This is a genomic window from Streptomyces sp. NPDC047982 (assembly GCF_043204165.1).
In the GTDB taxonomy this organism is placed as follows: Bacteria; Actinomycetota; Actinomycetes; order Streptomycetales; family Streptomycetaceae; genus Streptomyces.
This window is the reverse complement of sequence record NZ_JBIDBS010000012.1, coordinates 57,672-115,342: the sequence shown is the minus strand read 5'-3', so window position 1 is coordinate 115,342 and position 57,671 is coordinate 57,672. Positions and strand designations below refer to the sequence as shown.

The 57,671-nt window shown below is 72.0% G+C and carries 39 protein-coding genes, 1 tRNA gene and 1 pseudogene (1 of these 41 only partly in view); 12 read left to right on the top strand and 29 right to left on the bottom strand.

Going from position 1 to position 57,671, the window contains the following annotated elements:
- The 3 genes from ACGF2V_RS17000 to mfd all read right to left on the bottom strand — a co-directional run.
- Positions 1–625, bottom strand: the 5' portion of a protein-coding gene (locus ACGF2V_RS17000; protein ID WP_362706704.1) for a GntR family transcriptional regulator. The gene continues 155 nt to the left of window position 1, outside the view; only the first 625 of its 780 coding nucleotides appear in the window; its start codon is at positions 623–625; its stop codon lies off the left edge, out of view.
- Positions 622–1,164 carry a UTRA domain-containing protein gene (locus ACGF2V_RS16995; protein ID WP_362706707.1) on the bottom strand — a complete coding sequence of 181 codons (543 nt, stop codon included), beginning with the start codon at positions 1,162–1,164 and terminating at the stop codon, positions 622–624. Before ACGF2V_RS16995 ends, ACGF2V_RS17000 begins: the two co-directional genes overlap by 4 nt.
- 407 nt (positions 1,165–1,571) lie before the next feature.
- Complete coding sequence (mfd, locus tag ACGF2V_RS16990; RefSeq protein ID WP_362706710.1) at positions 1,572–5,114, bottom strand: transcription-repair coupling factor; 3,543 nt, start codon at positions 5,112–5,114, stop codon at positions 1,572–1,574.
- A 596-nt stretch (positions 5,115–5,710) separates the two neighbouring features.
- Here mfd and ACGF2V_RS16985 point away from each other — a divergent pair.
- A complete protein-coding gene (locus ACGF2V_RS16985; protein WP_362618306.1) occupies positions 5,711–6,709 on the top strand; it encodes a helix-turn-helix transcriptional regulator in 999 nt (332 codons plus the stop codon).
- Between the two features lie 75 nt (positions 6,710–6,784).
- On the opposite strand, the gene ACGF2V_RS16980 is transcribed toward ACGF2V_RS16985, so the two are convergent.
- Positions 6,785–7,066 (bottom strand): hypothetical protein, encoded by a 282-nt coding sequence (locus ACGF2V_RS16980; RefSeq protein WP_362618303.1) that lies wholly within the window; start codon positions 7,064–7,066, stop codon positions 6,785–6,787.
- Positions 7,063–8,283 (bottom strand): amidohydrolase, encoded by a 1,221-nt coding sequence (locus ACGF2V_RS16975; RefSeq protein WP_362706713.1) that lies wholly within the window; start codon positions 8,281–8,283, stop codon positions 7,063–7,065. Before ACGF2V_RS16975 ends, ACGF2V_RS16980 begins: the two co-directional genes overlap by 4 nt.
- 389 nt (positions 8,284–8,672) lie before the next feature.
- Here ACGF2V_RS16975 and ACGF2V_RS16970 point away from each other — a divergent pair, with 389 nt between their 5' ends.
- Positions 8,673–8,849 (top strand): thiazolylpeptide-type bacteriocin, encoded by a 177-nt coding sequence (locus tag ACGF2V_RS16970; RefSeq protein WP_073790073.1) that lies wholly within the window; start codon positions 8,673–8,675, stop codon positions 8,847–8,849.
- 155 nt (positions 8,850–9,004) lie between these two features.
- Here ACGF2V_RS16970 and ACGF2V_RS16965 read toward each other — a convergent pair whose 3' ends face one another.
- From ACGF2V_RS16965 to ACGF2V_RS16895, 15 genes are all read right to left on the bottom strand, one after another.
- Positions 9,005–11,224, bottom strand: coding sequence for a TOMM precursor leader peptide-binding protein (locus ACGF2V_RS16965; RefSeq protein ID WP_362706716.1), 2,220 nt, complete (start codon positions 11,222–11,224; stop codon positions 9,005–9,007).
- Positions 11,221–11,976, bottom strand: a complete 756-nt coding sequence (locus ACGF2V_RS16960; protein WP_362618295.1) for an ABC transporter permease — start codon at positions 11,974–11,976, stop codon at positions 11,221–11,223. The genes ACGF2V_RS16965 and ACGF2V_RS16960 overlap by 4 nt, the downstream gene beginning before the upstream one ends.
- A 116-nt stretch (positions 11,977–12,092) precedes the next feature.
- A complete protein-coding gene (locus tag ACGF2V_RS16955; RefSeq protein ID WP_362618292.1) occupies positions 12,093–13,088 on the bottom strand; it encodes an ABC transporter ATP-binding protein in 996 nt (331 codons plus the stop codon).
- A gap of 110 nt (positions 13,089–13,198) precedes the next feature.
- Entirely contained in the window at positions 13,199–14,368 is a 1,170-nt protein-coding gene (locus ACGF2V_RS16950) for a M50 family metallopeptidase (protein WP_362618290.1), read from the bottom strand.
- Entirely contained in the window at positions 14,365–15,501 is a 1,137-nt protein-coding gene (locus tag ACGF2V_RS16945; protein ID WP_362618288.1) for a lantibiotic dehydratase C-terminal domain-containing protein, read from the bottom strand. Before ACGF2V_RS16945 ends, ACGF2V_RS16950 begins: the two co-directional genes overlap by 4 nt.
- Complete coding sequence (locus ACGF2V_RS16940; RefSeq protein WP_362618285.1) at positions 15,498–18,317, bottom strand: lantibiotic dehydratase; 2,820 nt, start codon at positions 18,315–18,317, stop codon at positions 15,498–15,500. The genes ACGF2V_RS16945 and ACGF2V_RS16940 overlap by 4 nt, the downstream gene beginning before the upstream one ends.
- A 223-nt stretch (positions 18,318–18,540) precedes the next feature.
- Positions 18,541–20,127 carry a nitroreductase family protein gene (locus ACGF2V_RS16935; protein ID WP_362618530.1) on the bottom strand — a complete coding sequence of 529 codons (1,587 nt, stop codon included), beginning with the start codon at positions 20,125–20,127 and terminating at the stop codon, positions 18,541–18,543.
- A 170-nt stretch (positions 20,128–20,297) separates the two neighbouring features.
- The gene (locus tag ACGF2V_RS16930; RefSeq protein WP_392912452.1) at positions 20,298–22,373 is read right to left on the bottom strand and encodes a TOMM precursor leader peptide-binding protein; all 2,076 of its coding nucleotides are present in this window, start codon (positions 22,371–22,373) and stop codon (positions 20,298–20,300) included.
- Positions 22,363–24,879, bottom strand: coding sequence for a TOMM precursor leader peptide-binding protein (locus ACGF2V_RS16925; protein ID WP_362706719.1), 2,517 nt, complete (start codon positions 24,877–24,879; stop codon positions 22,363–22,365). Before ACGF2V_RS16925 ends, ACGF2V_RS16930 begins: the two co-directional genes overlap by 11 nt.
- A 5-nt stretch (positions 24,880–24,884) precedes the next feature.
- Positions 24,885–26,858, bottom strand: a complete 1,974-nt coding sequence (locus tag ACGF2V_RS16920) for an AfsR/SARP family transcriptional regulator (protein ID WP_362618279.1) — start codon at positions 26,856–26,858, stop codon at positions 24,885–24,887.
- A gap of 9 nt (positions 26,859–26,867) precedes the next feature.
- A complete protein-coding gene (locus tag ACGF2V_RS16915) occupies positions 26,868–27,158 on the bottom strand; it encodes a hypothetical protein (protein ID WP_362618276.1) in 291 nt (96 codons plus the stop codon).
- A 395-nt stretch (positions 27,159–27,553) separates the two neighbouring features.
- Positions 27,554–30,139, bottom strand: coding sequence for an FtsX-like permease family protein (locus ACGF2V_RS16910; protein ID WP_362706722.1), 2,586 nt, complete (start codon positions 30,137–30,139; stop codon positions 27,554–27,556).
- Positions 30,136–30,924, bottom strand: coding sequence for an ABC transporter ATP-binding protein (locus ACGF2V_RS16905; RefSeq protein WP_362706725.1), 789 nt, complete (start codon positions 30,922–30,924; stop codon positions 30,136–30,138). The genes ACGF2V_RS16910 and ACGF2V_RS16905 overlap by 4 nt, the downstream gene beginning before the upstream one ends.
- Positions 30,925–31,416: 492 nt before the next feature.
- Entirely contained in the window at positions 31,417–33,060 is a 1,644-nt protein-coding gene (locus tag ACGF2V_RS16900; protein WP_362706728.1) for an alpha/beta hydrolase, read from the bottom strand.
- Between the two features lie 433 nt (positions 33,061–33,493).
- The gene (locus tag ACGF2V_RS16895; protein WP_362706731.1) at positions 33,494–37,021 is read right to left on the bottom strand and encodes a DUF11 domain-containing protein; all 3,528 of its coding nucleotides are present in this window, start codon (positions 37,019–37,021) and stop codon (positions 33,494–33,496) included.
- Positions 37,022–37,822: 801 nt separating this feature from the next.
- Between ACGF2V_RS16895 and ACGF2V_RS16890 the strand changes: the two genes are divergently transcribed.
- Both ACGF2V_RS16890 and ACGF2V_RS16885 read left to right on the top strand, forming a co-directional pair.
- The gene (locus ACGF2V_RS16890) at positions 37,823–38,326 is read left to right on the top strand and encodes a DUF485 domain-containing protein (protein WP_362706734.1); all 504 of its coding nucleotides are present in this window, start codon (positions 37,823–37,825) and stop codon (positions 38,324–38,326) included.
- 26 nt (positions 38,327–38,352) lie between these two features.
- Positions 38,353–39,939: a cation acetate symporter gene (locus ACGF2V_RS16885; protein ID WP_362706831.1), complete on the top strand. Its 1,587-nt coding sequence runs from the start codon at positions 38,353–38,355 to the stop codon at positions 39,937–39,939.
- A gap of 134 nt (positions 39,940–40,073) precedes the next feature.
- Here the strand turns inward: ACGF2V_RS16885 and ACGF2V_RS16880 are convergent, their stop codons facing one another.
- The 4 genes from ACGF2V_RS16880 to ACGF2V_RS16865 all read right to left on the bottom strand — a co-directional run bounded on the left by ACGF2V_RS16880 (position 40,074) and on the right by ACGF2V_RS16865 (position 44,375).
- A complete protein-coding gene (locus tag ACGF2V_RS16880) occupies positions 40,074–40,283 on the bottom strand; it encodes a DUF397 domain-containing protein (RefSeq protein ID WP_362618522.1) in 210 nt (69 codons plus the stop codon).
- Entirely contained in the window at positions 40,280–40,963 is a 684-nt protein-coding gene (locus ACGF2V_RS16875) for a DUF5753 domain-containing protein (RefSeq protein ID WP_392912528.1), read from the bottom strand. Before ACGF2V_RS16875 ends, ACGF2V_RS16880 begins: the two co-directional genes overlap by 4 nt.
- Positions 40,964–41,875: 912 nt before the next feature.
- Positions 41,876–43,744 carry a protein kinase gene (locus ACGF2V_RS16870; RefSeq protein ID WP_362706737.1) on the bottom strand — a complete coding sequence of 623 codons (1,869 nt, stop codon included), beginning with the start codon at positions 43,742–43,744 and terminating at the stop codon, positions 41,876–41,878.
- Positions 43,745–44,123: 379 nt separating this feature from the next.
- Positions 44,124–44,375, bottom strand: coding sequence for an ATP-binding protein (locus tag ACGF2V_RS16865; RefSeq protein WP_362618254.1), 252 nt, complete (start codon positions 44,373–44,375; stop codon positions 44,124–44,126).
- A gap of 119 nt (positions 44,376–44,494) precedes the next feature.
- Here ACGF2V_RS16865 and ACGF2V_RS16860 point away from each other — a divergent pair, with 119 nt between their 5' ends.
- Positions 44,495–44,722 (top strand): DUF397 domain-containing protein, encoded by a 228-nt coding sequence (locus ACGF2V_RS16860; protein ID WP_362618251.1) that lies wholly within the window; start codon positions 44,495–44,497, stop codon positions 44,720–44,722.
- A 66-nt stretch (positions 44,723–44,788) separates the two neighbouring features.
- Here ACGF2V_RS16860 and cutA read toward each other — a convergent pair whose 3' ends face one another.
- The 4 genes from cutA to ACGF2V_RS16840 all read right to left on the bottom strand — a co-directional run bounded on the left by cutA (position 44,789) and on the right by ACGF2V_RS16840 (position 50,354).
- Positions 44,789–45,112, bottom strand: a complete 324-nt coding sequence (cutA, locus tag ACGF2V_RS16855; RefSeq protein WP_362706740.1) for a divalent-cation tolerance protein CutA — start codon at positions 45,110–45,112, stop codon at positions 44,789–44,791.
- Positions 45,113–45,306: 194 nt separating this feature from the next.
- Positions 45,307–46,227 carry a cellulose-binding protein gene (locus ACGF2V_RS16850; RefSeq protein ID WP_362706741.1) on the bottom strand — a complete coding sequence of 307 codons (921 nt, stop codon included), beginning with the start codon at positions 46,225–46,227 and terminating at the stop codon, positions 45,307–45,309.
- A 381-nt stretch (positions 46,228–46,608) separates the two neighbouring features.
- Positions 46,609–49,371: an SUKH-4 family immunity protein gene (locus tag ACGF2V_RS16845; RefSeq protein ID WP_362706744.1), complete on the bottom strand. Its 2,763-nt coding sequence runs from the start codon at positions 49,369–49,371 to the stop codon at positions 46,609–46,611.
- 5 nt (positions 49,372–49,376) lie between these two features.
- A complete protein-coding gene (locus tag ACGF2V_RS16840; RefSeq protein ID WP_362706747.1) occupies positions 49,377–50,354 on the bottom strand; it encodes an SMI1/KNR4 family protein in 978 nt (325 codons plus the stop codon).
- A gap of 396 nt (positions 50,355–50,750) precedes the next feature.
- Here ACGF2V_RS16840 and ACGF2V_RS16835 point away from each other — a divergent pair, with 396 nt between their 5' ends.
- Positions 50,751–51,287: a YwqJ-related putative deaminase gene (locus tag ACGF2V_RS16835; protein ID WP_362618239.1), complete on the top strand. Its 537-nt coding sequence runs from the start codon at positions 50,751–50,753 to the stop codon at positions 51,285–51,287.
- A gap of 10 nt (positions 51,288–51,297) precedes the next feature.
- Positions 51,298–51,831, top strand: coding sequence for an SUKH-3 domain-containing protein (locus ACGF2V_RS16830; protein ID WP_362618236.1), 534 nt, complete (start codon positions 51,298–51,300; stop codon positions 51,829–51,831).
- Between the two features lie 204 nt (positions 51,832–52,035).
- On the opposite strand, the gene ACGF2V_RS16825 is transcribed toward ACGF2V_RS16830, so the two are convergent.
- Positions 52,036–53,364 carry a histidine kinase gene (locus tag ACGF2V_RS16825; protein WP_362618234.1) on the bottom strand — a complete coding sequence of 443 codons (1,329 nt, stop codon included), beginning with the start codon at positions 53,362–53,364 and terminating at the stop codon, positions 52,036–52,038.
- A 155-nt stretch (positions 53,365–53,519) separates the two neighbouring features.
- On the opposite strand from ACGF2V_RS16825, the pseudogene ACGF2V_RS16820 reads away from it, so the two are divergent.
- From ACGF2V_RS16820 to ACGF2V_RS16800, 5 genes and pseudogenes are all read left to right on the top strand, one after another.
- Positions 53,520–53,921 (top strand): annotated as a pseudogene (locus ACGF2V_RS16820) (hypothetical protein); the annotation flags it as partial.
- Positions 53,922–54,006: 85 nt separating this feature from the next.
- Positions 54,007–54,079 (top strand) — tRNA-Gln (locus ACGF2V_RS16815).
- Positions 54,080–54,221: 142 nt separating this feature from the next.
- Positions 54,222–55,670, top strand: a complete 1,449-nt coding sequence (glmU, locus tag ACGF2V_RS16810; protein ID WP_362618232.1) for a bifunctional UDP-N-acetylglucosamine diphosphorylase/glucosamine-1-phosphate N-acetyltransferase GlmU — start codon at positions 54,222–54,224, stop codon at positions 55,668–55,670.
- 118 nt (positions 55,671–55,788) lie between these two features.
- Positions 55,789–56,763 carry a ribose-phosphate diphosphokinase gene (locus ACGF2V_RS16805; RefSeq protein WP_362618230.1) on the top strand — a complete coding sequence of 325 codons (975 nt, stop codon included), beginning with the start codon at positions 55,789–55,791 and terminating at the stop codon, positions 56,761–56,763.
- A gap of 192 nt (positions 56,764–56,955) precedes the next feature.
- On the top strand, positions 56,956–57,534 hold the full coding sequence (locus tag ACGF2V_RS16800; protein WP_362706749.1) for a 50S ribosomal protein L25/general stress protein Ctc: 579 nt from the start codon (positions 56,956–56,958) through the stop codon (positions 57,532–57,534).
- Positions 57,535–57,671 lie beyond the last annotated feature (137 nt).

Here is a 57,671-nt window from a genome sequence, read left to right as displayed (position 1 = left end):
GCGTGGGGATTCGGGCGGAGACCCGGTCCACGCTGAGCCGTGGCGGGTAGCCCAGCTCGGCAAGGAGTATCGGCGTGCCGCCCGGAATCTTCCGGCGCTTCTCCATCGCCGTGCCCCGGGCGATCTCCAGCGGGTAGTACGACGCGACGAGTTCGGCGGGTTCGTCGTCGATCGTGAGGAGTTGCCGGCGCAGGAGCGCGGTGCCGGACTTGGGGAGCCCGAGCACCTCGGCGACATCCGCGGGCGGCCGGCTCTCCGCGACCTCAAGGAGTGTGCTGTGCGTGCGGGATCCGTCCTTCGCGACCTCTGTCAGCCAGCGGTACGGCTCGCCCGGACCCGCCGGGGTCATGTACGAGGCCGGGCGGAGGGTGCGCTGCCGGTGTTCGCGAACCGTCACCGCGGCGCCCGCCCTGCCGACCACCAGGCTTTCGTCCTTGAGGAGTTGGACCGCCTTCTGCACAGTCGCGTTCGAGGCGTCGAAGCGTTCCTTGAGGTGCGCCGTGGACGGCAGGGCCGCACCGGGCGCGAGATCCCCGCCCATGATCTGGTCCCTGAGATCGGCGGCGATCCGCTCGTGCAGCGAACGGCGGTCGGCGGCATCCGTTTCGGGTCTGGGCACGGTCATCCGATCCTGATCTCGTATCGCAGTTTCTGACGTCGCGGCGGCATGGCCACCACGTCGACCTGAATGGGGCGGTCCGCCCCGTCGAGGGTGAGCCGGGTCAGTTGCAGCACGGGTTCACCGGCCGCCAGCCGCAGTTGCTCGCGTTCACGCTCGGTCGCCAACCGCGCGGTCACGTCCTCGCGCACCCGGACGCCGACATGTCCCAGGTCCGCCAGCAGCCGAACCGCCCCGCCCCGGATCTTGGCGATCCCGGCGAGGCCGGTTCCGGCCGCGATGTCCAGCGGGTAGTACGTGTCCGTCAACTCGCAGGGCTCGTCGTCGAGGTACATGATCCTGCGGCGGGCGATGACGTGCTGCCCGGCGGGCGTCCCCAGCAGTTCCGCGACCGCTTCCGGCGGCTCCGTCTCGCCCGCCCGGACGATCCGCTGGCTCCCCCGGCGGCCCTCCGCCGCGGCCTCCGCGGCCCACGCGTCGCCGCCGGTACCGGCAGACCCCGCGAGGTATGGCACCGAGGTGCTGACCCACTCACCGCCGCTCATACCGCCTCTCCCCTCATCGCCCCCGTACCGGTCTGTCGCATCACACCGTAGGCGAGCCGGGCCCCCACAGATCAGACCTTGCCGCTTTTCGCGAATAGCAGTACAGCCACCGGCACGTTACAGCCCGTGAGCAAGGCGGTGAATCACCGTGTACCTGTCGGAACAGCGACGTTTCCCCCGCAGCGGGCCCGGTCGGCCGAGGGTCCAGTCTCCGGACGTCGACGCCTGCTCCGGGCGCGGGTCACATCTGGTGAGCGGAGTCGCCGACGATTTCGGAGTCGACCATCACGTCGTCGGCAAGACCGTGTGGGCCGCGTTCAAGAGCCCCGCCGCGTCCCTCGCACCATGACGGCGCCCGGCCCCGCCGAGTACGTGCGGCGGGGCCGGGGCGGCAAGGGCATGCTCCGCTAAGACCCCAGGATCGTCGTCAGGAACTCACCAGTCCACGCCAGCAGTTCGCGGCCCACGACCGGCTTGCCACCGATCCTGCCCGTGGTGGGACGGGGGACCAGGACCTGATGGACGGCCGGCTTGATGACCGTCTTGGGGTAGAGGCGCTTCAGGCGCAGCTCCTGGGACTCGCGCAGCTCGACCGGGGCGAAGCGGATGTTGGGCCCCTGGAGCACGATCTCGCCGACGCCGCACGCGCGGGCCAGCATGCGCAGGCCGGCGACCAGGAGGAGGTTCTCGACCGGCTCGGGGAGCTTGCCGTAGCGGTCGGTGAGTTCCTCGCGGACCGCCCTGATGTCGTCCTCCGTGGTGGCGGAGGCGATGGCCCGGTACGCCTGGAGGCGCAGCCGCTCGCCGGGGGCGTAGTCGTGGGGGACGTGGGCGTCGACCGGGAGCTCGATCTTGACCTCCAGCGGCGGCTCCTCCTCGACGCCGCCTTCGAGGGAGGCGCGGTAGTCGGCGACCGCCTCGCCGACCATGCGGACGTACAGGTCGAAGCCGACGCCCGCGATGTGGCCGGACTGTTCGCCGCCCAGGAGGTTTCCGGCGCCCCGGATCTCCAGGTCCTTCATGGCGACGTACATGCCCGCGCCCATCTCGGTGTGCTGAGCGATCGTGGCGAGGCGTTCGTGGGCGGTCTCGGTGAGCGGCTTCTCCGGCGGGTAGAGGAAGTACGCGTAACCGCGCTCGCGGCCCCGGCCGACCCGGCCGCGCAGCTGGTGGAGCTGGGAGAGGCCGAAGTTGTCGCCGCGCTCCACGATCAGGGTGTTGGCGTTGGAGATGTCGATGCCGGACTCGACGATCGTGGTGGAGACCAGGACGTCGAACTTCTTCTCCCAGAAGTCCACCACCACCTGTTCCAGGGCCTGTTCGGACATCTGGCCGTGTGCCGTGGCGATCCGCGCCTCCGGGACGATCTCGCGCAGCCGGGCGGCGGCGCGGTCGATCGACTCGACGCGGTTGTGGATGTAGAACGCCTGGCCCTCGCGGAGCAGTTCGCGGCGGATGGCGGCGCCGATCTGCTTCTCCTCGTACGGGCCGACGAAGGTGAGGACCGGGTGGCGCTCCTCCGGGGGTGTGGTGATCGTCGACATCTCGCGGATGCCCGTCACGGCCATTTCGAGCGTACGGGGGATGGGCGTCGCGGACATGGTGAGGACGTCCACGTTCGCCCGGAGCTTCTTCAGCTGCTCCTTGTGCTCGACGCCGAAGCGCTGCTCCTCGTCGACGATGACGAGGCCCAGGTCCTTGAACTTCGTCTCGGAGGAGAACAGGCGGTGGGTGCCGATGACCAGGTCGACGGAGCCGTCGCGCAGCCCTTCGAGGGTGGCCTTGGACTCGGTCTCCGACTGGAAGCGGCTGAGCGCGCGTACGTTGACCGGGAACTGGGAGTAGCGCTCGGTGAACGTACCGTGGTGCTGCTGGACCAGGAGGGTCGTGGGGACGAGGACGGCGACCTGTTTGCCGTCCTGGACCGCCTTGAACGCCGCGCGGACCGCGATCTCCGTCTTGCCGTAGCCGACGTCGCCGCAGATCAGCCGGTCCATCGGGACGGACTTCTCCATGTCCGCCTTGACCTCGGCGATGGTGGAGAGCTGGTCGGGCGTCTCGGCGTACGGGAACGCGTCCTCCAGTTCGCGCTGCCAGGGGGTGTCGGGTCCGAAGGTGTGGCCGGGGGCCGCCATCCGGGCCGAGTACAGCTTGATCAGGTCGGCGGCGATCTCCTTGACGGCCTTCTTGGCGCGCGCCTTGGTCTTCGTCCAGTCGGCGCCGCCGAGCCGGTGCAGGGTGGGGGCCTCGCCGCCGACGTACTTGGTGACCTGTTCCAGTTGGTCGGTGGGGATGTAGAGGCGGTCGCCCGGCTGGCCGCGCTTGGCGGGGGCGTACTCGACGAGGAGGTACTCGCGGGTGGCGCCCTGCACCGTGCGCTGCACCATCTCGATGTACCGGCCCACACCGTGCTGTTCGTGGACGATGTAGTCGCCGGTCTCCAGCGTCAGCGGGTCGATCGTCTTGCGGCGGCGGACCGGCATCCGGCCCAGGTCCTTGGTGGCGGTGCGCTGGCCGGTGAGGTCGGTCTCGGTGAGGACGGCGAGCCGCAGCGCCGGGTCGACGAAGCCGTGGTCGAGGGCGCCGCAGGAGACGTGCACGACGGACGGGGAGACCTCGGTCAGGTCCGGGTCCAGCCGGGCCGGGACGCCCTCCCCGCCCAGCACCTCGACGGTGCGGGAGGCGAGCCCCTGTCCCTCGGTGACGTAGACCGTGCGCCAGCCGTCGGCGAGCCAGCCCTTGGTGTCGGCGAGCGCGCGGGCGGTGTCGCCCCGGTACGCCTCGGGGGCGTGCATGCCGAGCCCCAGCGTGTCGGAGTCCTCATCGGCTTCGTCGGCTCCGCCGGCGGCGAACGGGGAGATTGACCACCACATCATGCCCAGCTCGCGGGCCCGGTCCCGGACGTCCGCGATGCCCCACAGCGAGGCCGCGCCGACGTCGATCGGGGCCTCGCCCCCTCCCGCGGTCGCCGCCCACGACGCCTGGAGGAACTCCTGGCTGGTGGCGACGAGGTCGGCGGCCCGGGTACGGACCCGCTCCGGGTCGCAGACCAGCGCCATCGCCCCGGCGGGCAGCACGTCGAGCAGCAGCTCCATGTCGTCGACGAGAACCGGGGCGAGGGACTCCATGCCCTCCACCGCGATGCCCTCCGCGATCTTGCCGAGCAGTTCGCCCAGCTCCGGGTGGCTCTCGGCGAGGGCGGCGGCCCGCTCGCGCACCTCGTCGGTCAGCAGCAGTTCCCGGCAGGGCGGGGCCCACAGGCCGTGCTCGGCGACCTCCAGCGAACGCTGGTCGGCGATCTTGAAGTAGCGGATCTCCTCGACGTCGTCGCCCCAGAACTCCACCCGCAGGGGGTGTTCCTCGGTCGGCGGGAAGACGTCCAGGATGCCGCCGCGCACGGCGAACTCGCCGCGCTTCTCGACCAGTTCGACCCGGGAGTACGCGGCTGCCGCGAGCGCGTCGACGGTGCTGCCGAGATCGGCGCTCCCGCCGGTGCGCAGCGAGACCGGTTCCAGGTCCCCCAGGCCCTTGACCTGCGGCTGGAGCACCGAGCGAATGGGCGCGACGACGACCTTGACCGGGCCGGTCTCCGGGTCGTCCGCGCTCGGGTGCGCGAGGCGCCGCAGCACCGCCAGGCGCCGGCCCACGGTGTCGGAACGGGGCGAGAGCCGCTCGTGCGGCAGGGTCTCCCAGGACGGGAACTCGGCGACGGTGTCCGGCGGCAGCAGTCCGCGCAGCGCTGCCGCCAGGTCCTCCGCCTCGCGGCCGGTCGCGGTGACGGCGAGCACGGTCCGGCCCGTCTCACGGGCCAGAGCGGCCACGGCGAAGGGGCGGGCCGCGGGCGGCCCGACCAGGTCGATGTGCATCCGGTGGCCGTCGTCGGCGGCCTTCACCGCTTCGGAGAGTGCCGGGTCACGTACGACGACATCCAGCAGACCGTGCAGACTCATGAAGGCTTCCGTCCGGGTAACGAAGTAACGAAGTCAAACGAGGCCGGGGACCCGGGCAACCGGCTGCTGTCGGGTCAGAGGCAACGCGAAGGACCCGACACGTACGAGGGGCGGCCTCCGGCCCGGCGTGATCCGGGAGCCACCCCCGGCGGCCGGGGCTCCCAGCCTACGACTCCCCCGTGACGGCCGCGCCCGCAATCGCCGGGGCGCCCCGATCGCCCGGTGCCGGTGCGCTCGACCTCATCGCGCCCGGAGCGGGGCGGAAAGCGGCCGATGACGGGGCGGGGCGCAACGCGGGCCCGTCGCGACGGCGGGTGAATGGCGCGATTCCGACGGTTGCGGGCGGGACCGCCTATCCCTGTCCGGACCATCCACCGCGTATGCCTGGCCGCTCGTCGCGGGACGCACACCGTTCATCTCCGCATTGCACACAGTTGTGCCCGGCCCCCTCACAGAAATGATCTCAGCGTCTACTCTTTGGCCGAAAGATTCCGTAAAAGGTGCACGGGCAGTCGAGACGGCAGCCGTGGACCAACGCTCACGGCCGACCACCGGGAGCGCACGGCCGCACAGGGACCAGGCAAGCGGGGGCGCGCGTGGACGAGAACGAGATGTCCATATTCGGGGTCTCGGGGGCCGAGGAGGAGGTCTACCGGCACTTCCTGCGCAACCCCGGTACCACCGCCGACGATCTGCATCTCCGTCTGTGCACGGACCCGCAGGCGGCGCACGCGTGCGTCGACCGGCTCCAGGAACTCGGGCTCCTCCACCCCGAGGGCCCCGATACCCGCGTCTTCCCGACCGACCCGGAGGTCGCGGTGGCCAGGCTCATCGATTTACGCCTGCACGTCCTGCACCAGGAGTTGCAGCGCGTCACCCGGTCGCGGCACGTGATTGACGGTCTACGCGCGGAGCAAGGGGCGCGCAGGCCCCCTCCGCCGGGCATCGAGCAGTTGGAGGGCCTCGACCAGATCCGCGACCGGATCGACGACCTGGCGTTCTTCGCCAGGGACGAGATCCTCTCCGTGGAGCCGTACACGAAGCTGTCGCCGGAGAACATCGCCCGTTCGCGACCGCTGGACCTGCGGTGCCTGCGGCGCGGCGTGAAGATCCGGAACGTCGTGATCCGGGCGGCGCTGCGGGATCCGGCGACCGCCGCGTATCTGCGGGAGCTGGCCGAGAACGGGGCCATGATCCGGGTGACGGAGCACAGCGCCGAGCGGCTGCTGGTCTACGACCGCAAGGCCGCCCTCGTCCCGCTGGACCCGCACGACACCTCGCGCGGGGCGCTGCTCGCCCACCGCAGCGGCCTGGTGCGCAACATCACCGCCCTGTTCGAGAAGATCTGGGACCAGTCCGAGGACCTCTCCCGGACGAGCGGTGAGGACGGTGGGACTCCGGACACCGGTCTGTCGGAGATCGAGCGGCGCGTCCTGGTGTCCATGTGCACCGTGGGCAAGGACGAGGCGGGCGCCCGCGAGCTGGGCGTCTCCGTCCGGACGTACCGGCGGCACGTCGCCGATCTCCTCCAGGCCCTCGGCGCCGCCAGTCGCGCCCACGCCGCCCTGCTGGCCCGGGAACGCGGCTGGATCTGAAACACGGGCCCGGGGCGCCCGGGCGGGGCACCGCACGCGGGCGCCCGCCCCGGCGGCCGTGCCCCGGCCCCGGGCTCATCGTTCCTGCGTCCAGCCGTCCAGTGCCCGGTCGGCGAGGGCACGGGCGACGGCCCGGCGGACCGTGCCGTCGTCGACGGTACGGCTCAAAGCGATGCGCAGGGCGATCCGGTCGGGCCCCACGGACCGGGGGGCGCAGGCCCAGTGGGCGGGGAGCAGGCTCAGCAGCCGTACGACGGTGGTCTCGCCGGTCGGGGCGGTGCTGTCGCGGCGGACGGTCACCAGGTCGATGTGGCCGCGGCCCGTCCCGTATGCCGCCTCCCCGGTGGAACGGGTCACGGGGTGCCCCCTTCCGGATGCAGTAACCGCCGGGCGGCCGAGGCCATGGCCGCGATCCCGGCCGGCAGGGCGGTACGGACGTCCGGGGCGAACTCCGGCGCGTGGTTGGGCGGCACCGGCGGTCCGCCCTCCCGGGCAGCCCGCCACTGCCGTACGCCCGTGACGCCGAGCAGCCAGTACACCGTCGCCACCCCCTCCGTACCGAACCACGCGAAGTCCTCGGTGGCGGTGAGCGTGCCGCTGTCGCCGACCCGATGAGGGCCGAACAGTTCCTCGTGCGCCCGGCGCACGGCGGCCGTGGCCGTCGCGTCGGTCAGCAGGGCGGGCGAGCGGGCGGTGACGGTGAAGTCCGGGTCCCTCGGGCAGCCGGACGCCGCGCACTCGGCCCGCACGATCCGCAGTGCGGCGGCCGTCATCCGGTCGACCGCGTGCTCGCTCGACGCCCGTACGCACAGGGTGAGTTCCGCCGTCTCCGGGATCACGTTGCCCGGTCCTCCGGCGCGCAGCGCGCCGACGGTGAGCACCGCCTGCTCGGCCGGGGCGGTCTCCCGCGAGACGACGGACTGGAGCCGCAGCACCGCGGCCGCCGCCGTGAGGACCGGGTCGACGGTGAGGTGCGGGGTGCCGGCGTGGCCGCCGCGCCCGTACAGGGTGATGTCCACCGCCGCACCGGCCGCCATCAGCGGTGTGCGGAACTCCGCGGCGTGCGCGAGGGTGCCCGCGGGCGCGGGCGAGGTGTGCTGGGCGAGGACCGCGTCCGGGGTGCCGAACCGCTCGTACAGGCCGTCCGCCATCATCTCCCGCGCACCGGTCAGGGTCTCCTCGGACGGCTGGCCGGCGACCAGGACCGTGCCGCGCCACGTGGAGCGGGTGCGGGCGAGTTCGGCCACCGCCCCGGCGACCGCGGCGAGGTGGAGGTCGTGGCCGCAGGCGTGCATCACGCCCGGCACGGTGCTCGCGTAGGCGAGTCCGGTGCGTTCGGTGACCGGGAGCGCGTCGAGTTCGGTGCGGAGCATGACGGTCGGGCCGGTGCCGTTGCGCAGCACGCCCACCAGCCCGTGGCCGCCGCCGACCTTCGAGGTCACCGCGCAGCCGCTCGCCTCCAGCCCCGCGGCGAGCAGGTCCGCGGTGCGCCGCTCGGCCCCGGACGGTTCGGGGTGGGAGTGCGCGTCGAGGTACAGCTCCGTCGCCGGGCGCAGGACCTCGCGCGGCACCATCGGGGCCGGGGGGCGGGGCGGCGCCTGCCGCGCGTCCGCCGGGGAAGAGGGCGGGGACGGGGGCGAGGTGCCGGGTGGGGGTGGGGCCTCGGGAGGACCGGGAGAGGGTGGGGCGCCAGGAGGAAACGGGAGGTTCTCCCGCATGTCAACTCACCTCGTTCCGCTGGGCGGGCCGGTCGCGATCCGGGCCCGCCGGGCACGTGTGGGGCCGGCGTCGACAGCCTGCGCCGCCCCGCCTTCAGGAATCCCGCGTTCCGCTGTCATGGGGTGCCAGCGATCTGACAGCGAAACCGCGGCCGATCTGACAGCGGCCCCGGCTGCAATGGCGTCAGTGCGGGAGAACGGTGCCGGAGCCGCCGGCCCGTCCCCGTGGACCAAGGGAGAAGACCATGGCCCCCAAGACCGAGCTCGCCACCCTCGCCGACGAGATCCTGGAGCTGGAGTCGGAGACCTTCGAGATCTCGGACTACTCGGACGCCGCGGAGGTCGTGCTGGCCGGTTCGACGTCCTGCTCCTCGACGTCGACCTGCTCCAGCACCACCAGCACCACCTCCTGCTGCGCCTGATCGACTCACCGATCGCGCACGCTCCGCACGTCCGCAAGCCCTCTTCGCGCCCGGAGCGCGAAGGGGGCTTGCCTGGTGTCGTGGCCGCTCCCCGGCCGGTCTCCGACCGGTGCCACGGCCACGAGGTGCCTCGTGCGAGGCGTCGTGAAAGCACGTCACGGGAAGGGGTGCGGGACGCGCTTGATCTCGGACTCCGGGAGGTCGTCGGCCCGTCGCCCCGCCGTCCGCAACGCGGTCCGCAGCCGGGGCATCAGCAGGGCGCGTTGCCGGGTCCAGCCGAAGTCGAGCGGCAGCAGGCCGGGGACGACGGCCGCGATGGTGTGCAGGCCCATCCGCCGCTGCTCGGGGGTGGTCTGGTCGACCGCGATGGCATCGTGTCCGGCGGCGACGAGCTGGTCGCGCAGCAGGTTCAGGTCGTCGCGGAGGTCCCCGGTGCGGGGGCGGTGGGGCTCCCAGTCGGCGAAGGTGTCGGCCGGCGGGCGCACGGCGACCGGTTCCAGGTACTCCTTGGCGTGCACGGCCATCTCCGGCAGCCCGTAGAGCTGGGCGTGGTCCTTGAGCTGCCGCACGCGGGTGAAGTCGGCCGCCATGGCGGCGAGTTCGGTGTGCCGCTCGGCGACCTGGTAGGGCAGGTGCGGGATGTACGTGAGGACTTCGGAAAGCGCCGACTCGACGGTCGCCTCGGGGTCGAACCCGGCGGCGGCGGCGAACGACAGTGTTCCGTGACCGCCGTCCCGGCGTACCGCGAGGGCAGTGACGACGGGGACGGCCAGGTCCATCCGGGTGTCGAAGGCGTGGACGTCGTAGCCGTGCAGCGCGGCCCGGTCGATCATGCTGCGGACGGCCGGGGAACGGCAGTCGCCGAGGTCGATCGCGGTGAGCGGGGTGCGGCCGTGCCAGGCCAGCAGGAAGGCGTCCCGTTCGACGATCTCCAGCAGCCCGTAGAGGATCGCCTCCTCCAGACTGCCGCCCGTGGCACAGCCGTTGGAGCATTCGAAGACGAAGTTGTCGGCCTCGACGCCCGCGCTGTAGTGGGCGAGCCGGGCGGGCACGAGGACGGGGCGGTCGTCGCGCAGGGAGTAGCCCCACACCCAGGGGATGGCCCGGTCCGGGTCGAACGGGGAGACCATGGGGTCGGTCGCGTAGGTCTCGGGGGCGTAGAGCCCGCAGGCGGCCGGGTCCAGGGCGTGGTCGGCCAGCTCGTGGTAGCTGCCGATCACGGGGGAGGTGCCGCGTCGGCGCCTGGTGCCCGCGTACCGTTCCAGGCCCTCCAGTTGGGCGAGGAGGCGGCTGGTGTCGTAGCCGTTGGCCTGGCCGCTCCAGGTGACGTCGTTGAGGCCGGCGTAGCCGCGGACGAAATGGGTGCCGGCGGCCGGTGCGGTGGTGGTGGACGTCGGGTTGATCCAGAGATCGGAGCCGAGGGTGCCGCACACCGGGTTGACGAGCGCGGCGGTCGGCAGCGGGTACGAGGACAGGGGCCGCAGCCGGTATCCGTCCGGGTCCGGTTTCGGGGCCGGGCCGAGGTCCATCCGGGCCGAGGCGGCGGTGTCGGGGACCTCCTGGACGCAGGAGGGGCAGAGGGGTTCGGGCAGGATCGGGAACGTCGCGGTGGCGAGGGTCACCAGGTCGATCCGGGTGACGCGGGGCAGCGCGCGGTCGGCGTCGGTGGCGTCGGTCAGGTCGTGGGTGCCGCCTCGTGCCGTGACCGGTGAGGTCTGCCCGGAAGGAGCGTCGTCCGGCGCGTGCGATCGCAAGGCGGCCGGAAGCTCTCGGGCGGGGCCTCCCCCGCTCGAACGAAGTCGAGAGCTCGGGGAAGGGCTGTGTGGGCTTTCGGTCAACGCCGCGAGCGATGGGGTCTCACCTGCTCGAACCAAGCTGAGAGCTGGGGGAAGTGCCGGGCGGCGCGACGGGGCACACGTTGCCGGGAGGGGCGCCAGGACCGCGCGGTAGACGGCCCAGACGGCGTCGGCCGCGTACGGGGTGAGGACGGGCCAGTGGACGGCGCCGTTCGGGCGGTGGCCGAGCTCCAGCGCCTCGCGCTCCGAACGGCTGCGCAGCCGTTGCCAGCGCATGGCGAGGCACTGCCCGCAGGCGGTGGCGTCCGGTCCGCCGCCCCAGGGGCCGATCAGCACGGCCCGTGAGGTCAGTTGGACGTTGGCGGCCGGGCGGACGTCCGCGTACGGGTCGGGGCTGCCGTGGCCGAGCGTGTCGGCGGCGCCGAGCGGCACGACGAGCGGCGCGGGCAGGGCCGTCGGGTCCGTGGACCGTTCATGACGGTGAATCAGTTCGGCGTGGAGACAGGCCCGGGCGGCCTCCAGCGGGGTCTCGCCGGACACCGGCGGCACGGCGGGGGCGGGGAAGGTGGCCGTCGTCATGACTTGTCGCTCCAGCGGAAGGTCTTGAGCGCGATCGCGCACAGGATGACGGCGAAACCGGCGAGCACCCCGCAGGCCAGCCAGATGTCGCCCGTGGTGCCGCGTCCGGTGAGGGCACCGGAGATCCCGTCGTTGAGGTAGCGCAGCGGCAGCACGCGGGAGAGGTTCTGCATCCAGCCCGGCATGGCGTCCAGCGGGAAGAACGAGCCGGACAGGAACGCCATGGGGATCATCAGGCAGTTGGCCACGGCGGCGACGGCCTCGGGAGTCTTCGCGTAGCTGCCGACGATGACGCCCAGGGCGAGGAAGGCGGTGATGCCGATGACCAGGACGGGCAGGGCCAGCGGCCAGCGGCCGTCCAGCTGGAGCCCGAACGAGGGCAGCAGCGCCACGCACACGAAGAGCACGGACTGCACGGCGCCGATGCCGAGCGCCAGGACGTAGCGGGAGGCGAGGACGGCGGAGACGGGGGTCGGGGTCATCCGGATGAGGCGCAGGATGTCGTCGCGCCGCCACTGCATGAGGACAAAGCCGACGCCGAACACGGCGGCGTTGCCGACGCCCCAGGAGAGGACGCCGGGGGCGATGTAGTTGATGTAGGGCTTGCCGCTCTGCTCGACCGTCTGGCCGTGGAAGATCAGCCCGAAGACGACGAGGAAGATGAGCGGGAAGGCGAAGGTGAAGAAGAGCGTGGTCTTGTCGCGTGTGTAGGCCCGGTATCCGGCCTGGCTCAGCGCCGTGTATGCGCTCATCGGGGTGTCTCCGTATCACTGCTGGGGGGTGCGGGTTCGCGCTGCGGGGGTGCGCGGGCGCGCCGCGGGGCGCGCCGGGGACGGGGGCGGTCCGGTCGGATCGCGGGCGGGGCGGGCTACGGGCGCGGGGCGCCGTCGGCTCCGGCGGATTCGGCGGCCTCGGCGGCGCCGGTGAGGGCCAGGTAGACGTCCTCCAGGTCGGCGGTGCGCGTCTGGACGCCCTGGAGTCCGGCCAGGGCGTCGATCGCGGCGAGGACCTTGCCGGATTCGAGGGTCTCCAGCACGAGCGCGCCGGGCTCCTCGGTGACGCCGTCGACGCCTTCGATGGCGCGGGCCTGGGCGACGGTGAGCCGGTCGTCGGGGACGACGAGCCGGGTGGTGGGGGCGGCGGCCGCGATGAGGTGGGCCGGGCTGTCCAGGGCCACGACGGAGCCCTCGACCATGATGGCGACCCGGTCGCACAACGCCTCGGCCTCGTCGAGGTGGTGGGTGGTGTAGATGATGGTGCGCCCCTCGCCCTTGAGGTCGCGCAGCACCTGCCACAGGGCGCGCCGGGCCTGCGGGTCGAGGGCGGCGGTCGGCTCGTCCAGGAAGATCAGCTCGGGTTCGTGGACGAGCGCGGAGGCGATGGCGAGGCGCTGGCGCTGGCCGCCGGACAGGTCGTCCACCCGGGTGTCGCCCTGCTCGGTGAGGCCGACGGAGGCCAGTGCCCGGTCCGCCGCCGCGTGGTCGGTGCGGTAGAGGGCGGCCATGGTGCGCAGGTGCTCGCGGGCGGTGAGGCGGACGAAGAACGCCGAGGTCTGGGTCTGCACGCCGAGCCGGGGCAGCAGGGACGGGTTGCGCGGCCAGGGACTGGCACCGAGCACGGTGACCGTGCCGGAGTCCGCCTTGCGCTGGCCCTCCATGATCTCGACGAGGGTGGTCTTGCCCGCCCCGTTGGGGCCGAGCAGACCGAAGAACTCGCCGCGCGACACGGTGAGGGACACCCCGTCGACGGCGTGCCGCTCGCCGTACCTCTTGTGCACGGCGTCGAGGACGACGGCCGCGGTGGACCGGGCGTCGTCCGGGCCGGGCCGGCTCCCCGGGGAGGTGGTGGGGGTGGTGGGACTCATGGAACTTCTCTCCTTGTCCGCCGCTGATCGGCGGGTCGGACCTTCGGGGGAACGGTCGGTGGGGGCGGTCGGCAGGGCGCGGTACGGGGCGGGCGGTGAGCGGATGACGGTCAGGCGGTGAGCAGGTGGTGGGCGACCGCCACGGCGGCGGCGAGGATGCCCGCGAGGACGAGCACCGCGCTCAGCGCGTACACGCGGTAGGCGGTCCGGGCGTGGCGCGGGTAGTCACCCGCGGCGGGATCGCGGCGGGCGGCCAGTCGCAGGTAGGCGCCGGTCGACGTGGCCAGCTCGGTGGCCCCGCACAGTTGGCTCGCGATCCGGTACCCGTCGAGCGGTGGCAGCGGGACCAGCATGGCCAGCGCCTGCACGCTGCCCAGGAGCAGCAGTGCGCCGAGCGCGTCGTGCGTGGCGGCGTCCAGCGGGGCGAACAGCCACAGCGCACAGAACGGCAGCAGGAACAGCAGGTTCATCACCGCGCCGGCCAGTGCCGTCTGAATGCGTTGCCAACGAGAGCCCAGATACAGGTAGTTGTCGACCGTGCAGTACATGATGACCACAGGCAGCCGCCAGCGCAGACCGATTTCGGCCACCGTGCCGCCGTGGTGCCGGGCGACGACCCCGTGGGCCAGTTCATGCAGCGCGGTGCTGAACCAGAGCAGCGTCGCGGCACCGGTCAGCAGCACCGGATTTTTGAACAACTCCCTTGTGTATACGAGTAGTTCGCCCAACCGGAGGGCGACAACGATCTCCATCGCGACCACCAGCGCCAGCAGCGGCACCAGCCATCCGGGGGCCAGCAGGAAGCCGACCGCCCGGTGCAGCCGGTCCGTGGTGGCGTCCGCGTCGGCGACCAGCCGTACGCTGCCGCGGAGCACACCGCGCACCGGTCGGCCGTCCCCGTCGGAAGCCCCCGCTCCGGACCCGTCCCCGGAACGGGTCCCGCCCCCGGTCGTGGCGGCGGGCCGGGCGGGGGCACCGGCCAGCAGTCCTCGCGTACCGAGCATCCGCAGGATCTGCTGCCAGCGCGCGGCGTCCAGCCTGCGCCCGTACTCCCGCGCGTACTCCTCGCCGATCTCCGCCAGGCTGCGCCGCCCGTCCATCCGGGCGATGAGGAAGTGCTCCTTGGGGCCCACCCGGAAGGAGCCGCCGCTCGCGGTGTCCTTGATCAGGTGCACCGTCGCCGCGCCGTGCAGCACGGCGTCGCTCAGCAGCACCTCGGGCCGCAGCTCGGGCCGGTACTCGGCGAGGCCCTCGACGGCGCCCGGTGGGGCGGCGCTCATCCCGTCTCCCGCAGCGCCCGGCCCAGCACGTGCGAGAGGTACGCCTCGTCCCGGATCGTCACGTGCAGCCGGTTGTTGGTCATATGCATGTACGGGGAGAGCAGCAGTGGCAGCGAGGCCGCCGGATCGGTGACGAGTTCGTCGCGCTCACCGTCCCAGGAGCGGAACACGAGGTCACCGTTCAACGTCAGTTCGACGGCCCGCTCCCGCAGTTCGGCGCAGTGCTCGGCCCATCCGGCGAGGAATCCGGGCAGTCGGGCAGCGTCGTCCCCGCCGTTCCCGGCCTCCCCGCCCGCGCTCCCCTCGCGACCGCCGGTCCCGACGCCCTCGCCGGTCCGGTCGGCCACGGCGCCCACGGCGGCGCGGACACGGCCGAAACGGGCGGCCAGACCGGGGGCCATGGCGGCGTAGTTGCGGTCGTACTCGTCGCTGCCGATGAAGCCGGTGCCGGGGAACGCCCGGTGCCAGAACTCGTAGTAGCTGTCCAGGTAATCGGCCAGTTCCTGACGGTCGGGCAGGAACGCGGCGGACATCACCATCATCAGCTGGGCCGAGGTGCCGAGCAGCACGGTCCGCAGATGCAGGTTCTTCGTCCGGAACGCGTCGATGACCAGGTCGCTGGATTTCCGGAAGTGCCATTCGGCCAGCTCGATCCCGGCCGGGCCGCCGTACTTGCCGTACTCCGGCTCGTACGGTTCGGCGCTGCGCGAATTGTTGGGGCGCAGCCGCATCCGGCCCTGCTCGTCGGTGTAGTGGCCGCGCTCGGCGCCGGGGAACTCGATGTCGAAGAGGGTGTTGTAGAAGTCGTTGAGGAACCCGGAGTCCACCTCGTACAGGGCGGGCCGTTCGGTGAGGAACGCGTCGACGGCGGCCTCCGTGCGACGCCGGACCTCGTCCTCGGCCTGCGGGGTGACGGGCTTGATCCGCAGCCGGACGTGCGGGCCCTCCAACCAGTAGTTGATGAAGAAGTAGCCGTCGATCAGGCCGTCCGCCTCCAGTTCCTCGATCAGCGGGCGGACGCACTGGGTGAGCATGGGACGGGGGTTGGCGGCGTAGAAGATGTGCGTGGCCTGCCAGGCTCCCGCCGTGCCGGTCCGCGCGGCGGCCGTCGTCGTGGGTGGGGCTGAACTCATGACTCATTGCTCCTTCGGGCGGGGGCGGCGGTCTCCACCGCGATTTCGGCGACGTGGCGGCCCCGGCCGGAGACGGTGTGCAGTCCGTCCTCGTCGGGCAGCATCTCCCGGAACACGACCCGCGCCCCGGACGTCTTGATCAGGGCCTCGAACGCGGCCAGCGAGAGCGGGCTGTCGAAGTCGACATAGGCGGGCTTGCCGCCGGTCGCACCGCGCGCCCCGCTGTCGGCGACGGTCGCGAAGACCCGGTCGGGCAGCCCGTGGGCGCGGCGGAAGGCGTGCCAGCCCAGGAACCAGCCGTCGTCCCCGGCCCCTCCTGCCCCGCCACCGATGGTGCGCAGCGGCAGGACGGCGGCAGGCGCGCTCCAGCTGCGCCGGCTGAGCACGACGCTGCCGTGCCGGACGCGCGGCCGGGTGGTGACCTCGTCGACCGGAGTGCCCTCGGGGACCCCGCCCCACACGTTCAGGGGGGACATCGAGGTCGGGGACAACAGCAGCAGGGTGCGGGGCAGTTCGGGCAGGGCGAGGGGGACGAGATAGCCCAGGTAGACCGGCACGACCTCCTTGCCGAGCCGGGTGGAGCGCAGGACGAGCCGGTCCGCCTCGCGGTCGTGGACGAGGTGGAGGTCGTCCAGATGGATCTGGTGGGTGGCGGGCAGGGTGCCGCGCTCGCCGGGGCAGACGATCTCGTACGAGGTGAGCCTGCCGTGCAGGTTGAGGTTGCTGGTGACGGGCCCGCCGGTGACCTCGGCGAGGACGGCGTCGTCGGGCAGCAGGTCCTCGGTGGCGGCGAGGAGCTGTTCGTCGAGGCCGTCGAAGAGGTGGGTGAACCTGCTGAACGGGAAGGACACCCCGCCATACGAGCGGTTGAGCACGACCAGCGGGTCCCCGGGCCGGTCCGCGATCTGCACATGATGCGCGAGCGGGGCGAACTCACCGTGCAGCGTTTCCAGTTCGGACGCGACCTCATCGAGAAGGGAGCCGTCCACCCGGATCTCCGGGGTGGCGGCGGGGTCGGCCTCCCAGGCCGCCCACAGGGCGCGCATCCGCTCGACGAACGTCTGCCGGGCCGTGTCGAGTGCCTTGAGCTGCGGCAGGGAGAGCCAGTTCTCCTCGGGGACGTAATGGCCGTCCGCGTCGAACGTGGTGCGCTTCGCGGTGAACGACATGTACTGGTCGAAGAAGTCCTCGTGGAAGTCGTGGACCAGCTTCAGCAGGTCGTCGCAGCGCCCGCCCTGCCCGTGGCGGGCGAGGAAGAAACCCTTGAACGTGATGCGCTGAGGGAGCGTCAGATCAAAGGCGGGCAGCACGCGTTCGACCGCGCCGAGCGGTTCGGCGGCCAGCCGCTCCCAGGCGGGGGCCGAGAGTTCGGTGTGACGCCCGGCCGCCACGTCCTCGTAGAGCAGGGTCTGCGGGACGCGAGCCCGCTGCGCACCGAGCTCCTCCTCCTGGAGGACACGCAGCGAAGTGCGCAACTCGCCCATGAGAGCCCGGCGTTCGGCCGGGTCGGCGGCGGCGAACCCCTCGATGTGCGAGGCGGGGGCGTCGAGGCGGTCGGCGAGCCGGTCGGCCCAGGGACGGCCGAGGTCGCGCAGCGAGTCCTGGAAGGCGCGCAGCGGGTCGGTGTCGTGGACCTCGGTCCGCAGGCACGGCACCTGCACCATGCCGACGTCGAGGAGCGCCTGGAGGTACTGGGCGCATTCCTCCGGGTCCGCGTCCCGGTCCTTCGCGAGCCAGTCGGCCAGTTCCCCGTAGCGGAGGGTGCCACGGTTCTCGAACAGGCCGAGGAGGCGTTCCAGGGTGCCGCTGCGGCGAAGGAAGAACAGCCGGTCCTTCACGGCGTCGAAGGTGACGGCGGTGTCCTCGTCCCCCTGGGTGACCCAGCGGCGCACGTAGCGGACCCGGTCGTCGTCGCGTCCCCAGCCGGAGGCGGGAGCGACCGGCAGGTCGGCCCGGCGGACCGGGTCCGCGATCAGGGTTTCGGCGAGCCTGCCGACGGCGGCGACGTTCAGCCGCAGCCGCCCCTCCCACGCGTCGTCGACCCGGGCCCGCAGCCCGTGGCCCGGCCCGCCGTCACCGCCTCGGCTGTCGTGCTCGCCATGGCGACTGTCGTCATCGCCGTGGTGACTGTCGTGGTCACCGTCGACGAAGGTGCCCAGGGCGACACCGGTGAACGTGGAGAACGGACTGGTCTTGCACGCCGTGCGGTAGAGGTACGAGAGCAGCGAGCGCTCGATCTTGCGCTGCTTCTTGTCCGGGGGCGCGGCGGAGACGGCGCGTATGTACGCGTCGAGCTGGGCGTCCAGGGCCGGGGAGGCGAGCAGCAGGCCCTTGCGCAGCCGCTCCTCCCCTGCCAGCCGGCGCAGGGCCTCGCGGGCGCGGGCGGTCTCGGCGGCGAGCAGGCCGGTGCCCGCCGTCCGGTGCTCCTCCAGGCGGCGCCGCCCGGTGAGCCAGTCCGCGAGCGCCGCAGCGGCGGTCTCGTCGAGCCCGCGCACCAGGGCCAGGGCCCGGTCGGCGGCGTCGGGGCGTGGCAGCCGGTTGTTGAAGATGTCGCGGCGCAGGGTGAGCAGGGTGCGGCGCAGGGCCTCGTCGTCGCTGCCGCCGACGAGGTCGTGGAGCAGGTCCCCGAGCCGTTCGCCGTCGGCGCGCAACAGCTCGGTGGCGCGCAGGACCTCGTCGGCCCAGCGGCGGCTGTCCGGGCAGCGCAGCCCCCGCACGCTGTCGACCGGCAGCCCGGCGACCCGCAGCATGAAGCGGGGGCGGGTGACCGCCGCGGGAGCGGTCGCGGGGGCGGGGGCCGGGTGGTCCGGCGTCATGTCGGGTTCTCCCCTTCTCGTTCCGGTTGTCGTCTCGTCGTCCTCATGGGTGGCCGCGCCAGTGCCGCATCGGGCCAGGTCTGCCCGTCAAGGAGCGTCGTCCGGTGCGTGCTCCCGGTATGCCGGCCGAAAGCCCTCGTACGGGACGTACTCGGGGTTTCGGCCGGTGCGGCGAGAGGGCGTGCCGGGCGTCGCGACGGGGCGAACGTCGCCTGATGCGGCACTAGGCGATCTCGTACCGGAAGTCGGCCGGGGCGGGCCGCTCGTTGCCGATCATCATGATCAGCAGCGGCGCCTCGCCGGTCCCGTCGAGACCGAGTTCCTCGATGTACGAGATGTTGTCGAAGCCGAGCGCGACCCCGCAGCCGATACCGACGGCGGACGCGGTGGTGTAGGCGGTCTGGGCGATCGCCCCGACCGCGGCGTTGACCAGGCGGTACCCCCGGTCCCCGACGGCGTCGAGGACGGCTTCGGTGCGCACGGTGGGCACCAGGACCGCGGCCGCCTGCTCCAGGTTGTAGTTGGAGAGGAAGTAGTTCTTCTGCAGGAAGGCACCCGGATTGCCCGCCTTCACCAGGCGCAGGCTGTGCGCGTCGGGGTCGTACTCGTACGCGCCCGGCTCGATGCCCTCGACGTGACAGACGAACGCGTAGAGCTTCGCCAGCCGTTGTGCGCCGGTGTCCCCGCCGATCCGTGAACCGGCCACCGAGGCCGCCAGGCTGGCCGCCAACTGCTGTGCTGTGATGGGCTGTTGGGCCTCGAAGCGGCCGAAGCTGCTGCGCCGGGCGCGCAGCGCGGTGCGTACGTCGGTGTCGAGCGGCGGGCAGGCGGGCAGCGCCGTGGCAGGGCGCTCCGGGTCGGCGGGGTGTGCGACGGCGGGGTCGAGCGCCTCGGGGGCGGGGCGCTCGGTGGCGCCGGCGGCGGTGACGTTCTGCATGCGCCGGAGCGCGTCGAAGGAGAGGACGGTGCGCGAGCGTTCCTGGTCGCGGTGGTGCACGGACGCCGGGAACGGAGAGGGAGACGTGGACGGTGCGGGGGCGGTGGCGCCCGCCCACTTCAGCGGGACGACGGCGAAGACGCCCTCCGCCTCCGTGTCCACGCCGAGGAGCCGCCCGAGCCGTTCCTCGTCGAACCACAGCGCGGGCTCGACCGACAGCCCGCGCGCCCCGGCCCACAGCCGCCAAGTCTGGACGCACGCCCCGAGGTCCATGGACACGGCGTGGAAGGAGAAGTTGTTGTACTTGAAGGCGTTCTGCCAGTACTTGATGGTCAGGACCAGGTACTGGTCGGTGTCCGGGCCCGGTGCCCCGTCCCCGAGCGCCGCCCGCACCTCACCGGTCACGTCGCCGGTCAGCAGCCGCCGCATCGCGTGGTGCCGGACGGAGTAGTGGTGCACCCCGGGCGGTACGGGGCCGCTCGGCCCGGAGACCCAGTGCACGGCGACCGGATAGAGGCCGCCGCCGGACGCTGTGCCCCGGGACCAGTTGGCGAGCGGGTAGTACGGCAGGGCGCTCAGGTCGGTGTTGGCCTGGACGCCGAGGCGGCGGCCGGTCAGCCCGTAGGAGTCGCGGAGCATTCCGGAGAGCAGCGCCAGGTCGAACGCGCCGTCCGCGCCGGTGTCCTGGGCCAGGCCGCGGTCCAGATCCGCATGGGCCGGGTAGTCGCAGTCGGGCAGCGGCAGGCTGTCGGTGCCGGGGTAGAACTTGGTCTTGCGCGGGCCGTCCGACCAGTTGGGCACGAAGTCGGCGGGGTCCATCGGGACCCGGCCGCGCTGAAGGATCGCGGCGGCGTATTCATGGGCGTACCCCATGGCGGGCTCCTCGGTCACGGAAGGAAGGGGGTGCGGGGTCGGGGGGCGGGCGGCCCCGGCCGGGGCCCGGGCTGCGCTCGCGGGAAGGGGTGCGAAACAGGGCCGGGGCACGGCCCCGGCCGGGGCGGGGGCGGTACCGGCGGTCATCGGAAGGGGTGCGGGTTCGGCGGTCATGGGAAGGGGTGCGGGGCCGGGTTGAGGTCGGCGTCGGTCAGGTCGCGCTCGCGCAGCCCGCCCGCGCGCAGGGCGGTGAGCAGCCGGTCCATGCCGAGCGCCCGCTGACGGCTCCAGCCGAAGTCGATCGGCAGCAGCCCCGGCACCAGGACGCTGACCGTGGTCAGTCCCAGTTCGCGCTGCTCCGGCATGGTCTGGTCGACGACGATCACGTCGAACCCGGCGGCGGTGACGGCGTCCACGCACCGGGTCAGGTCCTCGCTCAGGTCGTCGGAGACGGGCAGCACCGAACCGTCCCCGTACAACTCGTCGAAGGACCGCTTCGGCGGGCGGGGCTCGCCCGGTCCGCCGAGCAGGAAGCGCGCGTGGTGGCCCATCTCGGGCAGGCCGTAGACCAGCGGGTGGTCGTGCAGCGCCTCCACCCGGTCGAAGTCGGCGGCCATGGCGCGCAGCCGTTCCAGGTCGCGTTCGGTACGGCGGCGCAGGTTCACCGCGTCCGTGGCGATCTCGCACAGCGCGCCCGCCAGCGCCGCCTCCGGGTCGAGTCCCGCCCCGGCACCGAAGCACATCAGGCCCGGCCCGCCGTCCCGGCGCACGGCCACACCCGTGACGACGGGGATCGGGAAGGAGATCCGGGTGTCGAAGAAGCGGGCCTCGTAGCCGTACATCTCCAGCCGGTCGATCATCTGCCGGGTGGCGGGGCGACGGCTGGTGGCCGCGTCGATCTCCGGCAGCGCGGCCCGTCCATACCAGGCGAGCAGGAACGCGTCGCGCTCGACGACCTCCATCAGCCCGAAGTAGACGGCCTCTTCGAGGCAGCCGCCGGAGGCGCAGCCGTTGGAGCTTTCCTGGACGAAGCGGTTCTCCAGGCCGGGCGCGTGGTAGTACGTGAGGACCTCGGGCACCAGGACCGTGCGCCGGTCGCGCAGGGACCACCCCTGGACCCAGGGGATCGGGCGGTCCGGGGCGAAGGGGACGACCCGGGGGTTGGCCCGGTGGAACTCGTCCGAGTACAGCCCGCACACCCTGGGGTCGAGCGCGGGCTCGCCGCGGGCCCGCAGGGCGTCCAGGGAGTCCGTCGTACCGGTGCGTTTGGCCCGGGACCGCATGCCCGCGTACCGCTCAAGGCCCTCCAGCACGCCGATCCGCATGCTCTCGGCGAACGTGTCCGCGTGACCGCCCCAGAACGTCTCGCGCAGGTACTCCCCCGAGCGCATGGAGAAGCAGCCGATGGTGGCGGACGTGGAGGTGGAGGAGACGTCCTGGACCACGGACGGGCCGAGCGACCCGCACACCGGGTTGGCGTACGGCTCCATCGGCAGGTCGTACGTCTCGATGTCCCGCACCCGGAAGCCGCCCGCCCGGCGCTTGGGCGCGGCGCGCAGGGTGAGCGCCGCCGCCTCGGCGGTGTCGGGCTCCGGCACCGCGCAGCGCGGGCACTCCGGGTCGGGCACCAGCGGGTAATGACGGACCGTCAGGGTTTCCAGGTCCACCAGGTGAACGGCCGGGCGGACACCGGTCACCGGCCCGTCACCGGCCAGCCTGGCGGCGATCAGCCCCGCGAGGGCGTGCGCGGCGAACGGGGTGACGTAGGGGGACTCCCCGGCGGCCCGGGTGCCCGAGCCGAGCTCCAGCGCCTCGCGCAGCGCGACGGAACGAACCGCCTGCCAGCGCCGCTCCAGGCAGCGGACGCAGGTCCGGCCCTCGCCGTGCCCGCCGCTCCCACGAGGTGCGAGGGGGCCGACGATCGCGTGCCGGCCGTAGAACCGGACGGGAACGGCGGGGCCCACGGCCCCGGCCTCCTGGGCGGCGGGCGCGGCCGGGGTGCCCACGCCCGTCGCCTCGTCCGCCGTCCGGGCCGCTGCCCCGCCCGCGAAGGCGTCGCGCACGCCGAGCGGCGCCACGTCCAGCCGGGGCGGCGTGCCGTGGCGCGTCAGCGCGTCCCGGAGCGCCGCCGCGAGGGCGCGCGCGGACCGGACCGACGGGGACTCCATCCTGGCCGGGGGGACGGGGTTGGCAGTCCTGGCAGAAGTGGCAGCCGCGTCCACGGCGTCGGTCGTGTCAACGGGCATCGGGGCCGCCCTCGCCGTCCACCGCGCCGCCGTCGCCCTCGCCGTCCACCGCGCCCGCCGCGTCCGACTCCGTGGCCGCCACGCCCGCCCCGGTACCCGCCGTATCCGACGCCGCGCCTTCCCCGTTCGCGCCGCCCGTGGCGCCGCCCGTGGCGCCACCCCCGGCGGTGCCGTGCGACGTGCCGTGCGCCGTGCCGTGCGCGGTGCCGTGCGCGGTGCCGTCCGCCGTGGTGCCGTCGACCGTGAGCAGCACCCGGGCGGTGCTGATGCCGCCCGAGGCGAGGTCGGCCGGGGTGGTCGGCACGTACAGGGCGTCGCGTCCGGCCAGCCGGAGCCGGTCGAGGATCGTGTCGAACGTGGTCGCGGGCCCGTCCACCTCGACCGGACCGCCGGTCACCGCGATGCTCCTGGCCGCCAGGTCACGGACGAGCGGGTCGCCGGTGTCGACCGGGGTCCCCGGGTCCTCGGCGGCCAGTTGCGCCTGCCCGAGCAGGTCCCGCAGGGCCGCGCAGGCCGCCGCCCGGCGCGAGAGCCCCGCGCCGACCGCCCAGCGGCCCCCGGCGTCCCCGCCCCGGGTCTCCCGGGCCAGCACCACCTGGGCCGAGGTGCGCTCCTCCTCGCCCAGGTCCAGCAGTTCGACGGCCAGATCCAGGTTGACGGCCGACTTCAGCAGGAACACCAGCTCCGGATCGCCCGCTTCCCCCGCCCCCTTGCCGTCCGCGGCGACCGGGCGGACCTCCGTGCTGCCCCGGAGCGCCCGCAGCAGGGCGTCGTGCGCCAGCGCGGACATCAGGCCGGTGCCGGCCGCCTCCCGGTCGTCCGCGCCCGCGCCCGCACCGGCGGTCGTCGCGAGGTGGACGCGCTCCCGGTTGTGCGCCCCGAAGGCCCGTACGGCTGCTGCCGGCACCCGGACCGGTTCCTTGCCGATCAGCGAGGTCGCCACGGTCCAGGTGTCCGGGAGCGCCCCGGTGCCGCCGCCGGTGGTCAGGACGTCCGGGCCGAGCACCCGGTCCGCCACCACGTCCCCGGCCGCGCCGAGGGGCACCACGTGCTCGACGTACGCGCTCGCCGCCGCGTACAGGGCCCGCATCCGCGCCCCCGCCAGGTGGTGCACGTCGAAGGCGGCGATCCGTCGCCGCCCCCCGGCCCCGAGTGCCACCTCGACCCGACTGATCTTCAGCGGGGTCTGGGTCAGCGCCTCGTCGTCCCAGCGCCGGAGGATCCCGGTGTGCGGGCGCACCAGCGCCGCGCTGTACCGGTTCAGCTCGTCGACCATGGTCTCCGCGTCGCGGGCGGTCTCCACGGTCGGGGTGACCGGCAGCGCCAGCCCCTCGGGCAGGGCGGCGGCGGGCTCGCGCCCGTCCAGGGCGGCGCAGCGCCCGCAGCGGGGGTGCGGCCGGACCGGCTCGGCCATCACGTCCAGCGACGCCAGGTCCTGGATCAGGACCTGGCGGTCCGTCTCGGCGGGCAGGGCTCCGGTGGTGAGGCGGAAGACCTCGTAGCCGAGGAGGTTGCCCACCATTGCGGCGACCGGACCGGACAGGGTGTCCGGGGACGCCGGCGCGGCTCCCGCCGCCTGGCTCCACAGCTCGGCGGCCTCGCCCGCCGCCACGTTGCCGCCCAGCCGCAGCACGGCGCAGGACCAGCAGCCGGTGGAGGCCGTGGTGGCGAGCGGGCCCACGACCAGGCGCTCGCCGAACAGCCAGGCGGGGATCAGGGTCCGGCCCTCGGGCACCCCGGCGGCCAGCAGCCGGTGGGTGCGCGGCCCGGCCCCGGCGCCGGTCACCACGACGACGTCGTACCCGTCCAGCTCCGCCCACCCGGCCCCCGCACCGGCGGTGACCCGGCCCGCATGGGCGGCCGCCCGGACCGCCTCGGCCGTGACGTCGGCGAACTCCGCGGTCGTACCGATACGTGCGCAACCGTTGCGCAGCAGGCTCAGCGCGCACCAGCGGGCGATCTCGTCGTCACCGAGGACGGCGACCCGGGTGGCGCGGAAACGGGCGAAGCGTCCGGACGCGCCGTCGGCGTAGTGGTCGACGTAGGCGATCTGCGCGGCGAACCGCTCCGCGACCTCGTCCGGCACCGCCTCAGAGCCGGGGCCGGGCTGGGGCACGTCGCGGGCGAACTCCCGCTCGTACAGCGTCTTGACGAGCTCCGCGGCCATCTCCCGCTGGGCGGGTCCGAAGCCCGCGCAGAGGTCGGCGAGCCGGTGGTGGCCGGTGAGGTGCGGGACGACGAGGGAGGCGAAACGGTAGGCGGTGCGACCGGCCAGGTGGAACCCGCCGTCGGCGTTATGGAAGAGCACCCCGCCGGGGGTCTCGGTGAACAGCACGTCGCGGCGGACGCGCGGCCGGGTGGCGGCCAGCGCGTCGAACGTGGCGGTGGACACGGGCGCGGGCGACGCGGGAGCGCCACCGGCGGTCCCGGCGGTCCCGGAGGCGCCACCGGTGGTTCCGGGGTTGCTCTCGGCGGTCTTCTGAGCGCTCTCGGGCGTCTCGGCCATGGGGGTCACACCTTCTCTGTGCGGCGGATGCGTTCCTGGTCGGTTCTTCGTGCGTGGGCGCGGAGCAGTGCGTGGATCCGGTACGGGCCGGGCGGGCCGTCCTCCAACAGCCCGGCGTCGGCGAGCCGTTCCAGGACCACCTCGGTGACGGCGGGGACGTCCTCGGGCGTGAAGCCGTCCCCGGGGGCAGCGGCCACCCGGAGGAAGGCCGCGGACAGCCTGGGGTCGAGCCGGTTCAGTGCGCCGTCGAGGACGGCGGTCACGGACAGGCCCGGGGTGTCGGTGAGGGTGAGCCGGGCCAGCGGGTCGTCGCCGAGCCAGTCGACGGCGTCACCGAGCCGCAGCGCCGGCCGGGTGAGCAGACGGGCCGTCAGGATGCGCAGCGCAAGCGGGAAATGGCCGCACTGGACGGCCAGCCGACGGGCGGCGTCAGGTTCCGCCTCGACGCGTTCGGTACCCAGCACCGACCGCAGCAACGCGTACGACTCGCTCCCGGTGAACGCGGACAGCCGCTGCACCCAGCCGCCGTGCGTGGCGACGAGTCCGGCGAGCCCCATCCGGCTGGTGACGATCACCGCCCCCTGCGCCCGCGTGACGGCGGGCAGCAGCGGGCGCACCTGGTCGGCGTCCACGACGTCGTCGAGGACGAGCAGGACACGTTCGCCGTCCGGTGCGGTACGCAGGGCCGCCGCCACCTCCGCCCGGACGGCGGCCGGGTCCCGGGGCTCGCCGTCCGGCCGGGTCATCGGCACGAGCGTCCGGCCGCCCGGGAAGTGGTCCCGCGTCAGGTGCGCGACATGGTGGGCGAGCGCCGACTTGCCGATGCCGGGCGCACCCGACACCAGCACGATGGGCGGGTGCTGGACGGCGTCGCTGAGCGGGGCGGTGAGCCGGGCGGCCGTCGCGGCGGTCTCGGCCTCCCGCCCGGTGAAGTTCGGCACCGGCGAAACCGTGGGCGGCCCGGCCGCACCGATGACCTTTCCGGGCAGGTCCGTGCCGGCGGCGGCTCCGGACGGATCCACGCCGATGACCGTTTCCGGCAGTTCCACGCCGGTCATGCCTCCGGACGGATCCGTACCGGTGGCCACTCCCGGCAGGGGCGTACCGGCGGCGCCGGTGGTTCCGGACGCGGCCGTGGCGCCGGGCGGCAGCAGCGGCGGTACCGGGCCCGCCGCCGTGACCACCGGCCCTTCGAGAATCCGCGCGCCCGCACCCGTGCTCGTGCCCGCACCAGCACCCAGGTCCTCACCGCGCAGGATCGCGAGTTCCAACTGCTGGAGGGCGGGCGAGGGATCGACGCCCAGTTCGTCGAGCAGGAACCCCTTCACCCGCCGGTACTCCGCGAGGGCCTGGGTCTGCCGCCCCGTACGGTAGAGGGCCTCGATCAACTGCTCGTGAAGCCGCTCGTGGCCCGGGTATACGCGCGTAGCCGTCCATAGTTCGACGAGGGCCTCTCCGTACCGCCCCAGCCCCAGCAGCAGGTCGCAGACCCGTTCCACGCTCCGCAGCCGTTCCTCGGCCAGCCGCGGCACCTCGTCCCGGTGCAGCACGTCCGAGCGCACGTTGGCCAGCAGGGCCCCTTGCCACAGCGACAGTGCGTCCTTCAGCTCGCACAGCTCCGCCTCCGGGTCGTACGACAGGACCTCCGCGCGCCGTACCTGCTCCCGGAATCCGAGCAGGTCGAGGGTGTGCGGTCCGGCGGTGATCCGGTAGCCGCCCGGCACCGCCTCGATCGCCGTCTCGGTCACTCCGTGCTTGGTGAAGAGCCGGCGCAGCCGCAGTACACAGGTCTGGAGCGCGGCCTTGGCGGTGGCGGGCTGCTCCTCTCCCCACACGGCCCGCTGGAGATGGTCGGCGGACACGACGGTGTTGGCGTGCAGGAGGAGCGCCGCCAGCAGGATCGTCGGCTTCGACGGCTGGAGCACGACGGCCTCGGGGCCGTCCGCGAGGGTCAGCGGACCCAGCAGCTGAAACCGCATCACCGCCGTCTAGTCCCAGCCGTTGACCAGCTTGCACACCTGCACCGGGGCAGCGTGCAGGGGCAGCCGGCCCACGATCGCCTCCAGCTCCGTACAGACTCTCTGAACGGCGTGCTCGGGAAGGTTCTGGGCCGCCCCGGCCTGCGGGGAGACGGCCTGCGAGGCGGCGGTCCGCTCGGCGGGGACGGTACCGGCAGAGGCCGTACCGGCGGAGACAGCGAGCCCGGCGAGGGCGAGTCCGGTGACGGCGGCAGTGTGCGCGAGGGCCGCCGGCTTCCGTGAAAGCGAAGGACTGAACACGTTTCCCCTTCGGCTGGTACGTCCTGCCGGGGGTCCCCGGCAGGACGACGATGCCAGCGAGGAGGGGGCGTGGGCGGGCCCGGTCGTGTCAGCTTGCTGCACGGCCCGCGGCAGCTTCGTGCAACCGACGCGCCGCACACGGGGAGCATCCGGGCAGCACGGACACGGAAGTGCGCCACCGCACCGCACGGAGCGACACTTCTTGACGCGACATGACACAACAGAGACCCCAGGTGTCATGACACGACAGCGGCCCCGGGTGTTTGGAGGAACACCCGGGGCCGGTCAGTCATCCTACGTGCACGGTGATCGCGCCACTCGCGCCACTCGGTGGCGGTCCCGTCAACCGGTGGGACCGTCAGTCGGTGGCGGTCCCGTCAGCCGACGGGACCGTTTCAGTCGGTGGCGATCGCGTTCAGGACGTTCATCCTGCCCGCCCGGAACGCCGGGACCAGGGCCGCGAACAGGCCGACGAAGGCGGACCCGGCGAAGACCGTGAGAATCGTCGGCCACGGGATCTCCAGGACGCCGAGCCCCTCCAGGGCCAGCAGCTTCTGGGCCGCCGTGCCCCAGCCCATGCCCAGACCGAGGCCGAGCAGGGCGCCGAAGACCGCGATGACCACGGACTCCAGCCGGATCATCCGCCGCAGTTGACGACGGGAGAGACCGATGGCGCGCAGCAGGCCGATCTCCCGGGTCCGCTCGACCACGGACAGGGCCAGGGTGTTCACCACCCCGAGCACCGCGACGATGATCGCGAGCGCGAGCAGCCCGTAGACGATGTTCAGGAGCTGACCGATCTGGTCCTCCATCATCTCCTTGAAGTCCGCCTGGTTGCGCACCTCGTACTGCGGATACGTGGCGAGGGCGTCCTTGAGCGCGTCGTACGCCTCCTTCTCCTTGCCGTCCACGGCCTTGGCGAACATGAGCATGTTGTCCGGCAGGGCGTCGGCGGGGAGGTACCGGGCGGCGGTCGTGATGTTGACGTACATCGCGCCCCTGTCGACGGTCGCGTCGTCCGAGGTGATCGCGGCGACCTTCAGCTTCGCCGTCTCACCGCCCGCGAACGCGACGGTGATCCGGTCGCCCACCTCGATGCGGTGCTCGGCGGCGTACTTCTCCCCGACCGACATGGCGTCCGGGCCGTACGCGTCGGCGATGTCCCCGGCGACCGTCTCGCGGCGCAGGTCCTCCGGGTACGTGGGGTCGGCGGCGGACAGACCACTCTTCTCGACGGCACCGTCCGGGGTGGTGAGCCGGGCGCCGACGACCTTGTACTCGGTGAAGTGCTCGACGCCCGGCGCCGACTCCACGGCCTTCACGGCCTGGTCCACCAGGAGCCCGCCCGAGCCCCCCTTCGACTGGACGACGAAGTCGGCACCGACCGACCTGTCGAGTTCGTCGGTGGCCGAGGCAACCAGGGAGGAACCGACGACGGAGAGGCAGGCCACCAGAGCGAGGCCGATCATCAGCGCGGCACCGGTCGCCCCGGTGCGCCGCGGGTTGCGCAGGGCGTTGCGCTCCGCGAGCCGGCCGACGGGACCGAAGGCCCGCAGCAGGACCGCGCTCAGCACCCGCACCACGAACCCGGCCAGCAGCGGCCCGATCACGATGAAGCCGATCAGGGTGAGGACCACGCCGACGCCCAGGCAGAGCGAGCCTTCGCCCGAGGTGTCGGTGCGCGTCGCGGCGTACAGCGCGGCACCGCCGCCGAGGGTGAGGACGAGGCCGATCGCGGCCCTGCCCCGTCCGGCGCGCCCGTCGGCGGGGGTCCCGGCATCGCGCAGCGCGGCCATCGGGGAGATCTTCCCGGCACGGCGGGCCGGGACGTACGCGGCGACGACGGTGACGGCGACACCGAGCGCGAGGCCGACCGCCGGGGTCGCCCATGTGACGGTGAGGTCCCCGGTGGACAGTTCCATGCCCACGGCGCCCATGAGCTTCATCAGACCGACGGCGAGGCCGACACCGGCGCCGACTCCGAGGACGGAGCCGACGACGCCCAGGAGCAGCGCCTCGATCAGTACGGACTGGTTGACCTGCTTGCGGCTCGATCCGATGGCCCGCATCAGCCCGATCTCGCGGGTGCGCTGGGCGACCAGCATCGAGAAGGTGTTGACGATCAGGAAGATGCCGACGAGGAAGGCGATCCCGGCGAAGCCGAGCATCGCGTACTTCATGATGTCGAGGGACGAGGCCATCGAGTCCTTGCTGGCGTCCATGGCCTCCTTCTGGGTCTGGAGCTCGTACCCGGAGGCGCCGCTCAGCGCGGCGGCCACGTTCTTCTTCAACTCGGCGTGGGAGAACCCGGATTCGGCGGTCACGAAGACGACGCTGAAGACTCCTGGCGCGCCGAGCAGCTTCTTCTGCGCGGTGGCGGTGTCGAAGTAGACCGCCGCCGCACCGGGGTTGGTGACCTTGAACGTGACGATGCCGCTGATCTTGGTCACGAGGTCGCCGTTGGCGGTGATGGTGCGCAGGGTGTCGCCGAGCTTCAGATGGTGCTTCTCGGCGGTGTCGGCGTCGACCATCGCCTCGGCCGGTCCGCGCGGTACGCGACCGGAGGTGATCTCCATCGAACGCAGGTCGTTCCTGGTCCAGTTGCGGGCGATCGTCGGCGCGCCCGTGGTCGAGCCGATGTTCGTGTCGTGGCTGTCGACGACGGTGACGGAGGTGCTGACGACGGCGCCCTCGGCGTACCGCACGCCGGCGGCCCGGGCCGCCTGCTCGACGGCGGCGGCGGGCACGGTTGCGGGCCTGCCGTTCCCCTGGGGCCCGGCGTCGTCCTCGGGTTTCTCGGGCCGGACGGTCACATCGGCCGCGGTCGCGGCGAAGAGCTTGTCGAAGGTGGTGTTCATGGTGTCGGTGAAGACGAGCGTGCCGCACACGAACGCCACCGACAGCAGGACCGCGACGGCGGAGAGCGCCATGCGTCCCTTGTGTGCGAGGAAGTTGCGTCTCGATGTCTTCCAGACCGTCATGACGTCCGCCCGCGCGAGTCGAAGTCCTTCATCCGGTCCAGGACCTGGTCGGCTGTCGGGTCGCGCATCTCGTCGACGATCCGCCCGTCGGCGAGGTAGAGCACCCGGTCCGCGTAGGACGCGGCCACCGGGTCGTGCGTGACCATGACGATGGTCTGGCCCAGTTCGTCGACGGACCTGCGCAGGAAACCCAATACCTCGGCACCGGCCCGCGAGTCCAGGTTCCCGGTGGGCTCGTCACCGAAGATGATCTCGGGCCGGGCAGCGAGCGCCCTGGCCACCGCGACCCGCTGCTGCTGGCCGCCGGACAGCTCGGTCGGCCGGTGCGTCAGCCGCCCGGCGAGACCGACCGTCTCCACGACCTGCTGGAGCCAGGCCGGGTCGGGCCTGCGCCCGGCTATGTCCATGGGCAGGGTGATGTTCTCCAGCGCGTCGAGCGTGGGCAGCAGGTTGAACGCCTGGAAGATGAAGCCGATCCGGTCGCGGCGGAGCTGGGTGAGCTTCTTGTCCTTGAGCCCGGTGATCTCCGTCTCGTCGACGAAGATCTGCCCGGAGGTCACGGTGTCCAGCCCGGCCAGGCAGTGCATCAGAGTCGACTTGCCGGACCCGGACGGGCCCATGATGGCGGTGAACTGCCCGCGGTCGATGTCGACATCGACGTGGTCGAGCGCGACGACCCGGGTCTCCCCCGCTCCGTACGCCTTGACGACCTGCCGTGCTCGTGCGGCGACGGCCGTTCGCCCTCCAGTGCCCCCGTGCCTGGGAATGGTCACAGCCGTTGTCACGGTTCGTCTCCTGTTTTCGGTCGGTGTTCGAGATGCCGCGGTGGCCGGGATGTTGCGGTGACCGGCCGGGCTGCCACGGTGGTCGCGGTGGTCGCGGCGTACGTGTACAGCCTGCGGTTCACGGGGGATCCGGCGCGCTGGTGCGCGGCCCCGTCTTCGGGTGGGGTTTTCCCCACCCCGCCCCGCCCCGCCCGTGTCCTGCGCGCCTGCGGTGCGGCGGGCGTCTCCAGGCACGTTGTCCGACGTCATGCGAAGGGGCTCCCGACCGCGGCACACCGCCACCGGGCCCGACGAATCGGTTTCCTCCGGCGTCGGCGCCGACGACGCACGAGGGGGTGGAACCCCGCCACGAGGTCCCACCCGACGCACGATGGGGTGGAACCCCGCCAGGAGGTCCCACCCCATCGTCCATGGGTCATGCGTCAACCAGTCATGCGGCAACGGCCGGCCATGCGGCAATGAGCCACGCGGCAATGGGCCATGCGACCGGGCTCAGAAACGGTCCGGGGCACGCTCCGGGAGCGGAGACCCGGGCAGCGCGTCCCGCTTCTGGTTCTTCCGTGCCTCCGCGTTCGAGTCGGCCGTCGCCTTGCAGGTCACGTCCTTCGCCGGGAGCCTGCCGGTGAGCAGGTAGCCGGTGACCGTACCGTCCGTGCACGCGTTGCCGCTCGGGTAGACGCCATGGCCCTCGCCGCCGAGGACGGTGAGCATTCTCGAGCCCTTCAGGTCGGCGTGCAGGGCCTGACCGCTGGGCAGCGGAGTCTGCGAGTCCCACTCGTTCTGGACGACCAGGGAGCCGACCTTGTTGTTCACCTTGGTCGCCGGTTCCACGGACTTGTCCCAGAACGCACAGGGCTTGATGCTGGACGCGAAGTCACCGAAGAGCGGGTAACGGCGCTTGTCCTTGATGGCGTCCCGCCGGTAGCTCCCAGGATCGCGGGACCACGCGGCCGAGTTGTCGCCGCACACCACGGCCCAGAAGCTCGCCGTCATGTTGTCGGACGGCACCTCGGCGGCAACGGCGGCGCCTGCGGTCCCGGTCCTCCCGGACCCGGCGAACGCCGCGAGCTTCTTCGCGGAGGCGGGGTCGCCGGCCGCGGCCTTCTTCAGCTCCACGACCCCCTCGGTGGCGTACTCCGGGCTGAAGACCGCCCCGCGCATGCCGCTGCGGATGTCGTCACCGGTGGTCGGCCGCCCGTCCACCTCGATGGGCGTCTCGTCGGCCTGCGCGACCAGGCCCCAGAAGGTTCGCTCGACCTCCTTCGGGGTGTCGCCGAGGCCGTACTTCTCCGAACGCTCGGCGGCCCACTCGGTCCACCGGTCGAACGCGGGCTCGGCGCCTTCCGCCCACCACTGGATCATCCCTCGCCAGGCGCGTTTCGGATCGACCGCGCTGTCCAGCACGAAGCGGTCGGCCCGGCCCGGGAAGAGCTGGGTGTAGACGGCGCCCAAGTAAGTGCCGTACGAGTAACCCACGTACGAGATCTTCTTCTCACCGAGGATCGCCCGGAGCAGATCCATGTCGCGCGCGGTGTTGCGCGTGGTGATGTGCGGGAGCGTGTCGCCCGCCTTCTCCTTGCACTTGTTCGCGACGTCGCGTGCCCAGGCGACGTCCTTGTCGAACGTCTCCTTCTTGTACGGCCGCAGCCAGTCCTCCTCCTCCGGCTCCAGATCGCAGGAAACCGGGCTGCTCCGTCCCACACCGCGCGGGTCGAAGCCGATGAGGTCGTACTTCTGCTGTACGGACTCGGGGAGCGCCTCCTGCATCATCAGCGGCATGTAGAGCCCCCGTCCCCCCGGGCCGCCGGGGTTGGAGAACAGGACACCGTGCCGCTTGTCGGGCGCGGTGCTCTTGATCCGGGATATGGCTAAGTCGATCCGCTTGCCCCCGGGAACCCGGTAGTCCAGCGGGACCTTGATCGTGGCGCATTCCAACTCCGCCGGAGAGTCGGTTTCGCACCGCTTCCACTGCGGCTTCTGCTTCGCATACCGGTCCAGCGCGCCCTTGGCGGCGGACGAGGAGGCGGTCGGCGGGGTGGCGGCCGGAGCGGCGGTGGCCGTCGAGGTGGCGAGCGCGGGAGCCAGCGTTGCCGTGACACTCACGGCCAACAGGGGCACGAGACGTCGTCTGCGCACGTTATCGATCCTTCCGGTCACATGTTCGGACAGGAAAGATCTTTCAGGAACCGGCCACGCATGCGGATCAGTCGCCGGGCTGCACCTCCCCTCCCCCTTGGGAATGACACAACAGCCGTGGGTGGTCCCGGAGTTGTACGGGACGGGCCGCTCTCAGCGGCATGCGGCACTCGCCTCAGCGGCAGGCTGCACCCTCCTCGGCGGCAGGCTGCACCCTCCTCAGCGGTCCGAGCCCGTCGCGCCGCGCTCGTTGTCGCGTCCATGACCTACTGGCGGACGCTCCAAGGAAAGCCCGGAAAACATGGGGGCGCCCGCCGGTCACACGGTCGGTTCCGTGTGCGCGGCGGGCGCCGGTCGGTGCGGTCAAGTCGGTCCTGAATCAGCTCCGACTCGACCCAGTGCCGGAAGAGGCACAACTAGTTGTGGTTCCGGTTCAGTTGGTGCGGCGTCGGCGCCTGCTGACACCGAGGACGAGCCCACCGGCGACCAACAGCGCACCGCCGACCCCGAGGAGGGTGAGCGCCTTGGCACCGGTGGACGCCAGCGGCCCGGAGGACTTGTGGGTCGTCGGGTACGTCCCGGCACTCGGGACGTACGGGTTGCCGGGCCCGTTCGGGTTGCCCGGGACGTACGGGTTGCCCGGTCCGTTCGGCTTGCCCGGTCCGGCGGGCTTGTCGCTCGGCGTGATCTTGACCGTGGAGCTGGCCTCGGGGGAGAAGACCTCCTTGTCGCCCGACTTACCGGAGGCGGTCGCCTTGTTGACGACCTTTCCGGTCGTCACGTCCTTGGCGGTGATGGTGTGCGCCGGGGCGGTGCAGTCCATCGACTTCCCCGGTGCCAGGCTGGTGGCCGGGCAGGTCACCTGGCCCGCGGTGGGGTCCGAGACCTTGACGTCGGTGACGGTACGGGTGCCCTTGTTGGACACCTTCAGCTTCCACTCGATGCGGTCGCCGAGGTCGGTCCTGCCGTTCTTGTTGACGTCGACCGGCTTGGCGGTCTTGACCAGGTCGAGCCGTCCCTCACCGGTGGCCGGAACCTTCACCTTCGACGGGGGCGAGACCGGGGGCTCGGTGCCGCCGGGCGGGGTGCCCGTGGCCGTCGCGGTGTTCTCGATCGAGCCCGCGTCGACGTCCGCCTGGGTCACCTCGTACGACGCCTTGCAGGTCACACTCGCACCAGGCGCGAGCGAACCAGCATCGGCCGGACAGGCAACATCGGACAGCTTGCCGGTCCCGGTGAACTCACCCTCCTTCACCTTGACGTCCTTCAGCGTCACATTGCCCGTGTTGGTCACCAGGAACTCGTAGGAGACCTTCTCGCCGGCCACCAGCTTTCCGGGCTTCTCGGGCTTCCCCGACTTGACGACCGTCAGGTCGGGCTTCGGAGGCGCCGGAACCGTCACCTCCGACGGGGGCGACACCGGCGGCTCGGTCCCGCCGGGCGGCGTACCGGTGGAGGTCGCCGAGTTCTTGATCGAACCCGCGTCCACGTCGGCCTGCGTCACCTCGTACGACGCCTTGCAGGTCACACTCTTACCAGGCGCCAGCGAAGCAGCGTCGGCCGGACAGACGACATCGGACAGCTTGCCGCTTCCGGTGAACTCACCCTCGTTCACCTTGACGTCCTTCAGCGTCACATTGCCCGTGTTCGTCACGACGAAGGCGTACTCGACCTTCTCACCGGCCACCAGCTCGCCGGGCTTCTCGGTTGTCGCCGACTTGACGACCGTCAGACCGGGCTCCCGGGGCGCCGGAACCTCGACCTTCGACGGAGGCGACACCGGCGGCTCGGTCCCACCGGGCGGCGTACCCGTGGCCGTGGCCGAGTTCTTGATCGAACCCGCGTCGACATCCGCCTGCGTCACCTCGTACGACGCCGTACACGTCACACTCGCACCCGGAGCCAGCGAACCAGCCTCGGCCGGACAGACAACATCGGACAGCTTGCCGCTTCCGGTGAACTCACCCTCGTTCACCTTGACGTCCTTCAGCGTCACATTGCCCGTGTTCGTCACCGCGAACTCGTAGCGGACCTTCTCGCCCACCACCAACTCGCCGGGCTTCTCCGTCGTGGCCGTCTTGACGACCTTCAGGTCAGGCTTCGAAGGCGCCGGAACCTCGACCTTCGACGGAGGCGACACCGGCGGCTCGGTCCCGCCGGGCGGGGTGCCCGTGGCCGTCGCCGAGTTCTTGATCGAACCCGCGTCCACATCCGCCTGCGTCACCTCGTACGACGCCGTACACGTCACACTCGCACCCGGAGCCAGCGAACCAGCGTCGGCCGGACAGACGACATCGGACAGCTTGCCGGTCCCGGTGAACTCACCCTCCTTCACCTTGACGTCCTTCAGCGTCACATTGCCCGTGTTCGTCACCGCGAACTCGTAGGAGACCTTCTCACCGGCCACCAGCTCGCCCGGCTTCTCGGTCTTCCCCGACTTGACGACCTTCAGGTCGGGCTCCGGAGGCGCCGAGACCTTCGCCTCGGACGGAGGCGACACCACGGGCTCGCCCCCGTCCGGCGGGGTGCCGGTGCCGGTGGCCGTGTTCTCCAGCGAACCCGCGTCGATGTCCTCCTGCGTGACCGTGTACGTGGCGGTGCAGGTCGCACTCTTGCCCGGGGCCAGCGGGCCGTCCGGGCACTGCGCCACCGGCGCGGTGCCGGTGCCGGAGAACGAGGTCTCCTTGACGGCCAGGTCCTTCAGTTCCACGTTCCCGGTGTTGGTCAGCACGAAGGAGTACGTGATCTTCTCGCCCGCGGCCTTCACGGTGTCCGGGTCGGCCGTCTTGCGCACGGACAGCCCCGGGGCCAGGGGCGATCCCTCGGTCGAGGACTCGTTGTTGTCCGGGGTCGGGTCCTCCTCGTTGGCGACGACCGTCGAGGTGTTGGTGACCGGTTCGGTCATCGAGGCCGGGCTGTCCGCGGTGATGGTGATGGTGTTCTCCGCCCCCGCGAGGGTACGGCCACCGACGCAGGTCACCGTGTTACCGGCCACCGTGCACCCCGGCGTCGAGGTCTTGACGTTGGTCAGCGGTGCCGGAACGACATCCTTGACGGTGTAGCCGCTGGAGTTGCCGGGCCCGTTGTTCTTCACCGTCAGGGTGTAGGTGACGGGGGTCCCCGGCTTGAACGTCTCGGGGCCCTTCTTCACGACCGCGAGATCGGTGGGCAGACCGGGCGAGGCCGCGCCGTCGTTGTTGCCGCTCGCGGGGCCGGGCGCGGAGGAGACGAGGGTGAACGTCGGATTGGCCGAGGCCGGGTTGGTGATCTTGATCTGGTAGACGGTGCCGCTCACGTTGTCGGAGACCCCGATGTTGCCGTTGCCGAACGTCCAGGCCGCGCCATACCCGCTGGAGGTCGCCGGAACCGCCGCGCCCAACAATGTGACCGTCTTGGTCGCGCCCAGGAGATCGACACGGACCATCCGTCCGCTCGGGTCCACGCCCCAGAAGTAGCCGTCCGCGTACGTGAGGTCGGAGCCTGTAGGCACCGCGGGCAACTGGATCGTCGAGGTCACCTTGCCGGTGGCGGGATCCACCCGGTAGGCCACGTCGGTGACGCTGGAGCCCACGTAGAAGCCGCCGTCGGGGCCGAACGACCCCCAGTTCGCACCGCCCGGCACGATGTCGGTGCCCACGCGGGTGACGACGCCCCCCTGACCGATCCGGATGATCGAGCCGGCCGGCATGGAGGTCGGCCCGCCTGAGCCCACCCCGTACAGATAGTTGTCCGCCGTGTTGTAGCTGATGGCGTTGTAGTTGGCTCCGGACGTCGGCCCCTCGGGCTGGAAGGTCACGCTCCCGGAAGCCCCGGTGATCGCCTTGTAGAGGCGGGTGGGTATCTCCTGCCCGACGAAGACCGTCGGGTCGGCCGCGTCGAAGGGGTCACCGGCCGCCGCGTAGGAGGCGGGGGCGGTGAGCAGCGGGGTCGCCAGGGCGGTCATTCCCGTCACCAGCGTCACGGCCAGGATTCCTGCGAGGGGGCGGCGCCTTCTGTGCCGCCCGCGACGTGCGTTCTTGATGGCCATTCAGAACCCTCCCGGCTTCCGCCTCGGCCCGACACGGCCTCCACCGGCCGTACGCGATGCCGTACCGCCCCTCTCGCCCTCCTGCGTCCCGGGACGGGACGACGGCCGCCAAGCCCGCCCTCCCCCAGGTCCGTTCATGACGGCACAAAGCCGCCTCAGTCCATCCATTCCTGGCTACCCCTCTGCATGAGACATCCAGTCATTCACGCCGTCAGATGCACACAGAAGCCGCACATGTGACGGTATGGGCATCTAAACCTAAGAAAGGAGTAAAGCATCCAATCGATCATTCCGCACTAGTTGCCCCTTTTGGGAAAATTCACCGCCCTGACTGCGTCGAGGGTGACCGCCAGTCACAGGAGCGGCGGCGGGCCGTCCGAGGTCGGGGAACCCTCGTACGGAACCCTCACAGAAGATCTCGGGGCCCTCCCGGGGCCCTCCCGGGGCCCTCTCGAAGCCCTCCCGGAGCCCTCTCGAAACTCCCCGTGGCGACACCCCGGCGACACCCCGGCGACACCCGGGCGGCACTCGGACAGCACCCGGAGAACACCCTCGAAGGCCACGCCCCCGAACAACGGCACACAACTGCGCCAATCCCCTCGGCAGTTCGAGCCAAGGTCTCCCCAAGCACGCATACCGGAGAGTAATGTTCACGCTTCCGACAGCATTCCCCCACCCCGCACTCCTGCCTTGCCGTCCAGCCAGGAACCGAGCCACGCAAGGAGCAGCACCCCGATGTCGCACGGAAACCCCCCGCCCCGGTCCCCCTACTCCTCCTGGCCCGGACGGTCGCAGCCGCCGCCCCTGGTGCATCAGGCCCCGCCCCCGCAGCAGGCCGACTACCTGCTGCCCTGGCAGCGCTCGCACCCGTTGCCACCCCTGGCGCCGTCGCCCGGAGTCGCCCCGCCCGAGTCCCCCTCCTCCCGGACGCCGACCCAGACGTCCGACGACACACCCACCCGCCACGGCGACCTGCGCCGGCTGCGCACCTCGTACCGGACGCTCAGGCGCCTCGCGATCCTGACTGCACTCGGCTACTTCGTCGCCTTCCTGGCGCTCTCCGGCTTCGCCAAGGAGCGGCTCGAACAACCCCTGTTCGGCGGCCTCAACCTCGGCATGGCGCTCGCGTTCTGCCAGTTACCCGTCGCGCTGCTCGCCGTCGTCCGGTACGAACGGACCGCCCGGCGCACGGTCGACCCGCTCGCCGCCCGGCTCCGCAGAGGAGGAGCGGACCGGTGAACGGATTCGACGACGCCGCCCGGTCGATGTCGCTGGTGGCCTTCATGGCCGTCGGCACCATCGCCCTGCTGCTCTGCGTGATGTCCGGCCCCGACCGCGACGACCTCGACGAGTTCTACGCCGGCTCCCGCAGCCTGTCCCCGCGGCGCGCCGGCTTCGCCCTCGCGGGCGACTACCTGTCCGCTGCCACCGTCCTCGGCACCACCGGCATCATCGCCCTCACCGGCTACGACGGGATGATCCTCGCCCTGAGCATCACCCTCTCGCTCGTCCTGCTGATGTTCCTGCTGGCCGAACCGCTGCGCAACGTCGGCGGGTTCACCATGGGCGACGTGTTCGTACGCCGCGCCCCCGGCCGCGCGGTCCGCATCACCGCCTGTGCCACCACCATCGTCGCGCTCATCCCGATGATGGTCGTCCAGCTCGCCAGCAGCGGCGACCTGCTCGCCTTCATCCTGGGATTCGACAGCTCCCTGTTCCGCACCGGCGCCATCATCGGCCTCGGCGCCCTGATGATCGGCTACGCGGCGATCGGCGGCATGAAGGGCACCGCCCTGATCCAGATCGTGAAGACCGTTGTCTTGCTCGTCGCCTCGTTCACCGTCGCCGTCTTGGTCATGAACCGGTTCGGCTGGGACACCGGCGCCCTGCTCTCGGCCGCCCGTCAGGGCAGCGGCGCCGGAGCCGCGTTCCTCAGCTCCGGGCTCCAGTTCGACGGGAGCGGACTCGACATGGTGAGCTCCGAACTGACCGTCGTGCTCGGCGCCGCCTGCCTGCCCCACGTCGCCATGCGCCTGACGAGCGCCCCGTCCGCGCAGGCCGTACGCCGCACGATGTCCTGGGCCATCGCCGTGGTGGCCGGAATCTGTCTGCTGCTCGTCGTGATCGGCTTCGGCACCGCCGCGTTCGTCGGCCACGAACGCATCACCGCCGCCGGAGCCTCCGGGAACAGCGCGATCCTCCAGGTCACCGGCGCGGTCGCGAGCGGCGACCGGCTCGGGGCCCTGGTCGTCACGACGATGACGACGGCGATCTTCCTGACCCTGCTCGCCTCCGTCGCCGGAATGATCCTGGCCTGTGCCAACTCGCTCGCGCACGATCTCTTCGCGCACGGACTGCACGGGGTGCGCGACCCCGCCAGGAAGCCGCTCCCGGGCCTCTCCGAGATGCGGACGGCGCAGATGTCCGCGACCGTCGTCGGCATCCTCGCCACCACCCTCGCCGTTGCGGCCCGCCACTGGAACGTGCAGGCCCTGGCCATGCTCTCGTTCTGCGTCGGGGCGTCCGCCCTGGCCCCGGCCCTCATCTACAGCATGTTCTGGCGGCGCTTCACCCGCACCGGGCTGCTCAGCACCCTGATCGTCGGGACCGTCAGCGTCCTGGTGCTGCTCACCGGCACCAACCTGGTCTCGGGCTCACCCTCGTCGGTCTTCCCCGACCACGACTTCAACTGGTTCCCGTACACCACGACCGGACTCGTTTCCGTCCCGGCCGGTTTCCTGGCCGGCTGGCTCGGCACGGTCCTCCCCCGCCGTACGGCACCCGCCGCGCGCCGCCTGTACCAGGGCGAGGAGCCCCGGATCCTGGCGGGTGCCCCACCGACACACAATTGAGCCCGGCCCTCGCACGCTCCACGGCACCCTGTCGGCAGGCAGCACGGCGACAGCCCCGCACACTCGGCGGCAAGATCGAGGGTGCGCGGGGCCGTCGTCGTTGTGGGGGCTGTCGTCGCCGTAGCGGGGTGCGGTCAAGCCGCGCCGAACGCTCCGTCCTTGACGCCTGCCACGAACGTGGCGAACGCGGTGGGGGAGGCATTCAGCACGGGGCCGCTCGGGCTCTTCGAGTCACGGACGGGGACGACGCCGAGCGAGCCGACGAGGTTGGCGGCGACCTCGACGCAGGCGCCGCCGTTGTTGCTGTAGGAGGACTTGAACCAGCGGGGGGATTCGGTCGTCACGGGGAACCCTTTCGTAACTGGCTGATCATGGCCACGGAGGCCGCTTGGGACAGAGCCCCGGCCTGCAGCTGATGGTAGGCCGTCAACAGGGGGACGACCGAAGCGCTTTCCCGGTTGAGAGTACCCAGGTGGGAGGACTCGGCATAGGACATGAGCTGGCGGTCCGGCAGCGTCAGTATGTACAGCGGCAGGTCGAAGGGACGGAGCTCCGCCATGTCGAACGGAGCGATCTGGAGCACGGTGTTCGGCAGCTCGGCGAACTCGATCAGCCGCGCCAGCTGTGCGTCCATGACGGCGGGGCCGCCCACGGGTCGGCGGAGGCAGCTTTCGTCCAGCACGACCAGGAACAACGGCGGATGCGTGCGGTCGAGTGCGGCCTGCCGCTCGGCGACGAGCGAGATTCGCTCCTTCGCCTGGTCGTTGGTGATCGCCCCGCGCTTGACTGCGCTCTCCGCGAGCACGGTCGCGTATTCGGGCGTCTGGAGCAGGCCGGGCATGACACCCACTTCGTACAGCCGGATCTCCGCGGCACGGCTCTCCTGCCCCACATACTCCGGGAAGCCCTCCAGCAGCGAGCCGTGCCGGATCTCGCGCCATTGGCGCTCGAACGTCGGGCGGCTGTGCTGGTACGGACACGGATGCGGGTGCTGCGGACACGGCGTCCGCCTCGGGCGCGGCAGGGGCAGCGGGTCGGGCGGGAGCCCACGGCGGCGGGGGCGCGGTGGTCGCCGCGGCTTCTGCGGCCTGCGCGGCCTCCTGTGGTGCGGGGTGGCGCTCCTGGGCGGTCAGGAAGGCGTTCCACCACTCGTTGTCGCGGGCGGTGCGGGACCAGAAGGTGCGGGTGACCCAGCGGACCTGGCCGCCCTCGCCGCTCAGACACCGGACATGCCGCAGATGACCGGCCACGCCAAGGGCCCGTAAGGCGCTGCCGACGGCCATCTGCCCGTACAGTGGCTGGCTCCTGGCCAGCGACTTGATGTCCATCGCCGCGCCGTCGGGCAGCGCGTCGACGTAACCGGCGATGTGCCGCTCACGCTCGGGCAGCAGCGCGAAATCGCCCTCACAGGGCGGGCGTTGAGCCGGGATGGAACGCTTTCCGTAGCCGGACTTGGCCTTCGGATGAGCGCGCGAGGATGCGGACGCGCACGGGGCAGGGCTAAGGTTTGAAATAACCACGGGATCGCTTTCTTCGATCTTGGGCCAGACCCCGGTCAGTGTCTGCTGAACACTGTGCCGGGGTCGTTGCATTTGGCACCGTAAGCAGCCGCGACTCCGCGCCGCAAGTCGGTCACGACTAGTCATACTTGCTGGCCGTGACGGGTCCGGGAGGGCGGGGAGGTTTTCCCAACCCCCTTCTTTTCCCTACCGGTTGTACGGCACCGCTCGAATCCCGATGCCCGAATCCCGACCCCCGATGCCCGAAGCTCAAGCCTCGGCCCCGGCCCTCCGTCCCATAACTCGAAAGAGTGCACAAGCCCTGCCCGAAGCTCGAAGCCCGAAGCTCGAAACCCGGCTCTCGGCTTCCGGAGCTCGGATCTCGGGGGTTCAGCGCGGTCACTGCGGCGCGCAGGATTCCAACCCCTGGGCGCCGGTCAGGAGTTGCGCCACAGCTGGGCCGGCTCCGAGGGGTTGCACGCCGCCGACTGGAAGCCGATGCTGCTGAACATCTGGAGGCAGACGCCCTCGGCGACGTTCATCAGGGTGTGGCCGCTCGATGTCTTGGTCCCGATCCGCCAGGTCTGGGATTCGGAGGAGTTGCAGGTCTCGGCCGACAGCCCTGCGTAGCCGTTCAGCCTGAGGCATTTGCCGGTGCCCTGGCCGACGAGCTTGAACCTGTCGCCGGAGGTGGGTTTGTACGTCCACTTGTAGTAGAGGGTGGCCCCGTTGTGCGCAGGCTCGCCGCATACCGAATTCGTGATCATGGAGCCGCCGTAGGTGGAGGCGGACTCGCCCAGGCACCGCTTGTTGGACGCGTTCTTGAGGTAGTACTGCCCCGAGGGCGCCGGGACCTGTCCTCCGCCCGAGCCGGAGCCGGAACCGCCCGAGGACTGGGATCCGCCGGAGCCGGAACCCGAACCGGAGCCAGAGCCGGAGCCAGAGCCAGAGCCGGAACCGCCCGAGGAATCGGAACCACCGCCATCACCGCCACCGCCCGCACCCCCGGCACCGTCGGAACCGCCAGAACCGGAGCCCCCGGCTCCGCCCGCGCCGTCCTTCCCGTCCTTCCCGTCCTCCCCGTCCTTCCCGTCCTTCCCGCCCTTGGACTTGTCCGCGGAGCCGTCCGGCGAGGCGGAGCCCGATCCGGGCTTGGAACCGGGTGAGCGGGAGGGCGACTTCGCGGGATCCGAGGAACCACTGCCCGCCGTCGATCCGGACGGTCCGACGCTGATCGACGGCGCCGCGGCATCGGAGTCCGCCCCGGACCGGCCGATCTGGTACGGCCCGAGCGCCAGGGTCAGCGTCGTGCCCGTGGCCACCACGACGGGGATCGCGACGAGCAGCACCCGCTGGCGGCGCCTGCGCGGCTTCTCGGGGACGGCGCCGGTCATCCCGACGACCGGCAGGGAAGGCACCACGGCGGAGGCGGGCTCCTCCGCCCGCTCCGATTCGGGCTCCTCGGGCGGCGGCGGGTTCGCCGCGAACGCCGCCCGCTCGGTGATCCGGTCCGTGACGACCGTCGGCCACGGCTCAGTGACCGCGGCGGGCACCCGTTCGTCGGCGATCTCGAAGATCTCGGCGGCCGTCGGCCGGTCCGCGGCGTTCTTGGCGAGACAGGACTTGACCACGGCGGCCAGGGCCGGATCGAGGTCCGGCAGACGTCCGAGATCGGGTTCGGTGTGCACGATGCGGTAGAACAGGCCCGGCCCCGACCCGTCGCCGAACGGCGGACGGCAGTTCGCCGCGAAGAGCAGCAGGCCGGCCAGAGCGAACACATCCGCCGCACCCGTCAGATCCCGCTCGGCCATGGCCTGTTCGGGAGCCATGTAGGCGGGTGTCCCGATGACCATCCCCGTCCTGGTCACCCTGCTCTGGTCGGCCGCGCGCGCCACCCCGAAGTCGATGAGGGTCACACCGTCGAGGGTCAGCATGACGTTGGAGGGCTTGAGGTCGCGGTGCACCATGTCGGCGGCGTGTACGGCGCGCAGGCCCTTCGCCGCGTCGCGCAGCAGTCGCCAGAGACTGTCGGCGGGCAGCGGGCCGCCGTTCAGCCGCAGTGCATCGCTCAGGGTGACGCCCGGGACGTACTCCGTGGCGAACCAGGGAGGTTGCGCCGTGCGGTCACTGGCCAGCAAGCGCGCACTGACACCAATCGGCAGCTTGGCGAGATTGTCGAGCTCGTGTCCGAAGTGGGACAGGAAGTCCTTGTCCGCGGCAAGGACCGGCAGCACCTGCTTGACGGCCGCGTACCGCCCCGCCGAGGCGCCGAGATAGACCCGCCCCATCCCGCCGGTGCCAAGCACGCCGAGCAGCCTGAAGGCGCCGATCCGCCGAGGATCACCCGGCCCGGTCGGCCCGGCTCCGCTGCCGCGTAAACCTGGCTCTTCTTCGCGCCCCCTGTCCATGGTTTCAGGCTAGCCCAGGCCCGAACGAATGCACGACCCTCTCCCAAGTGCGAGGGGAAATCGACCGTTTGGCGGGATCCGGCGGTCCGCGGTGGCTCGGCCCGGTACGAGCGACGCTCAGGCCCCGCGGACCGGGCACTCCGAGGACCGGAGAACGCTGAGAGGACCGGAGAACGCCGACCGCCTCGAACGCGACCTGCCAGCAGGGACACGACTCACCCTTGAGTCATGAATCAACCGACAACCCGGGTGACCGGCAACTAATGTGCATCCAGCACTAGTTACTCGGCACAACACTCCGCCCACACCGTCTTCCCGAGGGGTGAGCGGGGAGCCGCCCCCACCGGGCGGCAAGCGCACCGACGAGGACCAGCCCCCGCCCCGACTCCTCGTCATCGGCCGGCATGGACGGGCCGACCGGCGGCAGCTCCGGGCAAGCGTCGGACACCTCGACGCGGATACGCCGGGCGCTCGCCTCGTACGTCACGCCCAGAAGGAAGTTCCTGCCCCGGACCCGGCCATGGCGCACGGCATTGGCGGCGAGCTCGGCGACCAGCTTCGCGGTGACCTACGATCACCTCCGGGCAGCGGCTCTGCCCCCTCACATGTCGCTCGACACGATCCGATCCGCGATGGAGGACAACCACCATGACGCGACCGTCCCGTCCCGATCCGACCGCCGTCGCCTGGCGCAAAAGCAGCTACAGCAATCAGGAGGGAGGCAACTGCGTCGAGGTGGCGGACGGATTCCCCGGACTCGTCCCCGTCCGTGACAGCAAAACCGCCGACGGCCCGGCGCTGACTTTCCCCGCACCCTCCTGGACCTCGTTCATAGACGAGCTGAAGCAAGACCGCCGCTTCCACCCCGGCCGGTGACCGACGCACCCTCGGGCCGGCCGACACGCTGCCGCATCCGAGGGCCGCCCGCGGTGCGCCTCGTCGTCAGGACCCGGTCGTCTCCTCGACGACCCAGGACAGGTACGCCTCGGACCCGCCGGTCACGGGGAGAGTGACGAACTCAGGAACGTCGTACGAGTGCTTCTCAGCCACCCAAGCCTCCAGATCCGGGAGACGGTCCGTGCTCGTCTTGTACGAGATCCGCCACTCCTGCGCGGTCTCGATCTCGTTCTTCCACCGGTAGTAGGCGGTGAACGGCGCGTCGACGTGCGCGCACGCTGCGAGCTTGCTCTCGACCGCGCCCCGCGCCAGGTCCTTCGCCCGGTCCTCGTCGTCGATGGTCGTCTGCGCAATGACGATGCCGGTCATGCCCCTGCCTCTCCAGCTCGGTGTACCGCGACCCTACCCAGCCGCCCGGGGCCCACCGACAGCCCGCCGCCGACACCCCGACGACGCCTGGACAGCACCTGGAGAACGCCCCTGGCCGTGGCGGCCCGGCTTCCGTGACGCCGAGCGTGTGAGCCCCTGTTCCGCACCTGCCCGAACCCACGACAGTGCGCTGATCACTCCCCTGCCGGGGCCGGGCGGTCCTCCGCCGACTCCGGGACCACCCGCCCGGTGAGCGCCGCCAGCGTGTTGCGCACGTACGTCATGTGCGCGTGCAGCTCCTCGCGCGCCTCCTCGTGCTCCCGCAGAATCCGTTCCGTCTCCCGGACCACCCGCTCCTCGCGGACCCGGCCCTCCGCGATCAGCTCGGCCGCCCGCGCCTCGGCGTTCTCGTCGGTGTGCCGCGCCTCCTCCTCCGCACGGGCCAGTTCGCGCCGTGCCTCGGCCAGCCCGGCCTCCGCCCGCTCGGTCAACTCGTCGTGACGCGCCGCCTGCGCCGCCTCGGCCTCGGCCAGTTCACCCTCGGCTGCCTTCCACCGCTCGGCGTGCTCCTGCTCCTGGTGCACGAGGACGCTCTCGGTGCGACGGCGCGTCTCCTCCATCATGAACCGCGCCTGCTCCCGCGTCTCCTCGGCCTCCGTACGGGCCTCGGCCACGATCCGCTCAGCCTCCGTACGGGCCGCGGCCAACGTCTCATCGGCGTACTCACCGGCCGCCGCACGCATCGCCTCGGCATCCGCCCGCGCCGACTCGCGCACCGCCCGGCCCGCCTCGTCCGCCGCGTCCCGCAGCGCCTGCGCCTCCTCCTGCGCGGCGCTCCGCACGGAACCGGCCTCGTCCTTTGCGAGTGCCAGAATCCGCTGGGAACGCTCACCGAGCGAGGCGTAGTCCTGCGGGGCGAGCGTGGCGACCACCTCACGCAGCCGGACCGCCTCGGCCGACAGGCCCTCCACCTGGGCCGTCAGCCGGGTCACCCGCTCCCGCGCCTCGTCCCGCTCCGCCACCAACCCGGCCAGGGCCCGATCCACCTGCTCTGGACGGTAACCGCGCCCCCGTACGCCGACGAAGCCAAGTCCGGACCCCGGTGCACTACTCATCCCTAAGCCTCTTTCCGACTCGCCGAACAGCAGCAACAGGTCAAGGATGCGGCAATTCGGCGCAGAAGTCGGAATCGATCAAAGGCTTTTCGGGTGGAAGCGGCGGGGGGCACACCACGGCACGACGCGGCGCCCGGCCCCTTCACCGGAGCCGGGCGCCGCTCCCGCCGGCCCGCCCTCAACCATGGAACCGGCACGCCCGGATCCGCCGGCGGACCGGCAGCCGGTCCGCACGCACCCGCCGGACCGGCCCGAACCACATCCGTCGGACCAACCCGAATCACATCCGTCAAACCGGCCGGTCCGCACACGCCCCGGACAACCTGTGCGCACGCGTCGGACCGGCCCGGACGCTCCCCGCCGGACCGGCCGTCCGCATCGTCAGAGCAGCCCGTCCCACATCTGTTCGAGCAGTACGGACCACCAGCTCTCCGGCGACGCCAGCGCCGCCGCGTCCAGCGCCGCCAGCTGAGCCTGGAAGTCGACCGTCCAACGGCCCGCCTGTTCCGGGTTCAGCCCGAAGCGCAGCCGCCACATCCGGCCGAGCAACGCCATCGAACGCTGGAACTCCGGCAGCCCGGTGTTCACGAACTGCGGCGCCACCGACTGCCCGCCCGGACCCGCCTCGACCGGTACGGCCACGATGTTCGCGGTGCCGTACTGGACACAGATCGCCCGGCCGAAGTCGGTACCCATCACGAGGTACGCCCCCGCGTCCGGCGCCGCCTGCACCTGCCGCTGCGCGGCCAGCTCGGCCAGCGTGGGCACCACCGGCTGCCCGGGCTGCGCCCAGAAGAACGGCCCGAAGTCGGCGGGCAGCCCGCCCCACACCAGCGTCCGCGCCACGGTCTCGGGCACACCCTGCCGGGACACCGCGCGCTCATCGAAGCGCAGGATGCCTTGCGGGCCGAAGGACTGCACCATCTCCTGCGCGATGGCCTCCGGCGGCACCGGCGGCGCGGGCGGCATCTGCGGCAGCGGCGCCCGCACCGGCGCCGGACGCGCGGGACCGTCCGCCACCTGGTGCAGCTCGCCCTGATGCGTCAGCAGATGCCGCATGCCCTGCTGCCGGCTGGCGTGATCGGTGCCGTACGGGGCGACGCTGGTGATCCGCACCTGCGGCCAGGTCTCACGGATCATCCGCGCGCAGTAACCACCAGGCAGCTCACACGACTCCAGCTCCGTGTGCAGCTCGATGACCTGCTGCGGCGGCACGTTCATCGCCCGCAGCTCGTGCAGCATCTGCCACTCCGGGTGCGGGGTGCCGGGCGCCGAGCGGCGGATCAGCTGCTGCTCGCTGCCGTCGGGCGCGCGGTAGCGCAGCACGGACTGGTAGCCGGGACCGACGGTCGGCTGCCCAGGCTGCTGCGGATACGCGTACGCCGCGGGCGGCGGGGTGTGTCCGGGCGGCGGTACGGGACCGGCCCCCTGCGGCGCGCCCGGAGGGCCGGGCGGACCGGGAGGCTGCGGAGCACCGAGGCCGCCCCTGCCCGGGTCGGCGAGCATCGTGGCCGCGTGATGCACCCCGCCACCCGGCGGAGGCGTCGAACCATGAGGCGCGGGCGGCACCGAACCACCAGGCGCACCAGGCACCCCGGGCGGACCGGGCGGGCTCGGCGGCTGCGGCGCGCCGGAAGCGCCGGCACCACCAGGCGCCCCGGGCGGACCAGGAGGACCGGGCGGGCCGGGCGGGCCCGGAGGCTGCGGCGCGCCCGGACCGCCCATGTTCGGGTCGGCGAGCATCGTGGCCGCGTGATGCACCCCGCCACCCGGCGGAGGCGTCGAACCATGAGGCGCGGGCGGCACCGAACCGCCAGGCACCCCGGGCGGGCCCGGCGGACCGGGCGGGCCCGGCGGACCGGGCGGGCTCGGCGGACCGGGCGGGCTCGGCGGACCGGGCGGGCTCGGCGGCTGCGACGCACCGGAAGCACCGGCATGACCAGGCCCTCCGGGGGAACCAGGAGGCCCAGGCGGACCGGGCGGACCGGGCGGGCCGGGCGGGCTCGGCGGAGCCTGTTCGGGGACGAGCTGCGTCGGCAGGTACCCGCCCGCCGGAGAACCGGGCGCACCTGGCCCCGAGGGCGGCGGCACCGGCGCGCCCGGACGCGCACCCGGAGCGCCCGGTACACCGGGCGGAGGCGGGGTCGAAGGACCGCCCCCACGCGTACCGCGCGGCGGCACGACGGCCTTGCCGGTGGTCGCGTCCGCGATATCACCGGCACCGGGCACAGGAGTACCGGGCGCGGGCGTACCGGGCGCCGAAGCCCCCGGCGCGTCGGGAGCCTGTGCCCCGGCCCCGGGCCCGGCTGGACGCGGCGAGTCCAGCCCCGGGGCGATCGCCGTCGGCGGCAGCTGACTGCCACCCGACATGAGGGCGGTCGGCGCGTCGGCGGGCACGACCGGCGGCGGGGTGCCCTCGTCGTCGGTGCCCGAGAGCGGCGGCGCGAACACCGTGGCGGGAAGCGGGACCGAGCCGTCGTCCGAACCCCCGTTGGTGTCGGTCCCGTCCCACGGGGTGGAACCGGCGGGCACGTTCGGCGGCGGCGCCGGAACGCCATCGTTCGCGGTGGGCTCGTACTCGACCCGGCCACCGCCCGTGCCCCCGCCCGCGCCTCCGCTCGTCCCTCCGGTCGCGCCTCCGCCCGTGCCCCCGGCCGCGCCTCCGCTCGTCCCTCCGGTCGACGCAGGCGCGCCCGGCACCCCCGGAGCCCCGCTCAGGCCCCCTTCACCGCCCTGACCGCCCTGATCGTTCCGGTCGTTCCGGTGATCCGGAATACCCAGCTTGTCCGCCGCCTCCTGAAGCCACTCCGGCGGAGTCAGCAGGAACGACGTCTGATTCAGATCGACCCGCTGCGGCGGCTCCGGAGCGGCCGGCGCGGCGGCGACCGCCCCGTACTCCTCCTCGTACCGCCGGATGATCTCGCCCACCGGCAGCCCCGGCCACAGCGTGGCCTCACCGCTGTCCCTGGCGATCACCAGCCGCTGCCGGCCGCCGTCCGAGACCGGACCCTCGGCCCGGTCCTCGCCCCACACGACGAAACCCAGCTCGAACTCCCGCACCCGCACCTCACGGTGCTGATACGCGGGCACATCGCCGTTGATCCACTCGTCGGCGCGCTCCTGCGCCTGCGCGAACGTCACCATCGCGCTCACCCCTCCACCGGGACGGCCCGCGCGAAGCCACCGTCCACCATCAGGTTCGCCACGGTCTCCAGCTCCGGCGGATTGCCCGCCAGGCGCTCCAGGAACGCATCGAAGTCGTCACCGCACGGCAGCAGCAGCCGGTCCACCCGCTCCTGCACGTTCCAGCCGTCCCGGTCCCGGGCGTCGTCATACGCGCAGAACCACACCGAACCGGTACCGGAACCCTTCACCTTCACCGCGAGCAGACCGCCCTGGACGAAGGCGACACCCAGGAAATCCTTGGTCAGGTGGTCCCGCAGACACTTGTTCACGTACACCAGATCGTTCACGGCCGCCTCCTCGCGCACCGTGAAGAATGGCTGATCGACCAGGAGCCCCAACTGCGCGTCGAGCGCCGCACCGACGGGCGCCGAACCACCCGCCGCCTTGAGGAACGAACGGTACGCACCAGGCAGCCGGTAACCGAGGTCCTCCTCGACCCCCTGCACCTGCTGCTCGGTCACCGCCACGGCCTCCTTCGGCAGCCGGAAGTGCGCGGGCCGCGTCTCCTGCAACGGCCGGGTGCCTCGCTTGTCCTGGTCGACGTCCGTCGCCGCGAGACCCGCGTGATGCCTCAGCAGCGCCTTGACCTCGACCGGGATCAACTCCATGCGTCGACCGCCGGGAACGTGGTGCCACGTCCAGCCGTGCGGCGTCGCGACCGCCGGAATCGTGTCCCACAGCTCATGACCGCTCGCCGCCAGCGCCGCGTTGGCCGAGACGTAGTCCGTCAACCGCAGCTCGTCCACACCGAACCCCTGCGGGGGCTCGGCGATCTCCGCGGCGGCACGCGCGTACGGCGAGAAGTCCGGACTCCCGCCCGCGCCCATCCGCACACCCCCGGGGTGACGGGCCGCACGGACCGGATCCGGGAAATGCACGAGCTGCCCGGCGTAGGCCGCGTTCGGCGGCGCGGCTTGCTGCCCGGGCCGACCTGTCGTCATGGCGTTGCCCCCTGCTGCGTCTGGCTGGTGAGGACCGGCCTGCCCGAGGGGGACGGTCCGCGCACAGCCTATGCGGTGCCGCAAGACCCGGAACCGCCCTGTACCGCCTCCGTCCCGACCGCCCCTCCCATCCGTCACGAACCGTCACAACCGCATGGCGGACGAGCGACGCCCCCACCCCCAGGGCCCTTTCCCGGCCCCCCACTGGCCGTTTCCCACCCCAGGCGCCGTTTCGCCACCCCCGGAGGCCGTTTCCCCGCCCCCCCAGGGCGACACAAACCGCCGTAACCCCGCCCCAGCTTCCCCACCAGCCCGGACATTTGGCAGGCTGTCACCGCAACTCGGGGGCGTGCACACCACGCGGCCACCGCCGCGGGCACGGGAGGGAACAGCGCCATGCACACCGCACGAACAGTCACACCCGCCACCACACCCGGGGATCCACGCCTCAGCTGGAGCAGCACCCGTACCACTCACGCACCCCGGTTGCAGCAGCGCCGCGACGGCATCCTCCCCGCGGTGGCCGCGGCCCTGTCCGTACGCGGCGAGACACTCACCTGCACCGCGGGCAAGGGCGACCAGCCCCCCGTGCTCCACCCCCTGGTGCAGGACTTCCTCGACACCCTCACCAGCGGCCAGCGCGAACGCTTCACCGGCCGCTGCCCCGAGGCCATGCTCCTGTCCCGGCACCTCGCCGCGGCCGAAGCCGCCCGCTCCAAGCGCGCCCGCCGCAAGCCCCTGACCAACGGCGAGGCACGCCGCGCCCTCAAGCACTCCCGCCTCACCGCACGGCACATCCGCGAGGACGGCGACCCCCTGCACGGCAGCTACGCGCCGCCGTGCCGCTCCTGCACGGCGATGCTCGCCCACTTCGGAGTACGTCCCGTCGACCTCGCGACGAACGGGGCGGCGACCACCGCCGAGAAGGGCTGACCACGCGCCGATGCACGACCGAACCGACCTGCCCGGCCAGATGCCCCCCGCGCGCCCCGACCGCCACACCTCGACCCGCTTCCCCGCCGCCGTCGACGGCGCCCTGCGTGCCGCGGGCTGGCAGCCCGGCCGCTGGGACATCCGCCGGGCCGAGGAATGGGCCGACGCCCTGCGCGCCCACCGCTCACCCGCCGGCCACGAGCACGCCGTCTTCCCGGCGGCCGTGGAGGCATGGGCGGAATTCGGCGGACTGCACATCAAGGCCACCGCACCCGGCCGCCAGATCGCACCCGCCCCGGTACGCATCGACCCGATGAGCGGCCTGCACCTCGCCCGCACCCTCGGCGACCTCGGCCGGGCCCTGGAGACCGAGATCAGCCCCCTGGGCGAGGAGGGCGACGGACAGGCGATCCTCGCGATCGACTCCGAAGGCCGCGTCTACAGCGTCGACCACACCGGCGACTGGTTCCTCGGCCCGGACATCGACCAGGCCCTGACCACCCTCGTCACGGGCATCCAACCGGAACGCCTCACCGCGGGCTGAACACCCGCTCGCCGCCCCCTGCGCCACCGGCCCACCTGCCCCCCGCCCGGCCACTCCGCGCCCGGCAAGGCCCGGTCAGCCGGCGCGACACCGATCGGACCGACGCAGCCAGGACCGGACGGGCCCGAGACCCGCTCACACCCACGCGCCCGCGCGCTCAGGCCGACGCGACCCGACCCCACAACCGGACCCACGCGCCCGCGCTCAGGCCGACGCGGCTCCCCGGTCCGGCAGCACCGCCGACACCCGGAAACCCCCCGCGTCCGTCGGACCCGAGACGAACACACCCCCGAGCCCCAGCACCCGCTCCCGCATGCCGACGAGCCCGTTGCCCCCGCTCGGCAACCCGGCATCCGCCGTCGCGGCGTCCGACGGACCGTTCTCCACCTGCATCGCGACCTCCGAGCCGCGGTGCGCCAGCCGTACCCACGTCTTCGCGCCCGCCGCGTGCTTGTGCACGTTCGTCAGCGCCTCCTGCACCACCCGGTACGCGGTCTGCTCGACCTCCGGCGCGTACGGGCGGGCGTCGCCGTCCACCGACAGCTCCACCGTCATACCGGCCGCCCGGGACTCCCCGACCAGCTTCTCCACCTCGGCCAGCCGGGGACCGTCCTCCACCGCCGCCGCATCCGCCGCCGCAGCCGCCGCCCGGCCGACCGAAGCGAGCGGCACCTGCGCCTGCGCGGACCGGGGCACCACCGACTCCCCCGCCCGCAGCACCCCGAGCATCTCCCGCAACTCCGTGAGCGCCTGCCGCCCCATGTCACCGACCAGCGCCGCGTTCCGCACCGCCTTCGCCGGGTCCTTCGGCGCCACGGCCTGGAGCGCGGCGGCGTGCACGACCATCAGGCTCACCCGGTGGGCCACCACGTCGTGCATCTCGCGGGCGATCCGGTGGCGCTCCTCCGTCCGCGCCCACTCGGCCCGCTCCTCGGCCCGGTCGGCGAGCAGCGAGAGCTCCCGTTCCAGCGAATCCGCCCGCTCCCGCAGGCTCTCCATCAGCCGCCTCCTGGCCCCTATGTACAGGCCGAGCAGCACGGGCGGCGCGGTGAGCCCCAACGACATGAAGAGGGAGATCAGCGGGATGTAGCCGTCGGCCGGCCCGAAGTCGGCCTGCTCGGCGACGCTCTGCCGCATCCGTACGTACGTGACGATGAACGTCCCGGCGAAGGACATCCCCGCCAGCACGGCCGTAATCCTGCGCGGCACCTCTGAGGCCGCCAGCGTGTAGAGGCCGACCAGCCCCATCAGGAAGCCCATCTCGGCGGGCGCCGTCGCGATCGCCACCAGCACCACGGCGATCGGCCAGCGCCGCCGCACGACCAGCACGGCCCCCGCGACCAGCCCGAACAGCACGCCGACCGGCACCGGCAGCGCGGCGTCGCGGGCGAAGCCCACACCTTCCAACCCGCACTCCAGCGCCGACAGAAGCGCGAGCCCCACATCCAGTGCGACGCTCCGTCGCCGTCCCCACCACGCATAGCCGCGGGCAGTCGTCCCTGCGGCTTCCCGGTGCTCCCCCGTTGCGGTCATGCCGTCCAGCGTACGGGCGCACGCCCCTCATTTTCGGGCGACCTGGACAGCACGCGTGGCCGTCGAAGGAAGACGGAACAGCCACTTATTGCCCGAAATAGCGAATCGAGCAGGCTTTCGCACCGGACGTCCGCATTCCGGACGACGCTCGGCACATGACGGAAATCACGAGCAAGTACGCCGACTTCGAAGGTCTGCGCGCCCAGGCCGTCGCCCTCCGCCGGGCGGGCCTCAGTCTGCGACAAATGGGCGACCGCCTGCACGTTCACAACAACGACATCCTGAACCGCCTCATCCGGGGCGAGCCCGCCCCGGAGTGGACGAAGCGACCCAACGCCCAGGACGACCTGCGGCAGAAGGCCCGCGAACTGCGACGGCAAGGACTGACGTACGACCAGATCCAGGTGGAGCCGGGCTGCGCGAAGAGCTCAATCTCGCCGCGAGTACGGGACCTGCCGAAGCCGGAGCCGCGCTACACCGATGAGGAGCGCCGGGCACTCATGGACACCGACTTGTCACGTCTACGCGCCGCCCAGGACGATGAGCGCCGAGATCTATCGTCGCGTAGAAGGCACTTGGTACGGCATAGTGTTGGGTGCCAGCCCGGCAAACCAGGGAGATGTCCGGTTCAGTCGGGAATGATCCCCCATGGTGTAATCAGGCAGCACTGCGGTTTTTGGTACCGTCTGTTCAGGTTCAAATCCTGATGGGGGAGCCTCACTCTCGGGCTCCGACCGCCAAGGTCGGAGCCCGTGCGCATGTCCGGACGCGTATCCCCCGCCCGTCCACCCGCCGGCCCCCCACAGGCCCCCCGGTATCCTTCGGATGTCCACCACCCGAAGCCGAAGGGCATTTCCGTGAGCTCCGAACGCCCGGCAGCCGTCGTCGTCCTCGCAGCGGGTGAGGGCACCCGCATGAAGTCGAAGACACCCAAGGTCCTGCACGAGATCGCCGGGCGTTCGCTCGTCGGACACGTCGTCGCCGCCGCCCGCGAACTGGACCCGGCCCATCTCGTCGTGGTCGTCGGCCACGAGAGCGAGCGGGTCACCGCGCACCTCACCGCCGTCGACGACCGGCTGCGCACCGCCCACCAGGCCGAGCAGCGGGGCACCGGCAACGCCGTGCGCGTCGGGCTCGACGAGCTGGGCGGGTCCGTCGAGGGCACCGTGATCGTCGTCTGCGGCGACACCCCGCTGCTGTCCGGCGAGACGCTCGCCGCGCTCTCGGCCACGCACATGGCCGACGCCAACGCCGTCACCGTGCTGACCGCCGAGGTCCCGGACTCCACCGGCTACGGGCGCATCGTCCGCGACCCGGCCACCGACGCGGTCACCGAGATCGTCGAGCACAAGGACGCGAGCGAGGCCCAGCGGGCGATCCGGGAGATCAACTCCGGGGTCTTCGCGTTCGACGGCCGACTGCTCGCGGACGCGCTCGGCAAGGTCCGTACGGACAACAGCCAGGGCGAGGAGTACCTCACCGACGTGCTGTCCATCCTGCGCGAGGCCGGTCACCGGGTCGGCGCCTGCGTCGCCGGCGACCACCGCGAGATCCTCGGCATCAACAACCGGGTGCAGCTGGCCGAGGCCCGGCGGCTGCTGAACCAGCGGCTGCTGGAGCGGGCCATGACCGCCGGTGTGACCGTCGTCGACCCGGCGTCCACGCTGATCGACGTGACCGTGACGTACGAGCGGGACGTGATCGTGCACCCGGGCACCCAGCTGCTCGGCACCACGCACCTCGCCGAGGACGCCGAGGTCGGGCCGAACTCCCGGCTCAAGGACACCCGCGTGGGCGAAGGCGCGCGCGTGGACAGCACGGTCTGTGACGGGGCCGAGGTCGGCGAGGGCGCGACGGTGGGCCCGTACGCCTATCTGCGGCCGGGCACGAGGCTCGGGACGCGGTCCAAGGCCGGTACGTACGTGGAGATGAAGAACGCGACGATCGGCGAGGGCACCAAGGTCCCGCATCTGAGCTATGTCGGTGACGCGACGATCGGCGATCACACCAACATCGGTGCCGCGAGCGTGTTCGTGAACTACGACGGTGTGGCCAAGCACCACACCACGATCGGCTCCCACTGCCGTACCGGTTCGGACAATATGTTTGTGGCTCCCGTCACGGTCGGGGACGGCGTTTACACCGCCGCCGGCTCGGTCATCACCAAGGACGTACCGCCCGGTTCGTTGGCCGTCGCCCGTGGCCAGCAAAGGAATATCGAGGGTTGGGTGGCCCGCAAGCGTCCGGGGAGCGCCGCAGCGCAGGCGGCTCAGACGGCAGCCGCGGAGCACGACAGCGAAAGTTGACCGGAAACAGGTACGCCGTGCACGGCGTACCGTGATAGGTGCTCACCCCATTTCGGCTGGCTCGTCGCACATTGGGACACGTGCGCGGCGCCAGGAACATGTCTGAGGAGACTGTGCTGTGACCGGGATCAAGACGACCGGCGAGAAGAAACTGATGCTCTTCTCCGGCCGCGCCCACCCCGAGCTGGCCGAGGAGGTCGCGCACCAACTGGGTGTCGGTCTCGTGCCGACGAAGGCATTCGATTTCGCCAACGGCGAGATCTACGTCCGCTTCCAGGAGTCCGCGCGCGGCGCCGACTGCTTCCTGATCCAGAGCCACACCGCTCCGATCAACAAGTGGATCATGGAGCAACTGATCATGCTGGACGCGCTGAAGCGCGCGTCGGCCCGCTCCATCACGGTGATCGTCCCGTTCTACGGTTACGCCCGGCAGGACAAGAAGCACCGTGGTCGTGAGCCGATCTCGGCGCGTCTGGTGGCCGATCTGATGAAGGCGGCGGGTGCGGACCGGATCCTCACGGTGGATCTGCACACGGACCAGATCCAGGGCTTCTTCGACGGCCCGGTGGACCACCTGTTCGCGCTGCCGATACTGGCGGACTACGTCGGGGCGAAGGTGGACCGTTCGAAGCTGACGGTGGTCTCGCCGGACGCGGGCCGGGTGCGGGTCGCGGACCGCTGGTGCGACCGGCTGGACGCGCCGCTGGCCATCGTGCACAAGCGCCGTGACAAGGACGTCGCCAACCAGGTGACGGTCCACGAGGTGGTCGGGAACGTCAAGGGCCGGGTCTGTGTCCTGGTGGACGACATGATCGACACCGGTGGCACGATCTGCGCCGCCGCCGACGCGCTGTTCGCGCACGGCGCCGAGGACGTGATAGTGACCGCGACGCACGGTGTGCTGTCGGGCCCGGCCGCGGACCGGCTGAAGAACTCGAAGGTCAGCGAGTTCGTCTTCACGGACACGCTGCCGACGCCGGGCGAGCTGGAGATGGACAAGATCACGGTGCTGTCGATCGCTCCGACGATCGCGCGCGCGGTGCGCGAGGTGTTCGAGGACGGTTCGGTCACCAGCCTCTTCGAGGAGCAGTAGGCACCGGCCGGCGTACGGTCCGGTAGATCCACTTTGGGGTGCGGCCTCCGCGCCGGGTAGACTCTTCGAGTTGCTCGGCGAGGGAGGCCGTACTCATGTGTACGGCGGTCCGTTATCGACGCGCTCTTCGTAGCAGGCCTGTCGTGGGCCGGGTGACCGTTCGTTTTCCGTCACCTCACGAGGAGTGCAGTCATGGCTGAGGTCAAGCTCGCCGCCCAGGTCCGTACCGAGTTCGGCAAGGGTGCCGCCCGTCGCGCCCGCCGCGACGGCCTGGTTCCCGGGGTCGTCTACGGTCACGGTGCCGAGCCGGTCCACGTCACGCTGCCGGGTCACGCCCTGATGATGGCGCTCAAGACGGCCAACGTCCTGATCGGTCTGGACATCGACGGCAAGAGCGCCCTGGTCATCCCGAAGGCCGTGCAGCGCGACCCGCTGAAGGGCTTCCTGGAGCACGTCGACCTGCTGACGGTCAAGCGCGGTGAGAAGGTCGACGTCGAGGTCGCGGTGCACGTCGAGGGTGATCTGGCTCCGGGCAGCAACCTGCTGGAGTACGTGATGAACACCCTGCGCATCCAGGCCGAGGCCACCCACATCCCCGAGTCCGTCACGGTCTCGGTCCAGGGTCTGGACGCCGGTGCGTCGGTGTTCGCCAAGGACATCCCGCTGCCCGAGGGCTCCGCGCTGGTGGACGACCCGGAGGCCATCGTGCTCCAGGTCGTCGCCGCGAAGGCCGCGGAGCCGGCCGCCGGGGAAGAGGGCGCCGAGGGCTGAGCCTCGTCCGCGATGCTTCGCTGACGCTTCACTGACGGGGCGGCGGTTCCCGTGTCCGGGACCCGCCGCCCCGTTTCCCTTTCGATCGGGCCGTCCGGGCCTTCCGGGGTCCGTACCCGTCCCGTGTGCGAGGAGAC

Bases quoted from the DNA above. Each gene is read 5' to 3' on its own strand.
- ACGF2V_RS16890 (WP_362706734.1), top strand. From the start codon at position 37,823: ATGTCGCACGGAAACCCCCCGCCCCGGTCCCCCTACTCCTCCTGGCCC.
- ACGF2V_RS16885 (WP_362706831.1), top strand. From the start codon at position 38,353: ATGTCGCTGGTGGCCTTCATGGCCGTCGGCACCATCGCCCTGCTGCTC.
- ACGF2V_RS16825 (WP_362618234.1), bottom strand. From the start codon at position 53,364: ATGACCGCAACGGGGGAGCACCGGGAAGCCGCAGGGACGACTGCCCGC.
- ACGF2V_RS16835 (WP_362618239.1), top strand. From the start codon at position 50,751: ATGCACACCGCACGAACAGTCACACCCGCCACCACACCCGGGGATCCA.
- ACGF2V_RS16925 (WP_362706719.1), bottom strand. From the start codon at position 24,879: ATGGCCGAGACGCCCGAGAGCGCTCAGAAGACCGCCGAGAGCAACCCC.
- ACGF2V_RS16970 (WP_073790073.1), top strand. From the start codon at position 8,673: ATGGCCCCCAAGACCGAGCTCGCCACCCTCGCCGACGAGATCCTGGAG.
- mfd (WP_362706710.1), bottom strand. From the start codon at position 5,114: ATGAGTCTGCACGGTCTGCTGGATGTCGTCGTACGTGACCCGGCACTC.
- cutA (WP_362706740.1), bottom strand. From the start codon at position 45,112: ATGACCGGCATCGTCATTGCGCAGACGACCATCGACGACGAGGACCGG.
- ACGF2V_RS16995 (WP_362706707.1), bottom strand. From the start codon at position 1,164: ATGAGCGGCGGTGAGTGGGTCAGCACCTCGGTGCCATACCTCGCGGGG.
- ACGF2V_RS16840 (WP_362706747.1), bottom strand. From the start codon at position 50,354: ATGACGACAGGTCGGCCCGGGCAGCAAGCCGCGCCGCCGAACGCGGCC.
- ACGF2V_RS16945 (WP_362618288.1), bottom strand. From the start codon at position 15,501: ATGAGTTCAGCCCCACCCACGACGACGGCCGCCGCGCGGACCGGCACG.
- ACGF2V_RS16845 (WP_362706744.1), bottom strand. From the start codon at position 49,371: ATGGTGACGTTCGCGCAGGCGCAGGAGCGCGCCGACGAGTGGATCAAC.
- ACGF2V_RS16910 (WP_362706722.1), bottom strand. From the start codon at position 30,139: ATGACGGTCTGGAAGACATCGAGACGCAACTTCCTCGCACACAAGGGA.
- ACGF2V_RS16960 (WP_362618295.1), bottom strand. From the start codon at position 11,976: ATGAGCGCATACACGGCGCTGAGCCAGGCCGGATACCGGGCCTACACA.
- ACGF2V_RS16950 (WP_362618290.1), bottom strand. From the start codon at position 14,368: ATGAGCGCCGCCCCACCGGGCGCCGTCGAGGGCCTCGCCGAGTACCGG.
- ACGF2V_RS16965 (WP_362706716.1), bottom strand. From the start codon at position 11,224: ATGACGACGGCCACCTTCCCCGCCCCCGCCGTGCCGCCGGTGTCCGGC.
- ACGF2V_RS16800 (WP_362706749.1), top strand. From the start codon at position 56,956: ATGGCTGAGGTCAAGCTCGCCGCCCAGGTCCGTACCGAGTTCGGCAAG.
- ACGF2V_RS16830 (WP_362618236.1), top strand. From the start codon at position 51,298: ATGCACGACCGAACCGACCTGCCCGGCCAGATGCCCCCCGCGCGCCCC.
- ACGF2V_RS16850 (WP_362706741.1), bottom strand. From the start codon at position 46,227: ATGAGTAGTGCACCGGGGTCCGGACTTGGCTTCGTCGGCGTACGGGGG.
- ACGF2V_RS16920 (WP_362618279.1), bottom strand. From the start codon at position 26,858: ATGCGGTTTCAGCTGCTGGGTCCGCTGACCCTCGCGGACGGCCCCGAG.
- ACGF2V_RS16935 (WP_362618530.1), bottom strand. From the start codon at position 20,127: ATGGGGTACGCCCATGAATACGCCGCCGCGATCCTTCAGCGCGGCCGG.
- ACGF2V_RS16955 (WP_362618292.1), bottom strand. From the start codon at position 13,088: ATGAGTCCCACCACCCCCACCACCTCCCCGGGGAGCCGGCCCGGCCCG.
- ACGF2V_RS16975 (WP_362706713.1), bottom strand. From the start codon at position 8,283: ATGGTGCCGCGCGAGGTCCTGCGCCCGGCGACGGAGCTGTACCTCGAC.
- ACGF2V_RS16930 (WP_392912452.1), bottom strand. From the start codon at position 22,373: ATGCCCGTTGACACGACCGACGCCGTGGACGCGGCTGCCACTTCTGCC.
- ACGF2V_RS16860 (WP_362618251.1), top strand. From the start codon at position 44,495: ATGACGCGACCGTCCCGTCCCGATCCGACCGCCGTCGCCTGGCGCAAA.
- ACGF2V_RS16940 (WP_362618285.1), bottom strand. From the start codon at position 18,317: ATGACGCCGGACCACCCGGCCCCCGCCCCCGCGACCGCTCCCGCGGCG.